At 39.0% G+C, this 56,185-nt stretch carries 42 protein-coding genes, 1 tRNA gene and 1 pseudogene; 18 read left to right on the top strand and 26 right to left on the bottom strand.

Annotated features, from left to right (window positions below):
• Positions 1–260 precede the first annotated feature (260 nt).
• A tRNA-Asn gene (locus N824_RS17560) sits at positions 261–334 on the bottom strand.
• A 141-nt stretch (positions 335–475) separates the two neighbouring features.
• Between N824_RS17560 and N824_RS17555 the strand changes: the two genes are divergently transcribed.
• Positions 476–1,396 (top strand): PfkB family carbohydrate kinase, encoded by a 921-nt coding sequence (locus N824_RS17555; RefSeq protein WP_048906467.1) that lies wholly within the window; start codon positions 476–478, stop codon positions 1,394–1,396.
• A gap of 44 nt (positions 1,397–1,440) precedes the next feature.
• Here N824_RS17555 and N824_RS17550 read toward each other — a convergent pair whose 3' ends face one another.
• Entirely contained in the window at positions 1,441–1,677 is a 237-nt protein-coding gene (locus N824_RS17550; protein WP_048906461.1) for a cytochrome b5 domain-containing protein, read from the bottom strand.
• Positions 1,677–2,348: a lycopene cyclase domain-containing protein gene (locus N824_RS17545; RefSeq protein WP_048906460.1), complete on the bottom strand. Its 672-nt coding sequence runs from the start codon at positions 2,346–2,348 to the stop codon at positions 1,677–1,679. Before N824_RS17545 ends, N824_RS17550 begins: the two co-directional genes overlap by 1 nt.
• A gap of 139 nt (positions 2,349–2,487) precedes the next feature.
• On the opposite strand from N824_RS17545, the gene N824_RS17540 reads away from it, so the two are divergent.
• Positions 2,488–3,018 (top strand): SRPBCC family protein, encoded by a 531-nt coding sequence (locus tag N824_RS17540; protein WP_048906459.1) that lies wholly within the window; start codon positions 2,488–2,490, stop codon positions 3,016–3,018.
• A 61-nt stretch (positions 3,019–3,079) separates the two neighbouring features.
• On the opposite strand, the gene N824_RS17535 is transcribed toward N824_RS17540, so the two are convergent.
• Together N824_RS17535 and murB are read right to left on the bottom strand one after the other, a co-directional pair.
• Positions 3,080–3,610 carry an RNA polymerase sigma factor gene (locus tag N824_RS17535; protein ID WP_048906458.1) on the bottom strand — a complete coding sequence of 177 codons (531 nt, stop codon included), beginning with the start codon at positions 3,608–3,610 and terminating at the stop codon, positions 3,080–3,082.
• Positions 3,611–3,778: 168 nt separating this feature from the next.
• Positions 3,779–4,795, bottom strand: coding sequence for a UDP-N-acetylmuramate dehydrogenase (gene murB, locus N824_RS17530; protein WP_048906457.1), 1,017 nt, complete (start codon positions 4,793–4,795; stop codon positions 3,779–3,781).
• A gap of 184 nt (positions 4,796–4,979) precedes the next feature.
• Between murB and N824_RS17525 the strand changes: the two genes are divergently transcribed.
• From N824_RS17525 to N824_RS17500, 6 genes are all read left to right on the top strand, one after another.
• Positions 4,980–5,585, top strand: coding sequence for a TetR/AcrR family transcriptional regulator (locus tag N824_RS17525; RefSeq protein ID WP_048906456.1), 606 nt, complete (start codon positions 4,980–4,982; stop codon positions 5,583–5,585).
• Between the two features lie 194 nt (positions 5,586–5,779).
• Complete coding sequence (locus N824_RS17520; protein WP_048906455.1) at positions 5,780–6,385, top strand: TetR/AcrR family transcriptional regulator; 606 nt, start codon at positions 5,780–5,782, stop codon at positions 6,383–6,385.
• Positions 6,386–6,406: 21 nt separating this feature from the next.
• The gene (locus tag N824_RS17515; RefSeq protein ID WP_048906454.1) at positions 6,407–7,750 is read left to right on the top strand and encodes a TolC family protein; all 1,344 of its coding nucleotides are present in this window, start codon (positions 6,407–6,409) and stop codon (positions 7,748–7,750) included.
• 2 nt (positions 7,751–7,752) lie between these two features.
• The gene (locus N824_RS17510; RefSeq protein ID WP_048906453.1) at positions 7,753–8,820 is read left to right on the top strand and encodes an efflux RND transporter periplasmic adaptor subunit; all 1,068 of its coding nucleotides are present in this window, start codon (positions 7,753–7,755) and stop codon (positions 8,818–8,820) included.
• Between the two features lie 60 nt (positions 8,821–8,880).
• Positions 8,881–12,069: an efflux RND transporter permease subunit gene (locus tag N824_RS17505; RefSeq protein ID WP_048906452.1), complete on the top strand. Its 3,189-nt coding sequence runs from the start codon at positions 8,881–8,883 to the stop codon at positions 12,067–12,069.
• Between the two features lie 103 nt (positions 12,070–12,172).
• Positions 12,173–12,994: a hypothetical protein gene (locus N824_RS17500; protein WP_048906451.1), complete on the top strand. Its 822-nt coding sequence runs from the start codon at positions 12,173–12,175 to the stop codon at positions 12,992–12,994.
• 34 nt (positions 12,995–13,028) lie between these two features.
• Here the strand turns inward: N824_RS17500 and lpdA are convergent, their stop codons facing one another.
• On the bottom strand, positions 13,029–14,435 hold the full coding sequence (lpdA, locus tag N824_RS17495; protein WP_048906450.1) for a dihydrolipoyl dehydrogenase: 1,407 nt from the start codon (positions 14,433–14,435) through the stop codon (positions 13,029–13,031).
• Positions 14,436–14,549: 114 nt separating this feature from the next.
• Between lpdA and N824_RS17490 the strand changes: the two genes are divergently transcribed.
• The 3 genes from N824_RS17490 (at position 14,550) to N824_RS17480 (ending at position 18,878) form a co-directional block, all read left to right on the top strand.
• Positions 14,550–16,427 (top strand): CocE/NonD family hydrolase, encoded by a 1,878-nt coding sequence (locus N824_RS17490; protein ID WP_048906449.1) that lies wholly within the window; start codon positions 14,550–14,552, stop codon positions 16,425–16,427.
• A gap of 4 nt (positions 16,428–16,431) precedes the next feature.
• On the top strand, positions 16,432–18,087 hold the full coding sequence (locus tag N824_RS17485) for a M1 family metallopeptidase (RefSeq protein ID WP_048906448.1): 1,656 nt from the start codon (positions 16,432–16,434) through the stop codon (positions 18,085–18,087).
• Positions 18,088–18,152: 65 nt separating this feature from the next.
• The gene (locus N824_RS17480) at positions 18,153–18,878 is read left to right on the top strand and encodes a head GIN domain-containing protein (protein ID WP_048906447.1); all 726 of its coding nucleotides are present in this window, start codon (positions 18,153–18,155) and stop codon (positions 18,876–18,878) included.
• A gap of 71 nt (positions 18,879–18,949) precedes the next feature.
• Here the strand turns inward: N824_RS17480 and odhB are convergent, their stop codons facing one another.
• The 4 genes from odhB to N824_RS17460 form a co-directional block, all read right to left on the bottom strand.
• Positions 18,950–20,179 carry a 2-oxoglutarate dehydrogenase complex dihydrolipoyllysine-residue succinyltransferase gene (gene odhB, locus N824_RS17475; RefSeq protein ID WP_048906446.1) on the bottom strand — a complete coding sequence of 410 codons (1,230 nt, stop codon included), beginning with the start codon at positions 20,177–20,179 and terminating at the stop codon, positions 18,950–18,952.
• A gap of 19 nt (positions 20,180–20,198) precedes the next feature.
• Positions 20,199–22,994, bottom strand: a complete 2,796-nt coding sequence (locus tag N824_RS17470) for a 2-oxoglutarate dehydrogenase E1 component (RefSeq protein WP_048906445.1) — start codon at positions 22,992–22,994, stop codon at positions 20,199–20,201.
• Between the two features lie 66 nt (positions 22,995–23,060).
• Complete coding sequence (locus N824_RS17465; RefSeq protein WP_084498374.1) at positions 23,061–23,939, bottom strand: MerR family transcriptional regulator; 879 nt, start codon at positions 23,937–23,939, stop codon at positions 23,061–23,063.
• Positions 23,940–24,043: 104 nt separating this feature from the next.
• On the bottom strand, positions 24,044–25,336 hold the full coding sequence (locus N824_RS17460) for a DASH family cryptochrome (protein ID WP_048906444.1): 1,293 nt from the start codon (positions 25,334–25,336) through the stop codon (positions 24,044–24,046).
• A 156-nt stretch (positions 25,337–25,492) separates the two neighbouring features.
• Between N824_RS17460 and N824_RS17455 the strand changes: the two genes are divergently transcribed.
• Positions 25,493–26,398 carry a TIGR01777 family oxidoreductase gene (locus N824_RS17455; protein ID WP_048906443.1) on the top strand — a complete coding sequence of 302 codons (906 nt, stop codon included), beginning with the start codon at positions 25,493–25,495 and terminating at the stop codon, positions 26,396–26,398.
• On the top strand, positions 26,398–27,702 hold the full coding sequence (locus N824_RS17450; RefSeq protein ID WP_048906442.1) for a deoxyribodipyrimidine photo-lyase: 1,305 nt from the start codon (positions 26,398–26,400) through the stop codon (positions 27,700–27,702). The genes N824_RS17455 and N824_RS17450 overlap by 1 nt, the downstream gene beginning before the upstream one ends.
• A 24-nt stretch (positions 27,703–27,726) precedes the next feature.
• Here N824_RS17450 and N824_RS17445 read toward each other — a convergent pair whose 3' ends face one another.
• The 9 genes from N824_RS17445 to N824_RS17405 all read right to left on the bottom strand — a co-directional run bounded on the left by N824_RS17445 (position 27,727) and on the right by N824_RS17405 (position 40,246).
• The gene (locus N824_RS17445; RefSeq protein WP_048906441.1) at positions 27,727–28,662 is read right to left on the bottom strand and encodes an FKBP-type peptidyl-prolyl cis-trans isomerase; all 936 of its coding nucleotides are present in this window, start codon (positions 28,660–28,662) and stop codon (positions 27,727–27,729) included.
• 1 nt (position 28,663) lies between these two features.
• On the bottom strand, positions 28,664–29,161 hold the full coding sequence (locus tag N824_RS17440) for an FKBP-type peptidyl-prolyl cis-trans isomerase (protein ID WP_048906440.1): 498 nt from the start codon (positions 29,159–29,161) through the stop codon (positions 28,664–28,666).
• A gap of 134 nt (positions 29,162–29,295) precedes the next feature.
• The gene (locus N824_RS17435; protein ID WP_048906439.1) at positions 29,296–31,086 is read right to left on the bottom strand and encodes an acyl-CoA dehydrogenase family protein; all 1,791 of its coding nucleotides are present in this window, start codon (positions 31,084–31,086) and stop codon (positions 29,296–29,298) included.
• A gap of 12 nt (positions 31,087–31,098) precedes the next feature.
• A complete protein-coding gene (locus tag N824_RS17430) occupies positions 31,099–32,277 on the bottom strand; it encodes an acetyl-CoA C-acyltransferase (protein ID WP_048906438.1) in 1,179 nt (392 codons plus the stop codon).
• Between the two features lie 24 nt (positions 32,278–32,301).
• Positions 32,302–34,665: a 3-hydroxyacyl-CoA dehydrogenase/enoyl-CoA hydratase family protein gene (locus N824_RS17425; RefSeq protein ID WP_048906465.1), complete on the bottom strand. Its 2,364-nt coding sequence runs from the start codon at positions 34,663–34,665 to the stop codon at positions 32,302–32,304.
• A gap of 48 nt (positions 34,666–34,713) precedes the next feature.
• Complete coding sequence (locus N824_RS17420; RefSeq protein WP_048906437.1) at positions 34,714–35,169, bottom strand: MarR family winged helix-turn-helix transcriptional regulator; 456 nt, start codon at positions 35,167–35,169, stop codon at positions 34,714–34,716.
• A gap of 134 nt (positions 35,170–35,303) precedes the next feature.
• Positions 35,304–36,638 (bottom strand): DUF6089 family protein, encoded by a 1,335-nt coding sequence (locus N824_RS17415; RefSeq protein WP_048906436.1) that lies wholly within the window; start codon positions 36,636–36,638, stop codon positions 35,304–35,306.
• Positions 36,639–36,771: 133 nt separating this feature from the next.
• Positions 36,772–38,424 (bottom strand): gamma-glutamyltransferase, encoded by a 1,653-nt coding sequence (gene ggt / locus N824_RS17410; protein WP_048906435.1) that lies wholly within the window; start codon positions 38,422–38,424, stop codon positions 36,772–36,774.
• 37 nt (positions 38,425–38,461) lie between these two features.
• Positions 38,462–40,246: a long-chain fatty acid--CoA ligase gene (locus N824_RS17405; RefSeq protein WP_048906464.1), complete on the bottom strand. Its 1,785-nt coding sequence runs from the start codon at positions 40,244–40,246 to the stop codon at positions 38,462–38,464.
• Between the two features lie 473 nt (positions 40,247–40,719).
• Between N824_RS17405 and N824_RS17400 the strand changes: the two genes are divergently transcribed.
• Entirely contained in the window at positions 40,720–41,187 is a 468-nt protein-coding gene (locus N824_RS17400) for a hypothetical protein (RefSeq protein WP_084498375.1), read from the top strand.
• Between the two features lie 222 nt (positions 41,188–41,409).
• On the opposite strand, the gene N824_RS17395 is transcribed toward N824_RS17400, so the two are convergent.
• Positions 41,410–43,200, bottom strand: a complete 1,791-nt coding sequence (locus N824_RS17395; RefSeq protein WP_048906433.1) for a M61 family metallopeptidase — start codon at positions 43,198–43,200, stop codon at positions 41,410–41,412.
• A 206-nt stretch (positions 43,201–43,406) separates the two neighbouring features.
• Here N824_RS17395 and N824_RS17390 point away from each other — a divergent pair, with 206 nt between their 5' ends.
• From N824_RS17390 to N824_RS17375, 4 genes are read left to right on the top strand one after another with little or no spacing between them, the layout of a single operon-like run.
• Entirely contained in the window at positions 43,407–44,489 is a 1,083-nt protein-coding gene (locus tag N824_RS17390) for an efflux RND transporter periplasmic adaptor subunit (protein WP_048906432.1), read from the top strand.
• Between the two features lie 10 nt (positions 44,490–44,499).
• Complete coding sequence (locus tag N824_RS17385) at positions 44,500–47,604, top strand: efflux RND transporter permease subunit (protein ID WP_048906431.1); 3,105 nt, start codon at positions 44,500–44,502, stop codon at positions 47,602–47,604.
• A gap of 22 nt (positions 47,605–47,626) precedes the next feature.
• Positions 47,627–48,937, top strand: a complete 1,311-nt coding sequence (locus tag N824_RS17380; RefSeq protein ID WP_048906463.1) for a TolC family protein — start codon at positions 47,627–47,629, stop codon at positions 48,935–48,937.
• Positions 48,938–48,955: 18 nt separating this feature from the next.
• Entirely contained in the window at positions 48,956–49,810 is an 855-nt protein-coding gene (locus N824_RS17375) for an N-acetylglucosamine kinase (RefSeq protein WP_048906430.1), read from the top strand.
• Here N824_RS17375 and N824_RS38505 read toward each other — a convergent pair.
• The 6 genes and pseudogenes from N824_RS38505 to N824_RS34395 form a co-directional block, all read right to left on the bottom strand.
• The gene (locus N824_RS38505) at positions 49,800–49,874 is read right to left on the bottom strand and encodes a PID-CTERM protein-sorting domain-containing protein (RefSeq protein WP_373419290.1); all 75 of its coding nucleotides are present in this window, start codon (positions 49,872–49,874) and stop codon (positions 49,800–49,802) included. The two genes, N824_RS17375 and N824_RS38505, sit on opposite strands and share 11 nt — an antisense overlap.
• 225 nt (positions 49,875–50,099) lie before the next feature.
• Positions 50,100–50,612, bottom strand: a complete 513-nt coding sequence (locus N824_RS17370) for a hypothetical protein (RefSeq protein ID WP_048906429.1) — start codon at positions 50,610–50,612, stop codon at positions 50,100–50,102.
• A 385-nt stretch (positions 50,613–50,997) separates the two neighbouring features.
• Positions 50,998–52,992: an OmpA family protein gene (locus N824_RS17365; RefSeq protein ID WP_048906428.1), complete on the bottom strand. Its 1,995-nt coding sequence runs from the start codon at positions 52,990–52,992 to the stop codon at positions 50,998–51,000.
• Positions 52,993–53,070: 78 nt separating this feature from the next.
• Entirely contained in the window at positions 53,071–54,066 is a 996-nt protein-coding gene (locus tag N824_RS17360) for a PorP/SprF family type IX secretion system membrane protein (RefSeq protein WP_048906462.1), read from the bottom strand.
• 57 nt (positions 54,067–54,123) lie between these two features.
• On the bottom strand, positions 54,124–55,896 hold the full coding sequence (locus N824_RS17355; protein WP_235207179.1) for a gliding motility-associated C-terminal domain-containing protein: 1,773 nt from the start codon (positions 55,894–55,896) through the stop codon (positions 54,124–54,126).
• An 8-nt stretch (positions 55,897–55,904) separates the two neighbouring features.
• Positions 55,905–56,185, bottom strand: a pseudogene (locus N824_RS34395) (hypothetical protein); the annotation flags it as partial.

Here is a 56,185-nt window from a genome sequence, read left to right as displayed (position 1 = left end):
GCGATCGAAACTCCCTTCGGAAAGACAGATAAAATAGTAGGTTGTTAGAGCATCTGACTGTTAAYCAGAGGGGTAAGAGATGTCAAATTCTTTCTGTTCAGACTTTCTAAAATCTATGCTTAAAATTTCTTCCCCCCCCCCAAGAATTCCGCTTGATCCGAAAATTGTCGTTTGATTAAGTGAGAAAGCGAATAGAAAATAATGTAGCTGGGGGATAAAAAAAAGCCTTTCAGTGAAAACTGAAAGGCTTTTTAATTCTGCTCCCTCTGCTGGGCTCGAACCAGCGACCCTCTGATTAACAGTCAGATGCTCTAACCAGCTGAGCTAAGAAGGAGTCTGGTCTTCCAAAAAACGCTTCTGATGTGTTCCTAGGAACATAATATCTTGTTCGTTTTGGGAATGCAATATTAGGGGTTTTAATTTATTTATGCAATATTTGCAGAGAAAAAATTTTAAAAAAAATCAATTATTTCATATGAGCCTGATAATCATAGGTACTGTAGCTTTTGACGCGATCGAAACTCCCTTCGGAAAGACAGATAAAATAGTAGGTGGTGCCGCAACTTATGCAAGTTTAGCCGCTTCTTACTTCTACAATAAAGTAAAAATTGTTGGTGTTGTGGGCGACGATTTCCATAAAGAGGACATAGATACGTTTACCGAACATGGTATTGATACCGAAGGACTGCAAATAAAAGAGGGAGAAAAGTCTTTCTTTTGGTCTGGAAAATATCACAACGACATGAATAGTCGCGACACTCTAGTTACTGAACTTAATGTACTAGAAAGTTTCGACCCCATCATCCCTGAGAGCTACCAGGACTGCGAATACTTAATGTTAGGTAATCTTACGCCAATTGTGCAGCAAACTGTCATCAAACGTCTTAAAAACAGACCTAAGCTTATTGTTCTAGATACAATGAACTTTTGGATGGACATTATGATGCCAGATCTTTTAGAAACGCTAAAAATGGTAGATGTTCTTACCATCAATGATGAAGAGGCCCGTCAACTATCTGGAGAATATTCATTAGTAAAAGCTTCACAGAAAATTTTAGCGATGGGCCCTAAATATCTGATCATTAAAAAAGGTGAACATGGTGCTTTATTATTCCATGAGGATAAAATTTTCTCAGCTCCGGCATTGCCGTTGGCGGAGGTATTTGATCCAACCGGTGCAGGAGATACATTTGCCGGCGGATTTATAGGTTACATGGCTAAAGTAGGAACAGTAAACTTCAACAACATGAAGAATGCGATAATCTTTGGTTCGGCTCTTGCTTCTTTCTGCGTAGAGAAATTTGGAACAGAGAAAATCATTAACCTAACCTCAGAAGAAGTTGCAGCACGTGTTCAGGAATTTGTAACCCTAAGTTCATTCACAATAGAATCATAAAACTTAATCTTAAGTACATAAAGAACGCTGTTATAAGTATTTCTTTATGTACCTAATTTACCTATTGCAGTAAATTTCTCAAATACGGTTTCCGTATGAGGTGCATCCGGCAGCTCATCTGTCAAATCCTGGCCAGCCCAATGTTCATAGTGCTTACCATTCCTCCACAGCCTGCTATCTGTTACATCATAAATAACACCTCTGTAAGCAACCCATATCTGTGGCTTATCCTGTCCATTACGCAATGCAAGTTGCTGTTTTGTATAAATTGGCAGTTCCATTATGTTTTACTTTTAATCACTTCAAATAAGTAAACACTTAACAGAAGATTACTCATGAGGGAAAATAAGTTTTCAAATGGGATTGTGCCTAACTTTAATTTAATGGTTTCCTCAAATACATAAGTAAGGATTGGCAAACCTCCAATAAGCAGATATAACAAGCAAAAAGGAATAAGCAGTACTACATAAGCCCTGTAAAACTTATACATGAACCTAAGCTTGTTTACATACTCTATATAAAAAAGCAACAGAAACAGCACAGAAAAAGTAACGACGCTATATAATTTAGTGTATGTAAAAAACAACATTGCAAAGAGCACTCCTAGCAGTAAGTTACTAAAGGACAAGCTAAATTTCTCCAGATTATTCTTCGAAAAATGCGCATTCAAAACCACGTAAACATTTAACCCGGCAAAGGCCAGTATAAAGTGAAACAGGATTTCTTCAATTGGTAATTGAAGAATATGAACTCCAACAGTATATTCAGCGCTAAATACTGACAACTTGAATTGATTAAAGACCAATGCAACAACTGAAAAAAATAATCCTGAAGCCAGTACTGCCGGAATCATTGGCTTCCAACTCCTGATTGGACTGGCCTTTTTATCCAAAGCCAACAAAAAAGATAAAAGAAGCAGCGCCAGATTGATCAATAAATAATAGTAACTCATGTATAGAAATAAATTCAACCTCAAAAATATGATTTTGACCCAGTTAAACAACCTTATCCCCTATCTATATATTCTAAGAATTAATTGTTTGCCCAATAAAACTTTTTAAGTTAGTTTTAAGTAACCAAAACAAATAAAAATGAAAATAATTAAAGTCTTAGCAGGCATTATTTTAGCAATCATTGCCCTCTTTTTTATCATTGGCTTCTTTCTTCCAAAAACTTACGGTGTAAGCAGATCCATTGAAATTAACAAACCTGACAGTATAGCTTATCAGAAAACACTAAATTTTAACGATTTTGGCTTATGGAATCCATGGATGCAAATGGATAAGGGAGCCAAACACACCGTAACAGGCGATGGTGTATCTGTTGGGTCTAAGTTTAGCTGGGAGGGAAAAGAGGTTGGAACCGGAAGTATAACAATTGAAAAGCTTAACCCAAACAAGCAGATCGACGAAAAACTGGAATTCATTAAACCTTTCCAAAGTACAGCAATTACCTCGTTCTATTTTGAGCCCACAGCTAATGGCGGCACAAAGGTGACATGGGACTTTAGAGGAGAAAATACATCTATTTTCTCCAGATGGATGTCGCTGGCATATGACTCTATGATCGGAAAAGACTATGAAAAGGGTTTAGCCAACTTAAAGGCCTTTGTAGAAAAATAAATTTACCACATAAAAAAAGGGCGCAAAATTGGATTGCGCCCTTTTTTTATGTGGTAAATTTTTAAACGATTTCCGCTCCAAGTACGTCCTTAGAATATGTTTTTAGATATTTCTTTAAAATCTGACGGGCAACGTGTATTCTTGTTTTTACAGTTCCAATAGGAATATTCAGCATTTCAGCAATTTCATGGTATTTATATCCCTCAAAATACTTAACAAATGGAATATGATATTCCGGCTGCAGAGTAGCCAAAGCTTTATTAATATCACCTATTACAAACTTACTATCACTGGTATTCCTGGAAGCGCTGTAATGAAGATTTGCCGAGGAAATATCATCCGATTTAGTAATTAATGCATTTGTTTTTACCAAACGACGATAATTATTAATAAACGTATTTTTCATTATGGTAAATAACCATCCTTTAAGATTTGTTCCTTCTTTAAACTTACTATAGTAAGTTACAGCCTTCAACATAGTATCCTGCACCAAGTCGTTTGCATCTTCAATATCTTTTGTAAAATTTAAAGCGAATGACTGTAAAGAGACCGAGTGGTCATTTAATTTGAGGTTGAATTCATTTTTTGTCATAATGTTTTAAGTTTTGGGTTAAAAAAGCAAACAAACAGAGTTTTATGAGTGGCGCTCACCAGTTTGTTTAATCTTGCACTCCAAAACATATACAACATATGTACCAAAAAATAGATCCTTATGTTATGAAATTAATTTTCGATGCTTACAGTATCGAATGGAACGTTGTCACAGAATATTTACTTCTCTTTCTAACTGAACGCCAAATTTGGCATTCACATCTTTTATAATTTGTTCTGAAAAACTATACACTTCCGTCCCAGTAGCATTGCCATGATTTACCAACACCAACGCCTGATTCTTCCATGTCCCTGTTTGTCCAACGACTACACCCTTAAACCCACATTGCTCTATTAGCCAACCCGCTGCAAGTTTTACTTTACCATCGGGAGCTGGATAATGAACCACATTCGAATGTTCAGATTTTACCACGTCGAATTCATTTCTAGTAATAACAGGGTTTTTAAAGAAGCTTCCCGCGTTCCCAATTGTAGAAGGATCAGGCAGTTTGGCAACCCTTATTTCAGAAACAACATTAGAAATATCCGCAATTGTAGGAACAGCAATGCCTTTATTATTTAACTCGTCTTGTATGGCTCCGTATCGGGTATTAATTTTTGCAGATTTACTTAATTTAAAGCTAACAGATGTAATTATATACTGACCTCTCAGTTCATTTTTAAAAACACTATCTCTATATCCAAAACGGCAGTCTTCAAAATTGAATACTCGTTTTTCTGATGTTGCTATTTCATAAGCCACACAAGATTTAAAAACATCTTTTAATTCTACGCCGTAAGCACCTATGTTTTGTATTGGAGATGCTCCCACAGTTCCCGGAATAAGGCTAAGATTTTCGATACCAGCAAACCCATTTCGTACACAGTACTTTACTAGATCATTCCAAACCACTCCTGCCCCAGCTGTTACAACAACATCATCTCCCTCTTCAACACTCGAAATCCCTGGTATGCTAATTTTAACTACCAGGCCGTTAAAATCTTTAGTGAACAACACATTGCTCCCCCCGCCTAAAACCAATAAATTCTGCTGTTTAATAAGCTCTGATTTCAATACATCCTTAAGATCCTGTTCAGAAAGGATTTCGGCAAAATAATTTGCATCTACGGCTATACTAAATGTATTGTAAGGTTTTAATGATTTATTCTTTTGCACGTCTAACATACAGGTTTCAACAGATTAAGTAAACACTACAAATGTAATTGATAAGCCCTGTAATAAACATGTTAAAATCAATATTTAAAAATTTTGACTATTTTTCATGAAATTTTACCGCAACAGACACATTATACTATTATAGGGCGTTAAGGTAAATTTAAGAACAGTAAGGGAGAACACTAATATTTCTATGGAAAATCAGGATAAGAAAAGAATTTTAATTATTGAAGCTGCGCTAAAAAGGTTTGCTCATTATGGATTATCAAAAACCACAATGACAGAAATTGCCAAAGACATTTCTTTTTCAAAGGCACTTCTTTATTACTATTTCCCTGATAAATTAAGTCTTTACGTAAGCTCCATCGAGCACCTTATGCAAATTATGAGCAGAGATCTGGTTAAGTCTATCGATAAAACCACAACTGCTACCGAGGGGGTACTTAAATTACTCCAAAAACGTCAGGGTTATATTCAGAAATATTATAATTTATTTGAGTCGAATCAAGTAATCAGCACTGAATTACCAGAAGGCCTTTATGAAAAATTCCAAAGAGCCAGAACCTTCGAGGCCATTATCATCGGTTCTCTTTTTAGCAGAGGAATAGCGAGCGGTGAATTAACAATGGAAGATCCTAAATTAGCTACAGATATATTTATCGATGCACTCTCGGGTATCCACTTTAATATCCTTAGCAGAGATAAAATTATGTTCCCTGGCAAAGAGCAATTCAAACAAATTTTTGCAAAAGAGAAGATGCTTGCAGAGATTTTCCTGGCAGGTCTAAAGGCCAAATAACCTGTCAACGCCCATCTTCATTCACATTTATTGCATCTGTAAAAGACTGTCAACCACAGCTTTCTTTACAGACCGCCTTCTTTTTGTCATTACTTTGTCAGTTTAATGAGATTTTAACACTAAAATTCTTCAAGTAAAATAATGGCAGTATTTTTGACTGTTGAATTAAAAAAGTCAAAAAGTAAAAAAGTAAAATGGTAGAAATTGATAAAAAAAGGGATGCTATAATTGAGGGGGCTATTAAACGTTTTATCCACTATGGTATTAACAAAACCACAATGAATGAAATCGCTGATGATCTGTCAGTATCAAAACCTTCATTATATTATTATTTCCCTGATAAAAACAGCTTGGTATTTGGTGTTATCGACAAGATATTTTCTGATTATTTTGAAATAATTGAAAAAGATAAATCAACAGAGATGTCAATTGAAGAACGTTTAACCGGCTTTATTGAAGTTAAACACCGCTTCTTTCAAAAATACTATATGCTTCATTTATCTGGAGGCAGCCCGGATTCATCCTTAAATTCTGATGAATTAAGAGAGCATTTCATGAAAATGAAATTGAAAAATGAACATTTCCATGCTGATATCTTCAGAGCAGCAATGGAGAGAGGAGAACTAGCCAAAGACGATGCCGACAAAATTGCAGAACTATATCTTGAGAGTTTAGCAGGAATAACTTCTCTATGTATTTTACATGGTAATAAGGAGTTGTTTCCAAGCAAGAAAGAAATGAAGGCGATGCTGGAAAAACAAATAAACCTCTCGAATATATTCCTTAAAGGATTAAAATAAACAGACGACTAATTATATTATATGAACACTATTATTAAACAGATAAAAACAATCCCACTATTATTATTGGGCTTGGTATTATCAAATACAGTTAGTGCACAACAAACGCTAAGCTTAAAAGATGCGTTAAATTACGCCATCCAGAATAGCGCAAATGTGCGAAAAGCAAAACTTGATATTGATGGGGGAAAATACAAAACCCAGGAAGTTAGGGCCCAGGCTTTACCACAGATTACAGGTAATACAGGCTTAACTTACAATCCTATAATCGGCCAGCAGGTTGTTGATTTTGGAGGTCAGTTGCAGACGCTTAAATTTGGTCAAAAATGGAATTCATCTGCCGGAGTCCAACTTTCGCAACAATTATTTAATCAACAGGTTTTTACAGGTTTGCAGGCTGCAAGATCCAGTGAGGAGTATTATAACCTTACTGCCCAACTTACAGAAGAACAATTAATAGAATTAGTTGCAGGCAATTATTACCAGGTGTTGGTAAACAGACAGCAAATGAATGTAATTGACACCAATATCAAAAATGTAAAAGTTATTGAAAATATCATTTCCAATCAGCACAAAAATGGTTTGGCTAAGAAAATCGACGTTGATCGTATCAAGGTTAACCTTACCAATTTGGAAACACAGCGTTCACAAACCTTAAATGCCATTACACAATTGGAAAACCAGTTGAAATTTTCGATGGGAATGCCTGTAAGCACCAGTATTACCTTACCAAAAACAGAACTTACTGAAGTAACCCAATTACCTGAACTTGCAGATTCTATTTCTTTAGATAATAGGACGGAAATTAAACTTTTGAATATCCAGGACAAACTTTTATCGCTGCAGCGTAAGGCTTACGTAGCGGAATATTATCCTAACTTATCTTTAAGTGGAAACTATACTTACTCCAGTCAGAATCAAGGTTTCGACTTCTTAAAGACTAGCAGTAAAGCTATTGGTTATGGTTCCTCAGCTGTGGGTCTAACCTTAAAAGTACCAATTTTCAACGGATTCCTGACTCGTTCAAAAGTGCGCCAGGCCGATGTTGATATTAAGAAAGCAAAAGAAGACAGAAGAGAATCAACTAACTCATTAAACTTAGCTTATGAGAATGCTAAAATCCAGTTGCGCAATAATATCAACACCATTAATGCACAAAAGAAAAATGCCGAACTGGCAAATGAGATTTATAAAAGTACGCAGAACAATTACAACAATGGTTTGGCGAACCTAACGGATCTACTGGACACAGAAAACTCACTTACTGAAGCTCAAAATAGCTATATCCAGGCTTTATTGAATTACAAAATAGCCGAAATACAATTAATCAAATCGAACGGAAATATTAAATCGCTAGCAAAATAGAAATGAAAAGAGTAATTATTATAATTGTTATAATCGTTGTCGCCCTTGGCGCAATAGCTTATGTTTTAAGCAACAATAAGAAGAAAAACGAAGCAAAAACGGCCTTTATTGCAGAAGGTGGTGGCGCTGTTGCGGTTCGAATTGCAACTGTAGATAAGAAAGTAGTTGATTTGGATTTTGCTGTCAATGGAAATTTCGTACCTAAACAAGAATTAAACTTCCTTTCAGAAAATGCTGGTAGGGTAAGTAAAATTTACGTAGATGAAGGTGATCGTGTAACTAAAGGACAAGTTTTAGCTCGGGTTGATGCTGAAATTATCAATACTGACAAAGAAACTGCAGAAGCAAACTATCAAAATGCATTGCGTGACGAAGCCAGATACAAAAGTTCTTATGAAACTGGTGGTGTAACCCAACAGCAATTAGATCAGGCTAAATTAACAACTCAGAATGCAAAATTACGCCTTCAGGCTTCACAGCGCAAAGTAAGTGATGCGAACATTAAAGCGCCTATTAATGGTGTCATTAATAAAAGATACATTGAAGTTGGTGCCTTTGTAAACACACAAGGAACCCAGTTATTTGAAATTGTAGACGTTTCTAAATTAAAACTAAGGGTAAACGTTAACGAATCGCAAGTTGCTAACCTTAAAATCGGTGATAAAATTGACATCAAATCTTCTGTTTTCCCAACAGAAAAATTCAATGGCAAAGTTACATTCATTGCAGCAAAAGCTGATGCGTCTTTAAACTTCCCTATTGAAATTGAAGTAGATAACAATACTAAAAATAGCTTAAAAGCAGGTATGTATGGAACAGCGGTATTTAACTTCCCTAAACAAGCGCCTAGTATTTTAATCCCGCGTACTTCTTTTGTAGGTAGTGTAAGCAGCAATCAGGTGTTTATGTTAGATAAATCAAATAACACTTCTAAAATCCGTAAAGTAGTTGCTGGCCGTATTTTAGGTGATTTTGTTGAAATCCTTGATGGATTAAATGAAGGAGAAACTGTAATTACAAGCGGACAGATTAACTTGGCTGAAGGCACTCCTGTCAGCATAGTAAAATAGGTCAATCCCGGCAGTTAATGATCGCGATATGCCAATCGCAATACGCAATAAAAAAAGAAAATGAAGATAACAGACATATCGATAAAAAGGCCCTCCCTGGTAATTGTAGTATTTACTGCACTTACTTTATTAGGGCTATTAAGTTACTTTTCGTTGGGCTATGAGTTATTACCAAAATTCTCAAACAACGTAGTATCTATTTCAACCATTTATCCTGGAGCTTCACCTGCTGAGGTAGAAAATACCGTAACTAAAAAAATTGAGGATGCGGTATCATCAATGGAAAATATCAAAAAAATAAACGCGGTTTCATTTGAAAGTTTATCGACAGTTACGATTACTTTAACCGATGCGGCCAACATTGATATTTCATTAAATGATGCTCAACGTAAGGTAAATGCCATCCTTTCAGATTTACCTGAGGATGTAAAAACACCATCATTAAGTAAATTCTCATTAGATGATTTACCAGTTATCACCATGTCGGCCTCCGCAGACATGGATGATATTAGCTTTTATGATTTAATTGACCAAAGAATTGCCCCGGTTATTTCCAGAGTTAGCGGGATTGCACAGGTTAACCTAATAGGTGGATCTGAAAGAGAAATCCAGGTTTCTTTAGATGCAGATAAATTACAAGGCTACAATCTTTCTGTGCCACAGGTACAACAAATGATTTTAAGCTCAAACTTAGATTTCCCTACCGGAAGTGTTAAAACAGAAAATCAGGATGTTTTAATTCGTTTATCTGGTAAATACAGAAATCTTGAGGAATTAAGAAACCTTGTTTTAACAACTTCAAAGGCTGGCGCTCAAATTCGTTTGGGTGATGTTGCCGATGTACAGGATTCTCAAAAAGAAACCGAAAAACTAGCTCGTATTGATAGAAAAGGTGCCATTGCTATCCAAATCATTAAACAGAGTGATGCAAATGCGGTAGAAGTGAGTAAAGGTGTACATAAAATTATAGAGAAACTAAAAGTAGAATATGCTGCTAATAAACTCAACATTAAAATTGTTAACGACAGCTCCATCTTCACTTTAGAGTCTGCTGATGCCGTTATTCACGATTTAATTCTAGCAGTTGTACTGGTAGCGTTTGTAATGCTATTCTTCCTGCATAGTTTACGTAATGCATTAATTGTAATGGTATCCATTCCGGCATCATTAATTGCAACATTTATTGGTATAAGTTTATTTGGCTTCACCTTGAACCTGATGTCATTATTAGGCTTGTCTCTGGTGGTAGGTATTCTAGTGGATGACGCGATTGTGGTTCTGGAAAATATCCAGCGACACATGGAGATGGGTAAAAATAAAGTAAGAGCAGCTTCTGATGCGACGAGGGAAATTGGCTTTACAGTTGTATCCATTACCCTGGTAATTGTAGTTGTGTTTTTCCCTATCGCTATTAGTACGGGTCTGGTATCGAACATTCTACGTCAATTTTGTGTGGTTGTAATTATCGCAACATTACTTTCGTTGGTTGCTTCATTCACTATTGTACCTCTCCTTTTCTCTAGATATGGTAAATTAGAACACATTGAAGGCAAAAACATATTCGGTCGTTTTATCCTTTGGTTTGAAAAACAATTAAAAAAATTCACATTGTGGGTTACAAACATTTTAACCTGGTCGTTAAACCATAAAAGACGTACAATAGCAGCCGTTGTAGTATTGTTTATTGGGGCGATGTGGTTAGCTGGAGCTGGTTTTATTGGTTCTGAGTTTTTCCCTAAATCTGATAAAGGTGAGTTTTTAATTCAAATTGAATTGCCAAAAGATGCACCTCTGGAGCAAACTAACTTTTACACGCAAAAAGCGGAAGCATTCTTGGACAAACAACCGGAAATTACTCAGTTAATTACTACTGTTGGTCAAGCCAGTGGAGATTTTGGTGGAACTCAGGCAACAGCTTATAAATCGGAGATTAACGTAAAGCTGGTTGAACGTAACGAACGTGAGGGTGTCTCTTCAGACATTTTCGCAACCAAAATGAGCCGTGCGCTTGCTAAAGAATTGGTAGGTGCTAAAGTTAAAACTGTACCAATTAGTATTTTAGGTATTGCAGAAAATGCTCCGATTCAATTAGTTGTTATGGGCTCTGACCTGGATAGTGCATTAAAATATGCAGAAGGTGCTCAAAAAGTACTGGCAACAATTCCAGGTGCAACGGAGATCAAATTATCTGTAGAAAAAGGAACTCCTGAAATTAATGTTCAGGTTGATCGTGATAAAATGTCGGCTCTGGGCTTAACACTGCAAACTGTAGGTTCTACCATGCAAACTGCTTTTGCGGGTAACACAGATGGTAAATACCGAAAAGGCGAATACGAGTATGACATTAATATCCAATACCAGGATTTCAACAGGAAAAATGTTGACGATGTGCGTAACCTTATCTTTGTAAATACTAACAATGAGCAAATTAAGCTCTCGCAGTTTGCAACAATTACTGAAGGTTCCGGACCAAGTCAGTTAGAACGTTTAAATAAATCAACCTCAGTATCTGTTAAAGCACAATCTATTGGTAGACCAACAGGAACAGTTGTTGCTGAGTTCCAAGCAAAATTGGAACAAATGCAAAAAGATGGAAAGTTAAAGGCTCCTGTAGGTGTAAGTTATGCATGGGCAGGAGATCAGGAAAACCAATCCGAAGGTTTTGGTACCTTGGGTATCGCCTTACTCGCCTCTGTTATTCTAGTTTATTTAATTATGGTGGCGCTATATGATAGTTTTGTTTATCCTCTAGTGGTAATGTTCTCTCTGCCACTAGCGTTAATCGGGGCCTTCTTGGCACTTGCTTTAACAAATAACTCCATCGGTATTTTCACCATTTTAGGTTTAATTATGCTAATGGGTTTGGTGGCGAAGAATGCGATTATATTAGTCGATTTTACCAACCACATGAAAGCAGAAGGAAAATCAACAATAGAAGCACTAGTTTTAGCTAACCATGCGCGTTTACGTCCAATTTTGATGACAACCATAGCCATGATCTTTGGTATGCTACCAATTGCCCTGGCAAGTGGTGCTGGTGCAGAATGGAAAAATGGACTAGCCTGGGTTATTGTAGGTGGTTTAACAAGTTCGTTATTTTTAACATTAATTGTTGTACCAGTTGTTTACCTGATTTTTGATATTATGTTAGATAAATTAGGCTTCAACAAAAAAGGCAAAACAATAGACGAATTACTGGAGGAGCCATACGAACATAAAGATGTTCTGGAATATGACCTTGCAGAATAGCATTTCAAATAGATAACAACAAAAAGAGGAACCCAAAAAAGTTCCTCTTTTTGTTTTAATAATTAAAAACAATTATAATTGTTTTGTTGTATTTACAGGGAATATGTTGAGACACATAATATTACTGCTGCTGTTATGCAGCTTTTCGTTAGGGATAAAAGCACAGCACCCTCCTGTTTTTGAGGGCATGCTGACTGATACAAGTGCTATTGCATTAAACGATTTGAACATCAATCTTGTAAAATATAGTTACGGAAAACCCAAGATCAGTTTCCTCGCCATACACGATGATGAAGACACAGGGGTAAAAGCAGCTTTCGAATACATACAATTTAACGGTGGCAACATCATTGATTGTCAGTATGGCGGTGTCAGGAATTTTAAATTCACAAACGACGGCTTTAACTTCCAAACAGACCCCAACAGCATTTATACGCAAGAAGGTATTATTATGGGGCTTGAAAAGTACGGAAATGTAGATAATGATGAAGTTCTAATGCAACTAGAACGAACCGGAAAACTGATTCTCGACTTTTACAATCCTAAAAAACTTGGGTATATTTTCACCTTACATAATAATGGGGATGGCGCGTTTGGTATTTCATCATACCTGGAGGGCTATGAACTAGAAAGCGCTGCCGATTCTGTGTACATCAATTTTGAAATGGACAATGATGATCTGATTCTAGTAACCGACTTAAAGTTATTTAATCGCTTAAAACAAGAAAAGGTAAATGTAATACTCCAATCTCCTGAAGCACCTGATGACGGTTCTTTATCCGTTTATGCTATGAGTAAGAATATCCCTTACATAAATGTTGAAGTACAGCACGGCCATCAGGAAGAGAATTTAAGACTTATTGAAATAGCCATAAAGGTTCTATATGAAACCTATCCTGCTTTAAAAGAAAAGGCCTTAGAATAATCTAAGGCCTTTTCTTTTATAATGTATTATTGTATTAAATATGTATTGCTCTATTTTCTGTAGCTGCCATAGCCGCTTCTTTAAGGGCTTCAGTGTATGTTGGGTGTGCATGACAAATTCTTGCAATATCCTCAGCAGAAGCACGGAATTCCATCGCAACAACCGCTTCAGCAATCATATCAGCAGCCCGAGGACCAATCATATGAACTCCAAGGATCTCGTCGGTTTTAGCATCCGCTAATACTTTCACAAAACCATCAGTATCCATACTTGCTTTAGCTCTTCCACTTGCTTTAAAAGGGAATGAACCTGCTTTATATTGAACGCCTTTTTCTTTTAATTGCTCTTCAGTATAACCTACGGATGCAACTTCAGGCCATGTATAAACAACACCAGGAATAAGGTTATAATTGATATGTGGTTTTTGTCCGGCTAATCTCTCTGCTACATATACACCTTCATCTTCTGCTTTATGCGCAAGCATAGCACCTTTAATTACATCGCCGATGGCATATACTCCAGGTACCGACGTTTCAAGATGCTCATTAACCGGAATTTTATTTCCTCTCTCTTCAGTAGTGATGCCAATATTTTCCAAGCCTAAGCCGGCAGTATAAGCGGTACGTCCTACAGCAACAATGCAGTAATCAGCCTCAAGTTTCACTTGCTCACCCTTAGCATTATCAGCCGTTACAGTAACTTTTTTACCTTTTGTAGTTGCACCGGTAACTTTATGGCCCATATAAAACTCCATGCCTAAAGATTTCTTTAAAACACGTTGCAATTCTTTGCCCAAACCAGCATCCATAGTACCAATAATAGATGGCATAAACTCAACAACAGATACTTTTGTACCTAAACGAGCATAAACAGAACCTAACTCCAAACCAATTACACCACCACCAATAACAATCATTTGTTTAGGCACTTCTGTAATGGTCAAAGCTTCAGTTGAAGTAATGATGCGTTTTTTATCAACAGGTAAAAACGGAAGAGCAGTTGGTTTAGAGCCCGAGGCGATAATTACATTCTTAGCAGTTACCGTTTCAGTTTTACCATCAGCATTGGTAATTTTTATGGTATTCTTATCCACAAATGAACCTACGCCTTCAAATGTGTCAATTTTATTTTTCTTAAAAAGATATTGAATACCAGCAGTGTTTTGAGCAACCACATCATTCTTGCGGGCAATCATCTGCGGCATGTCAACTTTTAAATCTTTAAGATCAATACCATGGGTTTTAAAAGTATGAGCAGCATTATGATAATGCTCTGAAGAATCTAACAATGCTTTAGACGGAATACAACCAACATTTAAGCAGGTTCCACCAAAAGTTTTATATTTTTCTATAACTGCCGTTTTTAGGCCTAATTGGGCACATCTTATTGCTCCAACATAACCGCCCGGGCCCGAGCCAATTACAACTACATCGTATTGCATATTAAAGGTTTTTTTTATTAAACAAAGTTAGTAAACCTGAGGCAAAATCTGTCACTTATTAGCCTAAAACATTTCCATTTACTATATTTACTATTTATAACTTATTAACTTAAAATGGCCCGTATTAAATCCCTTTGGCTTGTTGCTATCCACATTTTTACATTTTCAGCTGTTTTTGCCCAGCAATCCGATTCGGCATATGTAAAAGAAAATTACACTAAGATTGAACGTAGTATTACCATGCGAGATGGTGTCAAATTATTTACTTCAATCTACATCCCAAAAGATAAGACAAAAAAGTACCCATTTCTGATTAACAGAACCCCATACACTGTTGCCCCTTACGGAGGGGATAAATACAAAACCAGTTTAGGTAATTTCCCTGCAATGATGAGAGAAGGATTCATATTTGTTTATCAGGATGTGAGAGGTAAGTGGATGAGCGAGGGTACATTCGACGATATTAGACCGCAGGTAGCCAACAAAAAAACTAAAAAAGATATTGATGAGAGCACTGATACCTACGATACCATTGACTGGCTTGTAAAAAATATAGAAAACAATAATGGCAAAGCTGGCATTTACGGTATTTCTTATCCAGGATTTTACTCTACCACCTCTTTACCAGGAGCACACCCTGCTTTAAAGGCAGTTTCCCCGCAGGCACCAGTTACCGACTGGTTCCGTGGCGACGATTTTCACCACAATGGAAGTCTGTTTTTAATGGATGCGTTTAGTTTTATGAGCACATTTGGCGTTCCAAGACCGCAGCCAATCACTCCAGACAAAGGGCCTAAAGGTTTCGAATTCCCCATACAAGACAACTATCGTTTTTACCTGGAAGCCGGATCAGTTAAAAACCTAAAGGATAAATACTTTGCCGATAGCATCAAATTCTGGAATGATTTATTTGCACACCCTAATCTGGATACCTTTTGGCAGGCAAGAAACATCCAGCCACATTTAGTCAATGTAAAACCTGCTGTTATGGTTGTAGGTGGTTTCTTCGATGCCGAAGATGCCTATGGTACATTTGCAACCTATAAAAGCATCGAGAAACAAAATCCAAAAGCAAATAACATTCTGGTTATGGGACCATGGTTTCATGGTGGATGGGTACGCAGTACCGGAAGCAACTTTGGTGATATTGAATTCGGGCAACCAACCAGCACATATTATCAGGAAAAATTTGAACTCCCTTTCTTTAAGCATTACCTTAAAGGAGAGGGTGATTTTAACGCAGCAGAAGCTAACATCTTTGTAACTGGCAGCAACGAATGGAAAAAGTTTAGTACATGGCCACCCAAAGATACAGAGACCAAAACGCTGTATTTGCAACCGAATGGGAAGCTAAGTTTTGAAAAAGTTAAAAGAACAGATAGCTGGGACGAATACGTAAGTGACCCTAATAATCCAGTTCCTTATCAGGACGGCGTTCAAGCTAAAAGAACACGTGAATACATGATAGACGATCAACGTTTCGCCGGCCGCAGACCTGATGTTAAAGTATACCAAACTGATACATTAACTGAGGATATTACACTAACCGGACCACTATTGGCTAATCTCGTTGTGTCAACAACCGGCTCAGATGCAGATTATGTTGTGAAACTAATTGATGTTTATCCTGAAAACACTCCAAACCCAACTACAAATCCAAAAAACCTGATTATGGGTGGTTACCAAATGCTGGTACGCGGAGAAATTATGCGTGGAAAATATCGCAATAGCTTTGAAAAGCCACAGGCCATCAATCCAGGCGAAATCACTAAAGTTAACTATGCCCTGCCTGACGTTGCGCACACTTTCAAAAAAGGTCACAGGATTATGATACAGATACAAAATTCATGGTTCCCATTAGCAGATAGAAATCCTCAAAAATTCATGGACATCTATCAGGCCGAACCAAGTGATTTCCAAAAAGCAACGCACCGCATTTTTCATGATGTACACAACTCTTCTTCACTAACTGTAACCGTACTAAAACAATAATTTAATGAAGAAGCTATTATTCAGTGCGATTGCGTTACTGTGTACTATAAATTTCGCAAAGGCGCAGCTACTTACCGGGACCGAAAAATCTTCCAGGGCTGATAGCCTTAGAGGTGCACTTACCCCATTAAGAACCTGTTACGACATCAATTACTACCACCTTGACGTTAAAATAAACATTGATAACAAATTCATCAGCGGAAGCAATGAATTTAAATTTACGGCTACTCAAAATTTCAACAAACTGCAATTTGACCTGTTCGATAACCTTAAGGTTGATAAAATTGTATTTAAGGGTGCGGAACTTCCTTACAAAAGAGAGTTCAATGCAGTATTGGTAACTTTCCCTACTGAGATTAAAAAAGGTGCAAAGGAAAGCTTTACTGTATATTATTCAGGCAATCCTGTTATAGCAAAGAACCCACCCTGGGATGGAGGCTTTATCTTTACCAAAGATAAGTCCGGCAATCCATGGGTTTCTGTAGCCTGTCAGGGTTTTGGCGCCAGTTGCTGGTGGCCTAACAAGGACCATCAAAGCGATGAGGTGGATAGTATGCTTATTAGTATAACTGTTCCTAAAGATCTTCAGGATATTTCTAATGGCCGCCTGAGAAGCGCTGTTCAAAAACCAGATGGCTACACACAATACAATTGGTTTGTAGCCAACCCAATTAACAACTATAATGTAACCTTTTATGTTGGCAAATACGCCCATTGGTCTGATCAGTACCAAGGCGAAAAAGGCAAGTTATCTCTTGATTACTGGGCACTTAAAGAGGATAGCCTAAAAGCACATCCCCATTGGGATGCAGATGTGAAACCCATGTTAAAATCCTTTGAGCATTGGTTTGGCCCTTACCCTTTCTATGAGGATGGCTACAAGCTAGTTCAGGCACCTCATCTGGGCATGGAGCATCAGAGTGCCGTTGCATATGGTAATCAGTTTAAAATGGGCTATCTTGGGAAAGACTTATCCGCCTCAGGCTGGGGTTTAAAGTTCGATTTCATCATTATTCACGAAAGCGGACATGAATGGTTTGGGAACAACATCACCTCTAAAGACATAGCCGATATGTGGATTCATGAGGCCTTCACAAACTACTCTGAAACCTTGTTCACTGAATCAGAACATGGAAAACAAGCTGCAACAGATTATGTTGTGGGTATAAGACATAACATCCAGAACGATATTCCAATTATTGGACAATATGATGTCAATAAAGAAGGATCTGGCGATATGTATTACAAAGGCGCAAACATGATCCACATCATTCGTCAACTGATCAATAATGATGAGAAATTCAGAAACATATTAAGGGGGTTAAACAAAACATTCTACCATAAGACTGTTACCACGCAAGAAGTGGAGAATTATATAGTAAAGCAAAGTGGCTTAAAACTAGATAAGATATTTGACCAATACCTTCGTTACCCAAATGTTCCTACTTTAGAATATAAAATTGAAGGTTCAAAATTATCATACAGATGGCTAGCCGATGTAAAGAATTTTGACATGCCGGTTAAAGTAAGCTTAAAAGAAAACACCTTTTCCCTCCTCCACCCAACTACTCAATGGAAAACAGCTGAATTGGGCAAAGGCGTAACGGCAAATACTTTCAAAGCAGATCGAAACTTTTATATTAAACTTAAAAAATCATAGATTTTTTTTTAAAGATGGTGCAACTAATTGCAGTTCTGTGCGTCATATAGAAAAACCTAAACAAAATGAAAAAAATAAGTTCAATATTAATCCTTGCATTCCTGGCATTGGGAACAGCAAGCCAAGCTTCTAATCTTACTGGCAAATCAACATATTACTCAAATCAACAGAGACAGGTAAGCAATTTTACAGGCATCGAAATTGGTGGTTCTATTAATGCAAAAGTTAAGCTTGGCAACACAGAAAGTCTTAGATTAGAAGGCGATCAAGAGGCAATAGACAACCTTATTACTGAGGTAAAAAATGGTGTACTGACGATTAAACCAAAAACAAAATGGAACGATTGGTTTAAAAAATTCAAAAACGCAAAGATCACAGCCTATATTACCGCAAAAAAGATCACGTCATTAGGATTGGGCGGATCCGGAAGTATAGATGTTGAGGGAACGATCAATTCTTCTTCATTGAGTGTTGCCGTAAGCGGTTCTGGCAATATCAAAGCATCAGCAAGTGTAAATAATTTCGAAGGCGCAATCAGTGGTTCAGGTGGGTTGTCAATTAGTGGAAAAGCCAAGAGTTCAGAAGTTGCCGTTAGTGGATCAGGTACATTCTCTGGAAAGAATTTCTCAGTAGAAACCATTTCAGCCCATGTAAGCGGCTCTGGAAATATTTACATTGATGCACAAAAAAGCATTGAGGCAGCAATCAGTGGATCAGGAAATATAAGCTATTCAGGCAATCCTACAGTTCAAAAAACGGTATCAGGATCTGGTAGCGTAAGAAAAATATAAACAAACACACAATCAAATAAAAAACCCCAATGCTTAAAAACATTGGGGTTTTTCTAATATAGTTTAACCTATCAAACGCCTAACAATAATCTAGCTGGGTCTTCTAACAATTGTTTAACCCTTACCAGGAAGCCTACCGACTCTCTTCCATCAATAATTCTGTGGTCATAAGATAAAGCCACATACATCATCGGACGAATTACAACTTCTCCTTTTTCAGCAATCGGGCGCTCAATGATATTGTGCATGCCTAAAATTGCAGACTGAGGAGCATTAATAATTGGAGTAGACATCATAGATCCAAACACACCACCATTGGTAATTGTGAATGTACCACCAGTCATTTCCTCAATAGTTAATTTGCTGTCACGCGCTTTAGTAGCAAGTTCGATAACAGTTTTCTCGATCTGAGCAAGGCTCATACTTTCTGCATTTCTAATGATCGGAACAACCAATCCCTTAGGTGCAGAAACCGCGATAGAGATATCAGCAAAGTCATTATAAACGATTTCTTCACCGTCAATTTTAGCATTTACGGCAGGGAAATCTTTTAATGCCTCACAAACAGCTTTAGTAAAGAAACTCATAAAGCCTAAGCCTACGCCAAATTTCTCTTTGAACTGATCTTTATACTTACCTCTCAAATCCATTATCGGCTTCATATTAACTTCGTTAAACGTAGTTAACATTGCGGTTTCGTTTTTAACTGTAACCAATCTCTTAGCAACTGTTTTACGCAATGGCGACATTTTCTCTCTGCGCTCATTTCTTGAACCTGCAACAGCAGTTACTGCAGGGGCTGCTTTAGGAGCAGGAGCCGCAGCTTTTGGTTGAGACTTCTCTGCAGCCACAGCATCTTCCTTGGTAATTCTTCCATCAACACCAGTTCCTTTTACAGAAGCAGGATCAACGCCTTTTTCAGCAAGGATTTTTCCGGCAGCAGGAGAAGGAGTTCCTGTAGCATAATTCTCACCGCTTTTTTCGGCAACCGGAGCAGCAGCCTTATCTGCAGCTGCAGCAGGTTTTTCTTCCTTAGCTGGTTCTTCTTTTGCTTTAGGTGCAGCTCCACCATCTTCAATTTTGCAAACTACAGCACCAATGGCCAGTGTATCGCCTTCGGCAGCTACTGTTTTTAAAGTTCCGGCTTGTTCTGCAGTTAATTCAAACGTTGCCTTATCAGATTCCAATTCAGCAATTACTTCGTCCATTTCAACTACATCTCCATCGTTTTTTACCCAACGTGATAAAACAACTTCGGTTATCGACTCGCCTACTGGCGGAACTTTTATTTCTATACTCATAACTGATGTATTATTTTTTCTAATCTACATTATAAACTTTACTCACTGATTTTTTAGCAATCTTTTTCTCTGTTTCAGTAACAGGGACTTCAAAAGCTTTAGCTAAAATATAAGCCTGTTGATCGGCATGTTGTCTTGCAAATCCTGTGGCAGTACTGCTGCTTTCTTTTCTTGAAATCAGCTCAATATCACTAAAGATAGTTCTTCTTAATTTACGTAACAGATATGGCCATGCGCCCATATTCTCAGGTTCTTCCTGTACCCAAACTGCTTCTTTAGCATTTTTGTATTTAGCATATACAGTTTCCATTTGCTCCAATGGCGTTGGATAAAGCTGCTCAACACGAACAATAGCAACATCTTTGATTTGATCTTTTTGTTGTTTTTCTAATAACTCATAATAGATCTTACCAGAACAGAACAATACTCTTCTAACATCAGTGGCTTTCACATTTTCATCGTTAATAACCTCTTGGAATTTACCATCAGTAAACTCTGAAAGTTTCGAAACACACTGAGGGTGACGCAATAAACTCTTAGGCGTAAACACGACTAAAGGCTTTCTGAAATCACGTTTAAATTGTCTGCGTAAAGCATGGAAGAAGTTTGCCGGGGTAGTACAGTTCGTTATCTGCATGTTGTAATCAGCACAAAGCTCCATAAAACGCTCAATCCTTGCAGATGAGTGTTCCGGACCTTGTCCTTCATAACCATGAGGCAACAACATTACCAAACCGTTCTCACGTTGCCATTTAGTTTCTGCACTTGCAATATACTGATCTACTACAATTTGCGCTCCGTTAAAGAAGTCACCAAACTGAGCTTCCCAAATCGTAAGCGCATTAGGATTAGCCATTGCATAACCATATTCAAAACCCAGTACACCGTACTCAGATAAATGCGAATTATAAATATCAAACGGAGCTTGTTGATCAGAGATGTTTGCCAATGGGATATATTCTTCCTCAGAATCTTCAAGGGTTATAACCGCATGTCTGTGAGAGAATGTTCCACGCTCTACATCCTGTCCGCTTAAACGCACCCTTTTTCCTTCAGCAAGGATAGTACCATAGGCCAATTGTTCACCCATTGCCCAATCGAACACATGAGTAGTATTTGCCATTTTACTACGCTCTTCAAAAAGCTTTTCAATTTTCTTAAAGAACTTTTTATTTGATGGAAGTGTACTTATTCTTTTCGCAACTTCAAGTAGCGTTGATTTTTTAACAGAGGTATTTGGAGAGGTTTCAAAATCCTTAGGTGTAGCTAAACGCATGTCTGACCATGCACCACCAAATTTCACCTCATGATAAGTAGAAGTTATTTCTTTTGCTTCATTTAAACGTTCCTGCAATATACCACGGAACTCTTTCTCCATTTCCTTAGCTAAACTTGCTTCCAGTTTACCTTCACCAATCAACTGCTGAATATAAATATCACGTGGGTTAGCATGTTTCTCTATGCTTTTGTATAGAAGTGGTTGAGTGAACTTAGGCTCATCAGCCTCGTTATGGCCAAATCTGCGGTAACATAAAATATCAATGAACACATCATTTTTATATTTCTGACGATATTCCATCGCCAAATTAATCGCATAAACTAAAGCCTCAGGATCGTCACCATTCACATGGAATACCGGCGATAATGTTACTTTAGCAATATCAGTACAATAAGTACTGGTACGGCCATCTTTATAGTTGGTAGTAAAACCAATCTGGTTGTTTATAATCAAGTGAATCGTTCCACCGGTTTTATAACCATCCAAGCCAGCCATCTGAATTACCTCATAAACAATACCCTGTCCTGCAACAGAAGCATCACCATGGATCAAAATTGGAGCAATCCGTGCATTGTCGCCACCGTATTTGAAATCAATTTTAGATCTGGTCATACCCTCAACTACCCCATTCACTGTTTCCAGGTGAGAAGGATTAGGGCATAAACTCAAATGCACACTGTTACCATTGTTGGTAGTCACATCAGTTGAGTAACCAAGATGATATTTCACATCACCTCCAAAAGGAGATTCTGCACTGTAACCCTTGCCTTCAAATTCAGCAAAGATATCCTTATAGGTTTTCTGCATGATATTGGCAAGAACATTTAAACGCCCTCTGTGTGCCATACCAATTACAAACTCTTCAATTCCAAGTTCTGCACCTTTTTCAATTACCGAATCCAGGGCAGGGATTAAAGCCTCAGCTCCTTCAAGAGAAAAACGCTTCTGACCAAGAAACTTGGTTCCAAGGAAATTCTCAAAGCTAACCGCCTCATTCAATTTCTTTAATATCCTTCTTTTCTCATCAATAGAGAAGTTTGGCGTATTACGTGCGCTTTCCATTTTCTCTTCGATCCATGAAAGAATTTCAGGAGTACGTACGTACTTATATTCTGCACCAATAGAGCGACAATAGGTTTGCTTTAAAAAAGCAATTATATCACTAAGCTTAGCCGCTCCAATACCAATCTCAATTCCAGAATTAAATACAGTGTCCAGGTCTGCCTTTGTTAATCCAAAGTTTTCCATGTCCAAAGTAGGTAAATGGTGACGTCTTTCCCTTACCGGATTGGTTTGGGTAAATAAGTGGCCACGCTGACGATAGCCATTGATTAAATTAAGAACATTAATTTCCTTTAAAAAATGCTCAGGAGTCTCTGAACTAACCGATGTTCCGGAAGACCCTCTTCCAAAATCAAAGCCTTCAAAAAACTTTTGCCAACCAAACTCAACAGAATTAGGATCTTGTTTATAAGACTGATATACGGATTCTATGTATTCGGCATTTGCGCCGTTGAGATAAGATAAATTATCCATTATGTGTGAATTGCTATAAGTGTTGCAAAATTAGGTTTTTTTACCTTAATAAACAGGTAAATTTCCTTATAAATCTTCAAGAAATTCAACCATATCACAAACATTTTTCAATGGTGTCAGTTGATCCTTTACAAGAATATCAAATTCTGATATCAAACTCCCTGCCACTAACAATGGCACGTTCAAATTATCCATCACCTTTCCTACAACTTTATTAATGTCCTTACCTAAATTTAAGGAGGTTAACACAATAAACGAATAATCTGGTTTATAAGCGGCCACAATTTTTTTCAGGTCAGCATAAGGTATTCCCGAACCAAGATAAAGTGTATCCTGCCCACAGTTTTTCAATAGAAATCTGGCGAATAGCAAACCAGCTTCGTGCATCTCTGCCTCTGGCAAAAAGAGCAGAAACCGTTTAGGCTCATCTTTATTTGGTTTTTCAACTTTATCGATCTCCACAATGATACGATCTCTGATCAGGTTAGAAGCAAAATGCTCATGAGAAGGGTCGATAGCACCCGTTTGCCAAAGCATCCCAACCTTCTTCATAAAAGGGAAAAGCACAAGGTCCATGGTTTTAATCAATCCCATTTCCTCAATGCATCCTCCTAAAGTATTGGAAAACGCTTCTTCATCATAGTCGATAGTGGCGTTAGAGAGGCTAAGCATCTGAACAGAATCATTGTTCCAATCTGCTTTAAGCTGAGTAACCAGGTCAGAGATCTGCTTCTTACTCATTTTGGCTATCTTACTGATCTTGTAGCCATTTTCATTAAGCGTAACAATATTTAAAAGGGATTTTAAATCCTCCTCATCATAATACCTGATGTTGGTCACAGTTCGCTTAGGCGGCACAAGATTGTACCGGATTTCCCACGCCCTGATGGTGTGCGCCTTTATGCCTATAAGGCCTTCTATATCACTAATGGAGAATTTTTTCACACTATATTGAACAACAAATGTTAAACAAGTTTGTTTAAAAAACAATTTTTGTTTAACATTTTTTTAATCAACTGTCCAAAAGCAGCAGTTATTAAACAATAATATCAGACAAGAGACGCAGCATCAGGAGATACTACATCCAGAATTTTCATTTGTTTATCAAGATCAAATGCGTTCTTCGATTTAAGGTCAAGGCCGGCGCCCGCAACATTTGCCCAGTTACCCCAATTACTCGCAGGAGCATAATCAATCAGCTTTTCTTCAAAATATGCAGCCCCAATTGTCCAATGAACTTTTAAAACATGAATCAGAAAAGTAGCAACAACTAAGCGGCCTGCATGAGGAATAAATCCAGTGTCATTTAGCTCCTTCATATATTTATCAACAAGCGAATGCTCTGTCTCGCCATCTTTCCATTTTTTTACCAAAGCCTCATCAACTTCAACAGGCGATAAAATCAGTTCTTCAAAATCTGGTTCCTGGAAAAACTTAATCCCATGTTTTTTAAACATAAACCTAAAGTAATCGCGCCAAAGCAATCCCAATAATATCTGATTAAAATTGGGATTGGCACCAAAGCTTGCTTCGGCCTCTTTAACCATCCAATAAACCTTTCTTGGTGAAAGACAACCGAACGAAAGCCATCCGGAAATTTTAGAAGAAAAACCCTGCTTGTCCGCAGCAACTTTTGAACTACTTTTAATATAAATATCTGATCCGGGTTTAAGCAACTCTGTTAGGTGCTCCAGTCCATCTAATTCTCCTCCTTTAGTGTCAGTATCAAAACTCACAAAACCGGCCTCCGCAAATCCCAACTCCAATAATGAAGGAAGCGCACCCCAATTCTCATTTTCAACAAAAGCAATCTCTAAAGGAGATTCATGGCAGGATTTCACAATCGCATCGCGCTCTGTTTTCTTTTTAAACTGGGTAAATACGTCTGGAATGTCTTTAATAGGAAAAGGTAAATCTTCTTTATTATAAAGCGTATGCCCAATAAAATGTTTTAGATTAATCCTTTGCTTCCACAAAGCATCCTCTACGTAAGTAGATATTATAGTTTCTTCTGGACCAACTTCTCTGTGATGATAAACCTCAGAAATTTCTAACTGCTCAACAATAGCTGGTATATGCTCTTCAGGTTTACCCTGTATCAGCAATATGTTCCCACCTAATTTTTGAAATGCTGTTCTTAATGATGAAACACTTTCTAATAAAAACCGCGCTCTGCGCGCTCCCGTTTTTTCTGTTTCGAACGAAGTACTCTCAAAATGTCGAGGATCAAAAAAATAAATAGGTAAAATACAGTCCGATTTAGCAATTGCTTCAACTAACATTTCATTATCATGTAAGCGAAGGTCATTCCTGAACCACACCAATATTTTCTTAGACTTCATTAACTTGCAACTGAGTTTTGTGTACTATTTACAAAAATATACGATTTTTTATCCGAATAAGAATCACAACCTCAATATTTACACTAGCGAAACAAATCAAAGGCATAAAAAGCGCTTTTCGCAAAACTTAAAGTTAAAACCATAGGTTATTAAAGTATGAAGAACCAAATCTTGATTACAGGAGCTACCGGTATGCTAGGCAAAAAACTAATAAATGCACTACATGAATCCGGGCATAAAGTTTCCGTACTAACAAGGAAAGCCACCAGCATAAAAAATGCAACTGTTTATCTATGGGATGTTTACAAACAGACCATAGATCCAAACTGTCTGCAAGGGATAGACACCATCATTCATTTGGCAGGCGAAAACATTGCAGAAAAGAAGTGGACAAAAGAACGTAAACAACAAATTATAGATAGCAGGGTAATGTCTGCCCAATTGCTTCATAAAACCATTAAGGAAACAAAGGCGCCTGTAAAAGCCTTTATTTCTGCCTCTGCCATCGGTTACTATGGAAATCGTGGTGATGAAATATTAACTGAAGAATCAGGAACCAGTACCGGCTTTCTTTCCAGGTGCTGTAAATTATGGGAAGAGGCCGTTGATGAAGGCGCCTCACCTGACCTGCGAATAGTTAAATTCAGAATCGGCTTTGTTCTTGGCAAATCAGAAGGTGGATTAGCAGCTTTAGAAAGACCTATCCGCTATTTTGCGGGCGCTCCTCTTGGTAGCGGGAAGCAATGGACCCCATGGGTACACGTTGATGATATTGTAAATATGTTTCTTACGGCAGTGGAGAATCCATCATATCAGGGTGCGTACAACGCATGTGCCCCTTTTCCGGTAACCAATGAAACCTTAACAAAGGCAATAGCAAAAACAATAAAACGCCCGGTATGGCCAATACATGTACCAGAAAAAGTGCTGGAAATGATTCTCGGAAAAATGAGTATCCTGCCCCTCATAAGTACAAACACATCTGCCCAAAAGCTCCTGGATGCAGGTTTTATATTTAAATACACGCACCTGGAAGATGCATTAACCGATATTTACAAGTAGTGAAAGAAGAAATAAACGTTTGCTGGTTTAGAAGAGATTTAAGGTTAGATGACAATGCAGCACTTTATGAGGCACTAAGAGGACCATACCCTGTACTGATCCTTTTTATTTTTGACACAAAGATCCTCAAAAAACTCTCAAACCAGGAAGATCCAAGAGTAACCTTTATACATCACACCTTACAGGAAATTCATTCCGAACTTGCAACACAGGGATCTACCATAGCCGTTAAACATGGTACGCCCGAGGAGGTATGGATTGAAATTTTAAAAAGCTACAATGTAAAAGCTGTTTATACCAACCATGATTACGAACCCAATGCAATTGAAAGAGATGATGCATTGGCAGAATACCTTGCATCGGAACAAATTGAGTTTAAAACATTCAAGGATCAGGTCCTCTTTGAAAAGAACGAGATTCTAAAGGCTGACGGAAAACCTTACACGGTTTTCACCCCCTATTTCAACCAATGGCGGGCAAAGCTTAATGAATTTTACATTAAGTCATATCCGGCAAGTAATTACTTCAGCAATCTTTTTAAAACACCCCCTCTTCCCATACCTACTTTAGCAGAAATCGGGTTCAAAGAGTCAGGCCAAAAGTTCCCCTCAAAACGCTTCAGTAGCAAGCTTACCGATTATGAAGACAAAAGAGATTTCCCTGCTGTTGATGCAACCACACATATCGGCATACATCTTCGCTTCGGCACAGTAAGCATCCGCGAGGCTGCACAACAAGCTTTAAAACAAAAGGCAGATAAGTGGCTATCCGAACTTGCCTGGAGAGATTTTTACATGATGATCCTCTGGCACTTCCCCAGAATCGTGCATCAGTCCTTTAAACTTGCTTACGACAATATCAAATGGCAAAACAACGAGTCAGACTTCGAAGCCTGGTGCGGAGGTAAAACCGGCTATCCATTGGTAGACGCCGGAATGAGACAGCTCAATCAAACCGGCTATATGCACAACCGGGTGCGCATGGTGGTAGCCTCTTTTTTAACTAAGCATCTATTAATTGACTGGCGCTGGGGTGAAGCCTATTTTGCAGAGAAGTTATTGGATTACGAAATGGCCAGCAATATTGGAGGCTGGCAATGGTCGTGCGGATGCGGGAACGACGCTGCACCATACTTTCGGGTATTTAATCCGGAACTTCAAGCCAAAAAATTTGATCCGGATCAGGCGTATATCGATCGATGGCTGCCTGAGTATAAACAACAAAAGCATGTAAAACCTATTGTTGAACATGCTTTTGCAAGAGAAAGAGTATTAAAAGTTTTTAAGGATGCTCTAAACGAATAGGTATATCCAGATTAACTCCCCAAATTAGTTGGTAACATCAACAATTTCGATATCAAAATCTAAACAGGCACTGGGTTGAATCTTCACTTCCCCCGTTGTTTGATCTGTACTCCCTGTAGTTCCATATCCCTCTGAAGATGGGATGAAAATTCTAACTTTTGCACCCTTTTTAAACTTCGTCAACACTTCCCAGCCAGAAATAACTTCCAGTAGTGTGGTTGAAAATGTTCCATCAGTATTAGAATCAAATGAAGTGCCATCAAGTGTGCGACCGGTATACTTGGCTTTTAAAGTAGAAGTAAGATCTATAACCTCAGTACCGGTACCTGCCTGTATAACAGAATAGTAAACTCCGGTTGAAGGATCTTTTGTAGCCGTTAAACCTTTTGATTGTATGAACTCTCTGATCCTTCTGTCATCCAATAATCTTTGCGATTTTTCAGGATAAGTAGTAACTGTAAATTCTATATTTTCATTTGAAGGGATGTTTAAAAGAGTTGTTCCATTTTTACCAAAGGCAAGGTACGAAGGCAATAAAATTCTTGCGACACCGCCTGGCTTAAGTGCCTGTAATACTTTCCTTAAACTTGGCAGCTGGATACCCACAGAGGCATTAGCTTTAACATAAGAAAAAGTACTAGCATACCCCACATAAGTTCCTAAGTTAGAAATAGCAGGAGTAGTATGATAATTAGTTCCGTTCAGCAACGATTTTACAGATACAGAATACAACACAGAATCAGTAGTCTTAAAAAGCTCTCCGGTTCCTTGTGTTTTAATCTGATAATAAAATCCTGTTTTATCAGGATCTTCTATTGCATCGGTGATATTATTGCTCGAGATGTAATCTTTTATTTTAGTATCATCTATACTTTGAATGGACTCATATTCCTTTTTACAAGAATTTAGAAGAATCAAACCCACTAGAAGAAAGGTATATGAGGTAATTTTTTTTAACATACTATTTTTGTTTATCTACTTTTTTAGCAACTTTTTTATAATCAATAATAAAATATAATACAGAATTTGCCGGTACTCCGGGAGTAGGGTAATTCTTATATGCCAGCTTTGAGGGCACCAGTAACTCTATCCGTCCACCTGGTTTAATTAAAGACAAACCTATTCTCCAGCCCGGCATTACACTTTCCCGAATAAACTTAAACGGATTATCAGCGGTAGCCTCACTAAAAACTGAATCGGTCATTAAGCGGCCTTCATACTCTACAGTTAAAGTATCAGTCGGGGCACGATCGTCGGCTCCTGTACCAGCGGCATCAATTCTGTAATAAAGCCCGCTCGTGTCTTTTGTTAAAGTAACGTCATTTGCCACTGCCCAGTCCTTAATTATCGTTTCATCAATCTCAAACTGAGCCTTTTCATCATAGACTTCAGGTTTTGTACACGCGGCTAAAACACCAACGATGATAGCTATCCCTAATAAAAGCCTATTTTTTAACATAATGCACAAAAATAGTCTTTTATTGGCGATAGAACAATTTTTAACCAATTTTAACAATTAACACAAAAAACGCCCCTAAATATTTTAGGGGCGCCCAGTTTATTTATGAAATGTTACTTCTAGTATAAAATAAGTTAGTAACAGTATCTATTTGCAGCTATCAGCTGCTGTGCCACACTTTGGCGAACATTTTTAACATTAAACGGCTCTGCTTTGGTAAATCTGCGCAAGCCAACCATCATCATTCTCAGTTCATCGCCTTCGGCAAACGCCCATAGTGCTTCTTTACCAGCCTTTTGAATCGCGTCAACAGCTTCCACAAAGTAGATGCGCATTAAATTCAATTGCCCCTCACATTCCTTTTCACCCCTGATACTTACGAGTTTCTCCGTTCTCAACATTGCCGATTCAGCTATATAAACATAGCTGGCCATATCTGCAATATTCATCAGAATCTCTTGCTCTTTAGACAAGCTCATCATCAGTTTCTGAACCGCAGCACCAGCAACCATTAATGTGGCCTTTTTAAGATTTTTAATGATCTTTTTTTCCGCAGCAAACAAAGTATCATCCTCTTCGCCAAAATCAGGGATGGACATTAATTCACCCGCAACAGCAGTTGCCGGAGTCATCAAATCCAACTCACCCTTCATTGCACGTTTCAACATCATGTCAACAGTAAGCAACCTGTTTATCTCGTTGGTACCCTCAAATATCCGGTTAATCCGCGCATCACGATAGGCCCTATCCATAGGCGCTTCTGCCGAGAATCCCATACCACCATAAATCTGCACACCTTCATCAACAACATAATCCAATGCTTCAGAACCCCATACCTTCAAAATAGCACACTCAACAGCAAACTGTTCTGTAGATTTTAATTTCGCCTTACCGGCATCCATTCCACCTGCAACCAGGGTATCATAAGCATCGTCGATATTCTGACCGGCACGGTAGTTAGCCGACTCCACAGCATAAACTTTAGAAGCCATCTCGGCCAGTTTATGACGAATAGCACCATATTTAGAGATAGGCCTTTCAAACTGAATACGCTCATTCGAATAATTAATAGCTGTATCTATTACAGATTTAGAAGCCCCGATAGCCGCAGCGGCCAGTTTAATCCTTCCTATGTTTAGGATATTTACAGCAATTTTAAATCCGTTTTCGCGCTCAGATAACATGTTCTCAACAGGTACAGGGCAGTCGTTAAAAAACACCTGTCTGGTCGAAGAACCTTTAATGCCCATCTTATGCTCCTCAGGGTTCATGGTAATACCCCCAAAGTCGCGTTCAACAATAAATGCGGTTAGATTTTTATCGTCATCAATCTTGGCAAACACGATAAACACATTGGCGAAACCACCATTGGTAATCCACATTTTCTGACCATTGATCACATAATGTTTACCATCAGCACTTAGTTTGGCTTTTGTTTTACCAGAGTTGGCATCAGAACCAGAATTTGGTTCAGTTAAGCAGTATGCAGCTTTCCATTCGCCAGTAGCCAGCTTAGGAATATATTTATCTTTTTGGGCAGGGTTTCCATAGTAAAGAATAGGTAGCGTACCGATTCCCGTATGAGCAGAAAGCGCAACAGCAAAAGAGTGACCGGCACCAATAACATCAGCAACCAGCATCGAGGTATTAAAGTTCTTCCCAAAACCGCCATATTCTTCAGGTATAGATACACCCAGAATACCCAACTCTCCGGCTTTGTCCATTAGCGTAGGCATTAATCCTTCCTCCTGCGTATCAATACGATCCAGATTTGGATATACCTCTGCTGCAAGGAAATCACGACAGGTTTGCGCAATCATTTTTTGCTCTTCATCAAATTCTTCAGGAATAAATACATCCTGATAAGTGGTTTCTGTTATCAAAAACTCTCCACCCTTAATAGTCTTTTTGTCTGTAGTTTCCATATACCTATAAGATTAAAGCATTTCAAAAATACCAGCCGCACCTTGTCCGCTACCCACACACATGGTTACCATACCGTATTTTTGTTTTCTTCTTTTTAATTCATTAAACAACTGTACAGATAGCTTGGCACCAGTACACCCAAGTGGGTGACCAAGTGCAATAGCACCTCCGTTAACATTTAAAATATCTTTATTGATGCCCAATTCCCTGACAACCGCCAGCGACTGTGAAGCAAAGGCCTCATTCAATTCAATCAATTCAATCTGATCTAGCGTCATACCCGCCTGCTTCAAAGCTTTAGGGATGGCATAGATAGGCCCAATTCCCATAATGCGTGGAGGCACGCCGGCAATCCCATAGCTAACCAAACGCGCAATAGGCTCAACACCCAGCTCTTTCATTTTCTTTTCAGAAACCACCAGTACAAACGCAGCACCATCAGATGTTTGCGAAGAATTACCCGCTGTAATACAACCATCAGCAGCAAACACAGGCTTTAATTTTGCCAGTTTCTCTATCGAAGTATCAGCCCTTGGCCCTTCATCAGTATCAACTACATAGCTCCTGGTTTTCTTTTTCATGTCAGCATCCAGATAGTTTTCATTTACGGTAATTGGCAAAAGCCCATCTTTCAAATGACCATTTTTAATGGCTTCAACAGCCTTCTGATGCGACTGATAAGAAAACTCATCCTGATCTTCCCTACTCACATTATACTCACGGGCAACTGCCTCAGCTGTTAAGCCCATCCCCCAATACCAATCCGGATTAACCCTAGCAACCTCGGCATTCGGAACAACTTTCCAACCGCCAAAAGGCATACCCGACATCACTTCAACGCCACCGGCAATAATACAATCGGCCATACCGCTTTTTATTTTAGCTACGGCAGTTGCAATAGTTTCTAACCCAGATGCGCAATACCTGTTTACAGTTACGCCAGGTACTTTATCTGTATCTAAACCCATCAGCGAAATCATACGACCAATATTTAGGCCCTGTTCTGCTTCAGGCGTGGCATTACCTACAATCACATCATCAATTTGCTCATTATCCAGATTGGGTATAGATGCTACTAAATGTCTGATTACTTCAGCTGCCAGATCATCTGCCCTCGTAAAACGAAATACACCACGAGGGGCTTTGCCTACTGCGGTACGATATCCTGCTATAATATATGCTTCTTGCATGTCTTATCTTTTTTAATCAAAAAATTAATTTCTTAATGGCTTGCCTTTAGTTACAATACTCTGGATACGCTCAAGCGTTTTCCTTTCGCCGCAAAGTGATAAAAACACTTCCCTTTCCAAATCCAGTAAATACTGTTCAGTTACTTCCGTTGGCGATGAAAGATCACCTCCACACATCACCCAACCTAATTTCTCTGAGATCTTTTTATCATGCTCGGAGATGTAATGACCTGAATACATGGTATTGGCACCTGCATAAACAATACCTAAGCCCTGTTTACCCAATACCTTGATATCCTTACGCTGAACCGGCTTGGTATAACCCGCATCAGCAAGCTCAATTGCCTTAGCCTTAGCATCAGCAATTAACCTGCTCCTGTTCATAGAAATAGAATACTTACCTTTTTGCAGATAACCCAGCTCAAAAGCCTCAACGGCCGAAGTAGAGACCTTAGCCATACCGATAGTTAAAAACCTGTCCTTAAGTACATTCTGAACAATCTGGTCATCATTATATTCATCCGATGCCCTTAACGCAAATTCTTTGGTACCACCGCCGCCAGGTATAACACCTACGCCAAACTCCACCAAACCCATATAGGTTTCGGCATTAAGCTGCACATGATCGGCATGTAAGCTGAACTCGCAACCACCACCAAGTGTGAGGTTATGCGGTGCAACAACTACCGGAATAGAAGAATACCTGATGCGCATAGAAGTATTCTGGAACGTCCTTATCGCCATATTTAACTCGTCCCACTCCTGCTCAACCGCCATCATAAAAATCATCCCTACGTTGGCACCGGCCGAGAAGTTTGCACCATCATTTCCAATAACCACCCCCCTGTAATCCTTCTCTGCCATATCAATGGCTTTATTAATGGCCTGCAAAGTATCGCCACCAATGGTATTCATTTTAGAATGAAACTCTACGTTAATAATTCCGTCGCCCAAATCAATAATCGATGCACCGGAGTTCTTCCAGATCACTTTGTTGGCCCTTAAATTATCAAGAATAATAAACGCTCCTGTACCCGGAACCGCTTTATAGCTCTTAGTAGGAATATCATAATATTTACGAACCCCATCCTCTACTTTGTAAAACGATGTATTACCTGCAGCAAGCATTTCATGAACCCAGGCCGCAGCCTCGTGGCCATATTTTTTCATGCCCTCAATAGATTCTGCTATACCTACGGCATCCCAAACTTCAAACGGCCCTAAGTCCCATCCAAAACCGGCACGCATGGCATCATCAATTCTATATAGTTCATCAGATATCTCCGGAATCCGGTCAGACACATATTCGAACAAACCAAAAAATGAAGCCCTGAAAAGCTCGCCTGCTTTGTCTTTACCCGCAGCAAACACCTTCATCCTATCTCTTACGTTCTCAATCGGTTTGGTCAAATCTAGCGTAGCCGATTTAACTTTTACCTGCGGTCTGTATTCCAGTGTTTTTAAATCAAGGGCAAGAATCTCTGTTTTGCCCTCTGCAGTTTTTGTTTTTTTATAGAAACCCTGGTTGGTTTTATCACCAAGCCATTTATTGGTTTCCATCTTTTCTACATATGCAGGAAGCTTAAAAAGATCGTGTGCTTTATCATCCGGACAATTATCATAAAGTCCTTTGGCAACCTTAATCATGGTATCTAGCCCTACCACATCAGTGGTACGGAAAGTTGCAGATTTTGGTCGGCCCAAAGCCGGACCAGTATATTTATCTACCTCTTCTACCGTCAGCTCCATCTTTTCAACCAGATGTAAAAGCGCCATAATAGAGTACACACCAACCCTGTTAGCTATAAATGCAGGCGTATCTTTACATAAAACCGTGGTTTTACCTAAAAACTTATCTCCATAATGCATCAGAAAATCTACCAATTCAGGTTTGGTATACGGAGTAGGTATAATTTCAAGTAACCTTAAATAACGAGGAGGATTAAAGAAATGCGTTCCGCAGAAATTAGCTTTAAAGTCATCACTTCTGCCCTCGGCCATCATATGAATAGGGATTCCAGAAGTATTGGAGGTAACCAAAGTACCTGGTTTACGGTGCTGTTCTACTTGCTCAAATACTTTTTTCTTAATATCCAGATTCTCTACCACAACCTCTATTATCCAATCGCAACCTGCAATTTTAGACATATCATCATCAAAATTACCAGTAGTAATTTTGTTAAGTACTTTTTTGGAATAAACTGGCGAGGGATTGGTCTTTACAGCAGTTTGCAATGCCGTATCAACTATACCATTTCTTGGCCCCTCCTTTGGCACAATATCTAACAACAAGACCTCAACACCTATATTTGCAAAGTGACAGGCAATACGCGATCCCATAATTCCGGATCCCAATACCGCTACCTTATTTATCTTTTTGTTTATCATTTCCATCAGTATATTTTTGCTTTTAATGATTATCAAGCTGTTATCTGGTTAGCCCTTATTTTCCCCGTTTTCTTCAGGTATTTTGTAAGCTAAAGTCAATTTATTTAATTTCTGTAAGGATAGTATTAAGTTGCTCTTTTCGTGGGAGTTTAGGTTTTCATTTAAATACTCATTAAATGAAATCACAACCCCTTTTGCAAGCTGTCTTTTCTCGCGACCAAAATCAGTAAGGTAAACTTTAACCGATCGCTTGTCCCCGGCAGAAGTTTCTCTGTATATCAACCCCAGTTCTTCCATATTGTTTAGCATTCTGGACAAGCTCGTTGCCTTGACCCCAAGTAAACCTGCAAGCTGAGAGACGGCCGTCCCCTCTTTATCAATATTAATTAATACATAACCAATTGCCTGTGTTATTCCGAATCCGGATGCGATCTGGTTATAGGTGTTGGCCATGTTTTGCCACACTACCTTTAAAAAATAGTCTATTGTCTCCTGTTGTTTCATTAAATACTATGCTTGCATAACAAAGCTATTGAAATAATAATTAGTTTGCAAGTATAATTTACAAAATATTATATCATAAAAAACCCCACTCTAAAACAATAGAGTGGGGTTTTTAAACTTAATACTGTTTCAGACTAGTAAAGCGTAAACTCTACCCTTCTGTTTTTCTGACGACCTGCTGCAGTTTTGTTACTTGCAATAGGCTGACTCTCGCCGTATCCAGTTGCCTCAACACGAGAAGCATTAGCCCCTTGAGACACTAAATAAGCTTTTACAGATTCTGCTCTGGCTTTTGATAATCTCATATTTAACGCATCAGATCCTGTATTATCAGTATGACCTGCTAATTTTAAACTAAAGTTTTTCTCAACCAATAGCGCAGCAACACGATTTAAAGTAGCATATGATTTTGATCTGATTGTAGCTTTATTCAAATCAAATTCTAAGTTTTTGATTGCATCAGCAACAACCTTACGGTCAGCTTCTGTAATAACAACTTTTTCAACCGGAGCTGGTACTTTTAATGGACATCCAGATCCATCAACTACAGTTCCTGTAGGAGTATCCGGACATTTATCCAATTTATCGGCAACACCATCACCATCTGTATCTTTCAGCAGATCGTTCATTTCGCCTCTTAATTTCTGGTTCTCAGCTTTCTGAGCTTCAAGATCGCCTTTCAAAGCATTGGCAGTTTGCTTAGCCTGTAAAGCCTCATCATAAGTTAAAGCTACAGGATTATGCCATGCAAGTTGTTTCTGACCGCTACCCAAAGCAAACTCTAAACCACCATAAGCGTATGAGTATTTGTCATTGCTTCCACGGAAGTAACCATCAAGATCATCATTATCAAGATAGTTCATAGTCCATCCCAAATCAAGGTTTATCCTGTCAGAAAGTTTGAATTTAGCACCGACACCAACCGGAATAACCAATTCGTTAAGCGTTTCACCATTTTTGTAGTCGGTTAAACCAGCACTACCTGTAGACGTTTTAACCTTGTAGCCAGCAACACCAGCACCCGCTGATGCATATAACTGCAATGCATTGTTTTTATTGAACATATCAATGTTAAACAAATTCACTACAGCATTTAAACTTGCTGAATAATCCAGAGTAGTTTCGAAAGCACTGATCGGGCTATCGTTTACCGCGCCACTTTTGTATGGTTCCGAATTATCACCAGTCAATTTACCTCTTACCCCATCTAAACGCAAAGAGAAATATGGCGTAAATTGTTTTTTAATGTATAATCCGTAACCGAAATTGCTTTTCCAGTTAGAGAAATCATTTTTGCCTCCCAATGGAGAAATTGGAGCTAATGCACCGCCATTTATACCAATAGACCACGTATTTAATTTATTTGCATCGCTAGTTGTTACCCGTGTTGAATCCTGAGCTTGGGCTACACCACCAACAAGCAGTGCTGCAACAGCTACGGGTAAACATTTAAATAGTCTTAGTTTCATAGATCGAGTTTTTAAATAATTATCGGAATCTTTTTAATTCCAGTTCAATTATTCAATACTCAGGCCAAACAGCCAAAACCACCTTTAACAATGTTTAAGAGGTAAAGGCACTGTGCTATATACTATACAAAATCTACCATGCCGCAATGCTATCATCGCCCCGAGGGTCGGCACCACCCTGATAATATCCCCACTTGGTTTTCAATATCGCATCTACCCTGCCAATTGGTCCACGAGGGACAATATTATACCCTTTAGCTTTAAGTTTTAGCGCAGTTAAACTATCAAGTGCGTTTTCTTCAGTATAAACCTCATCGGGCAACCATTGGTGATGAAACTTTTTAGCCGACACCGCCTGTTGCATATTTTTATCAAATTCTATTACATTTAATATCGTTTGAAAAACCGCAGTAATAATGGTTGAACCACCAGGCGTACCTACAACCATAAATAGCTTACCATCTTTTTCGATAATGGTTGGCGTCATAGAGCTTAGCATACGCTTGCCTGGGGCAATGGCATTGGCTTCGCCACCAACCAACCCATACATATTAGGCGTTCCGGGTTTCACGGAGAAATCGTCCATTTCGTTGTTCAACAAGAAACCCGCTCCTTTTACTACCACAGCTGCGCCGTACGATCCGTTTAATGTTGTGGTTATTGATACTGCATTTCCATCCCTGTCTACAATAGAGAAGTGTGTGGTTTCTTCATGTTCAGCGGTATTTAATTTACCTTCTTTAACTTCTGCACTTAGAGTGGCCTTGTTCCAGCTAAAGTTGTTCATCCTACTTTTTATATAAGCATTATCCAACAGCTGCTGCTCCGGTACTTTAAAAAAATCAGGATCTCCAAGATAGGCGGCCCTGTCGGCATATACCCTGCGCTCGGCCTCAACCACCAATTGAACTGTAGAATCAGCATTTAAACCCCATCTTTTTAAAGGATAAGTCTCCACCGATTTAAGCAACTGCAACAAAGCAATACCACCACTTGATGGCGGAGGCATTGTAATAATTTTATATTCTTTATAGTTACCCACGGTAGCTTTACGCCAAACTGCCTTGTAGTTCTTCAGGTCTTCTTTAGAGATAATGCCTTGTCCGCGCTGCATTTCGGCTATTAAACTATCGGCAACAGCACCTTCATAAAACCCGGCGCGACCATGATCTCTAATCTGCTCCAAGGTACCGGCCAGCTCTTGCTGCTGTAAAACATCACCCGCTTTCCAATCGCCCGCTTTCAAAAAAGCAGTACCAGCGGGATTGAATTTGGTAAACGTTTCTTGTAATCCGTTAAGCTCTCTGGCTTGTCTGGCACTTACTTTAAAACCGTTTCTTGCCAATTTTATAGACGGCTCAATTAAATCGGCCCATTTCAGCTTACCATATTTTTGATGTGCTTCAACCATTCCTGCTACAGAGCCGGGAACACCGGCAGCCAGATGGCCATATAAACTTTTGTCGGTAATGGCATTACCGGCAGAATCTAAGTACATGTCTCTTGATGACAATGCCGCTGCTTTTTCTCTAAAATCTAAACTATTGGTTTCTCCAGAAGCAGATCGATAAACCATAAAGCCGCCGCCACCCAGGTTACCGGCATTAGGATAAACTACTGCCAGAGCAAACTGTACGGCAACTGCAGCATCAACTGCGTTACCACCTTTTTTTAAAATAACGAGCCCAACCTTAGAGGCAAGCGGACTGGCAGAAACCACCATTCCGTTTCTATACTCGCTGCTGTTATGCTTTCCAAGCTGTCCTCCAACACACCCAGATAGCATTAACCCTGTAAATATAAATAAAGCTAATACAATGTTCCTATGCGTGTTTCTCTTCTTTATAATTCTCTGCGTCGGCATAAATTTTCTCTATAATATCTTTATTCTTTTCCAGAATAACTTTCCGTTTCAAACTAAGCTTAGGGGTAAGTTCACCACCATCAATGCTCCATTGCTTAGGCAGCAGGGAGAAGCGCTTAACCTGCTCCCATTTACCAAATTCTTTACCAGATAGCTCAACAATTTGCTGGAACTTTTCTAACACATTCGGATCCTTTGCCATTTCAGCATCGGTGGTATACTCAATTCCCTTTTTCGCTGCCCAGGCCTTTAACGCTACAAAATTAGGAACAATTAAGGCAGATGGAAACTTACGATTTTCGCCCAATACCATCACCTGCTCTACCAAAGGAGTTTCCTTAAATTTATTTTCTATCATTTGAGGCGCCACGTACTTGCCGCCCGCAGTTTTAAATATCTCTTTTTTACGGTCTGTGATTTTCAAAAACTTGCCACCCACCAGCTCACCAATATCTCCGGTATGGAACCAACCATCTTTATCTATGGTTTCGGCAGTCAGGTCATCCCGCATGTAATAGCCCTTCATAATGTCGTGACCACGCGCTAAAACTTCTCCGTCTTCGGCAATCTTTACTTCTACGCCCTTAATTGCAGGCCCAACTGTACCAAACATGGTGTTACCGAAGTGGTTTACTGTAATTACGGGTGATGTTTCCGTTAGTCCGTAACCTTCAAATACCGGCATATCTGCCGCCCAGAAGATTCTTGCCAATCGCGGATTTAATGCCGCACCACCAGAAACAATAACAATGACATTACCACCCAGTGCTTCCTGCCATTTTTTAAATACCAGTTTTCTGGCAATGCCTAATTTAAAATTATAGAACCAACCGCTTTCAATTTCATATTTCTCGGCCAGGGCTACCGACCAAAAGAAGATTCCCCTTTTAATACCGGTAAGCGCTTTACCCTTTTCCATGATCTTTTCGTATACCTTTTCCAACAATCTTGGAACGGTAGAAAAAACCGTAGGTTTTACAAACTGAATATCGGCCACAATGGTATCCATGCTCTCGGCATAATAAACCGATGTATTGGTATACATGTACAGGTAAACAACCATCCGTTCAAAAATATGAGACAGGGGCAGGAAACTCAAGCCCGTTGTAATTCCTTCTGGCAAAAGCACTGCTGAATTCTCGAAGTTTTTAACCAGGTTATCATGCGTAAGCATTACTCCTTTGGGTGTTCCGGTTGTTCCCGAAGTATAAATAAGAGTTAAAATATCTTCGGCCTTTATTTGATTTCTGTACTCATCCAAATTTAGCTGAGCTTGTTTTGCACCATCATCTAACAAGACAGACCAATTATCGGCACCTGGCACATCATTAAACGTATATACTTTTATATCTGTACCCAGTTCTGCACAGACGTTTTTTAGTTTTTTATAAAGCGTTTCATCGGCTGCAAAAACCACAGTAACTTCTGCATTTTCAAGAATAAATTTGATGTCGTGCTCTGCAAGCGTTGGGTAAAGTGGTATCTGATAGGCACCTATTTGCATAATGGCAAAATCGGTAATATTCCATTCAGGTCTGTTTGGTGAAATCACCGCAACTCTGGATTCTTTACCTATCCCAATGCCGATCAGTCCGCGGCTCAGGGCATCCACAGTGTCGCAAAACTTTTGGGTACTGTATTTTACCCATTTTCCGTTTATTTTACCACTAACAAATTCTTCCTTTGGAAATTTCTCTAAATTGTATTGAAGCAAGTCGAATACTCTTGTTATCGTTGCAGCCATGGTACTTCGCTTAATATTTATATTATAGGAATTTGGTTCACAAAGGATATCTCCATATAATCTTCCTCTACGCCCCTTGTTTTCCAAACTTAACTAAAAATAATTAATATTATTTTACAATTGTAGCGTGATTTTGGTCATTTTTAGGACGGGGGTGATGAACAATTCATCGTGCCGCAATACATTCTTAACCCCGTCATTTCGACGATAGGAGCGATCTCTTCGGCACAATTTTCCCCATTTATTTATTAGTTATTTTTCAACTATTTCTTATGAGGTTCTATAATTTCCCTAAAAGGTTGAACAATAAGTCAAATCTTGGATAACCTACACTCATAGGAAGCCACCGCCAGTAATTCCCATTTTGTATAAGACTACCTCGCTGAAAACCAGTATTTATAATCTGAATGTCATGCCGTGGCACAATAGTTGTTATCATGCTTTCATCTAATAAAAAGTTAAAAACAGACATTATGAAAAAATTAATCTTTACTCTATTTTGTTGCACAGCGTTGCTAGCATTAACATCAAATGTGGCTAATGCTCAAAGTTATAAAACTGCCCTAGGTATGCGTATTGACGCTGGCGACGGATCAACCGGCGTTGGTTTTAACGTAAAACACTTCTTCTCTAGAAACGGTGCAGTTGATGCCAACCTTATCTTTTTTGACGGAAACGTTGTTGGTTTAGGTGCAGAATTTCAGTATCAGGCTCCAATTGCAGGTGCAAGAGGATTAGATTGGTATTTAGGTGTTGGTCCGAATTTCTTGTTTGGAAAACATGCAACTGCAGTTCAACTTAGACCTACTGCTGGTTTAGATTTTAAAATCCCAAATGCACCAATTGATTTTGCATTTGACTGGCGCCCAATGTTTACCCTTAATCAAGGAACAGAATTTACTGCAGCACGTTTCGGTATTTCATTACGTTACGCGTTCTAGATAAAACTACACATCTACCCTATTGAAAAACAGCAAGGGCTGCGAATATGAATTCGCAGCCCTTGTTATATAATATATCATTCTATTTAAGTAACAGTGCCCTAATTCCCGCTACCGTTTTAGCACTAGAGGGCTACTTAAAAAATGCTTGCTAAGAAAAGGCCTGGGAAGCATTGCGCTTTTTCAGCGCATTTATTCCCGCCTCTGAATAGTAAGTATTTCTTAGCCTTTTAACCAGCGATTCCTGACGGCCTTCTCTCCATCACTTGCGTTCTCATTAACCGTAGTTACCAATTTAACATTCGGATTAGCCTTTAAAGTAAGTTTAATATCTCTTACCAAACCATCTCTTCTAATAGTAACAGTAATCACATCACCAACATTTTTACTTGTAACAACCGGCATTTTCTCGATGGCAACCTCAACAGGTACACCATCCACAGTTACAATCTGGTCATTCACATTTAAGCCACCATCCCAGGCAGAAGAATTACGCGAAACAGCCGATACAATAATGTCACCCTCTACTTTTTTAGACGCCACACCTAAATACGGAATACTTTTACCTTCATTTTCGTCTACAACATTAATACCCGCATAGCCGAAGTATTTTTTATACTCAATAGCACCCGTTCCATTTACATATTTAGCCCAGAAATCAGTAAAGCTGATGCCACTAACTGTCTCTACCATAGCTTTAAATTCAGCATCAGTATAACCTCTGCCCAGTTTTTTATAGTACTCATGATACATGGCTTTCATTACGTCATCCAAACTCTTAGCTCCTTTTGTAGCATGGGCAATTTCGATGTCCATAAGCATACCTACAACCTCGCCTTTGCTGTAATAAGAAATGGTGGCATTGTTAGAGTTTTCATTTGGACGATATGCTTTAATCCATGCGTCATAACTCGCTTCGGCAGCCGACTGCACTTTAGCACCTGGTGTGTTTACCACATTGGCAATAGCAGTTGCAAGCGCCTGTGCGGTTTCATCAACAGTAAAAAAGCCAGCGCGGTGCGTTAGTTTATTCTCGTAATAGGAAGTAAAACCTTCGGCAACCCAAAGGTTTGAAGTGTAATTTTCATTGTCGTAATCAAACGGACCTAAGGCAACAGGGCGTAAGCGTTTTACGTTCCAGAGGTGATAATACTCGTGTGCAACAAGATTTAGAAAATCTTTATACCCTTTTGCATCCGCATATTTATCTCTGGATGCACCAAGTACAGTAGAATTTAAATGTTCCAGACCACCACCTCCAACAGAGCGGTTGTGCACAATAAAAGTATAGTGCTTGTTTGGGTTTTCGCCATAAATAGCAGTTCCTTGTTCAACCACTTTAGCCATATCAACCTGTAACTTTTCCTTGTCGTAATTACCGCCGCCATACATAGCTACCTCGTGTTTAACACCAGACGCGGTAAACTCAAAAACATCCTGATTACCTACTTCAATAGGGCTATCGAACAAAATATCGAAGTTCGATGCCGCATAAGTAAACGGCTTTCCACTTACCGACTCTAAGCCGGTAGATACCTTTCCCCAACCTTTAAAAGGATTAACTTTAACAGTACTTGGCAGGTTTAGCATGCCATCAGGATACATAAATATTCCCGTGCTTGATAAAAAAGCATGGCTTTCATCCACAAAAGAGGTACGCACAGACATTTCAAAAGCATACACACGGTATTTGATTTTGATGTTTTTTGCTTTTGCGGAATACACTCTCCAGGCGTTTTTTCTTACTTTCTCGAACTTAACAGGCTTGTTGTTAGCAGTGGCCGAAAAGCCCTCTACATTTTTTGCAAACTCGCGAACCAGATAAGATCCTGGCGCCCATACAGGCATTTTTACGTCTACATAATCCTTTGTTAATCCTGAAATGTTCATTTCCATTTCAACGTAATGTGCCTGTGGTTCTGTGAAATTTACTTCGAACCCAATCTTTACCTGCGACTTAGTTGTCATACTTATTGATAGTAATACGATTAATCCTGCTAATGATGTTTTCATCAAAAATTCTTTATTAATATAAGTTAGTTGTTTTTTACTGTGCCAAACTTAGATAAAAGTGCTTAAAATAGTGTATATTTTATGTGCCGTTTAATAGGCTCGTAAGTAAAATATTACGTTAATGGAGCTGTAACATCCTTAATACAAGGGTTGTGGGGCACCATATTTGAATATTTTTGTACGCTAACAAAGTCAACAAAGCCAATATGAAGCTCAAGTATATCGTTTACGCCCTAATTGTTTTAGGGTTTCTTTATTTTATCTATTACAGGATTTCGGCCAATAAGGCGATCGAAAATTCAGGTGGCGGAAAAGGCGGAGGTAAAGGTGCCAAAGGTGGCGCACCAAGCATGAATGTAAATGGCGTGGTGGTAAACACCGCTGCTTTTAACAATGACCTTGAAATAACAGGGGCTATTGAGGCCAATGAGGCTGTTACGTTAAAAAGTGAGGTATCTGGCTTGGTTACCGGAATTAATTTTAAGGAAGGCACAAACGTAAGTAAAGGTACGCTGCTGGTAAAAATTAACGACAGGGATATACAAGCCCAGTTACAGGACGCACTTACTAAAGAAAAGTTATCGGCTACTAATGAAGCCCGTGCAAAACAGCTTTTGCAAAAGGGAGCAATTAGTCAGGAAGAGTATGATACCTCGCTTGCAGACTTGCAATCGCTTAAGTCGCAAACGCAATTGATCCGTGCGCAATTGGCTAAAACATCTATATATGCCCCTTTTAGTGGTAAAATTGGGTTGCGTTCTATCTCAGTTGGCGAATATATTACCCCTGCCAGTATTATAGCAAACCTGCTTAGCATAGACCCTATTAAAATAAACTTCGCGGTTCCTGAAAAGTATGTGGGCCAGATCAAATTACACTCTGAGATCTCTTTTAGAACTGATGGGTCTGCAAAATCTTACATCGGAAAGGTATTTGCCATTGAACCGGGAATTAATTCACAAACAAGAACGCTGCAAATTAAAGCATTGGCTGCTAACCCGAATAACGAGTTACTGCCGGGCGCTTTTGCAAGGATTAAACTAGCGCTTACTACTTTAAACGATGCTATTTTAATTCCTAATGAGGCTATAATTCCTGTGCTTGACGGGAAGACAGTATTTGTAAGTAAGGGCGGACAGGCGCAGCAGGTTTCGGTTGAGGCGGGTACCCGTACGGCAAAAGCTATCGTGATTACTTCGGGACTAAAAGTTGGAGATACAGTTTTAACCACAGGTGCCATGGCTCTTAAAACAGGGACGCCGGTACATGTAACAGTTACTAAAAACTAAGAGCGGCAGGATGAGTATTTCAACCACGAGTATAAAAAGGCCGGTTTTGGCCATTGTAATGAACCTGATGATCCTTTTGTTTGGGGTTATCGGCTATAACTTTTTAGGAGTTAGGGAGTTCCCCAATATTGACCCTACGGTGGTTTCTGTACGGACTTCTTATCCGGGTGCAAACTCTGATATTATTGAATCGCAGATCACTGAACCGCTTGAAAAATCTATTAATGGAATTGACGGGATCAGGAATATTTCTTCATCAAGTAATCAGGGCAGTAGTAATATTACCATAGAGTTTAATCTGGATAAAAACATAGATGATGCAGCTAACGATGTTCGCGATAAGGTATCGCAGGCTGCAAGGAGTTTGCCTAAAGATATTGATGGCAATCCGGTTGTAAGTAAGGCCGATGCCAACTCTGATGCGGTAATTACGATGACCGTGCAAAGCGATAAGCGCAATGTAATGCAGCTAAGTGATTACGCCGAAAACGTAATTTCTGATAGGCTGCAGACCATAACCGGGGTTAGTAGTATACAGATACAGGGGCAAAGAAAATATGCCATGCGTATTCGTATAGACCCGAATAAGCTGGCCGCTTACGGCTTAACCTCGCAAGATATTGTTACTGCTTTAGACAGGGAAAATGTAGAGTTGCCATCTGGTAAAATTACAGGCGCAAGTACAGAGCTGGTTATAAAAACCTTAGGTAAGTTAACCGACGAAGATGAATTCAACAACCTGATCCTGAAAAATGATTCGGACAATGTGGTGCAGTTAAAAGACGTTGGTTATGCGGTTCTGGGTTCTGAGAACGAGGAAACTGTTTTAAGAGAATCTGGAAAGCCGATGGTTGCTGTTGGCCTGGTTCCGCAGCCGGGAGCTAATTACCTCGATATTTCCAAAGAGTTTTACAAGCGGTTTGAACAGCTTCAAAAAGATATTCCACAGGATATAAAGCTTAATGTTTCACTGGATACTACAAGGTTTATCCAAAGCTCAGTTACTGAGGTTGCGGAAACAATTATCCTGTCGCTGATTCTGGTTATTCTGATCATCTACCTCTTCTTTAGAGACTGGGCAATTGCAATGAGGCCGCTGATTGATATTCCGGTATCGCTGGTGTTTACGTTTTTTATCATGTACATTTTTGGATTTTCTATTAATGTATTGTCGCTGCTGGCAATTGTATTGGCAACGGGTTTGGTGGTTGATGATGGTATTGTCGTAACAGAAAACATCTTTAAAAAGGTGGAAGAAGGTTACTCTCCTTTCGAGGCGGCAATAAAAGGCTCTAACGAGATCTTTTTTGCCGTTATTTCAATTTCAGTAACTCTGGCAGCGGTATTTTTACCGGTTATATTTTTGCAGGGCTTTGTAGGCCGGCTGTTCAGGGAGTTTGGGGTGGTAATAGGGGCCGCCGTGCTCATATCGGCATTTGTATCGCTTACGTTAACACCGATGCTAAATGCCTACCTGATGAAAAAAAGCGGGCACAAAAAATCCAGATTCTACGACATGACCGAGCCATACTTTGTGGCCATGAATGATTGGTACGAAGAAAAACTAAACAAGTTTTTGGACAGAAGGTGGTTGGCAATTCCAATTATTTTGGTTTGTTTGGGTCTTATTGTTTTGTTCTGGAAGATGTTGCCTAAAGAAACTGCTCCGTATGACGACAGAAGTGCGATTAACATGAACCTGACTTTACCTGAAGGTTCTTCTTTTACCTATACAGATGACTTTGTTGGTAAGGTTGCCCAAATGGTTCAGGATTCTGTACCTGAAAAGAAAGTGGCCATTACGGTTACCTCGCCGGGTTTTGGTGGTTCGGCATCGACAAATAGTGGGTTCGTAAGAATGGGCTTAAGTGACCCGGGAGAAAGGCAACGTTCGCAAGCTGATATTACCAATGCTTTGACCAAGATTACCAGGAAATATACTGAAGGAAAAGTGGTTGTAACACAACAGCCTACTATTTCGGTTGGTCGTAGGGGTGGTTTGCCTATTAATTATATTATACAGGCGCAGAATTTCGAAAAGCTAAGAGAAAAAGTGCCTTTGTTTATGGATGAGGTGGCTAAGGATCCTACTTTTACTACTTCTGATGTGAATTTGAAGTTTAATAAGCCCGAAATTGACTTAACTATTGACAGGGCTAAGGCTAAAAACCTGGGGGTTTCTGTTGCCGATATTGGCTCTGCTTTGCAACTGGGCTTAAGCGGTCAGCGCTTTTCTTACTTCTTTATGAACGGAAAGCAGTATCAGGTTATTGGTCAGTTTGAGGTTGGCGATAGAAAAGACCCGCTTGATCTTAGTTCTGTATATGTTAGAAACGATAAAGGTGAGTTGATTCAGATTGACAACCTGGTTTCGAGTAAAGAAGAGAGTAGTCCGCCGCAGTTATTCCGTAACAACCGCTTTACCGCAGCAACTGTTTCAGCAGGTCTGGCTCCGGGCAAAAGCATCGGAGAAGGTCTGGATGCAATGGACAGGATATCGGCTAAAATACTTGACGAAACTTTTTCTACTGATTTGGGTGGTGAGTCGAGAGATTTTAGAGAGAGTTCATCTAATACTTCTTTTGCCTTTGGCCTTGCATTGTTACTGGTGTACCTGATTCTTGCGGCTCAGTTCGAAAGCTTTAAAGACCCCATTATCATTATATTAACGGTACCGATGGCTGTGGCCGGGGCATTTTTGTCCCTCTGGTTGTTTGGCCAAAGCTGGAATATATTTAGCCAGATTGGCACCATTATGCTTATCGGATTGGTAACTAAGAATGGCATTTTGATTGTTGAATTTGCCAATCAGCTTAAAGAAAAGGGCAAAAGCGTTCATGATGCAATCAGAGAGGCTTCGGTATCAAGGTTAAGACCTATTTTGATGACCAGTTTGGCTATTGCCATTGGTGCGCTTCCTATTGCAATGGCATTAGGTGCCGCTGCAAAAAGCAGGATGGGTATGGGTATTGTGATTGTTGGTGGTACTATATTCGCGCTGATTCTTACGTTGTTTGTTATCCCTGCTATTTATTCGTTCTGGTCTAAAGAGCATAAGGAAAATTCCGAACTAAAAGAGTCTTTAATAGCTGCGTTGAAAACGGAAAATGTATAAGGGCCCATTTACAAAGAGAAACATGAAAAAGTTTAATTTTATTTTGATCATACTTCTTGCAGCCTTTGTACAAAATGCATCGGCTCAGGAGACACTAACGCTGCAACAGGCAATTACCATCGCTCTACAAAATAACTACGATATAAAACTGGTTAACAATGATTTGCAGATTGCAAAGAACAACACCAATATTGGCAATGCCGGGTTTTTACCTGGGGTTACAGGGAGTTTTGCAACTGACGGGAGTAGACAAAACACGGTACAGACAACTTCTACCGGTGCCGAAAGAGTTGCCGATGGGGTAAGGAACACCAGCATGAACTATGGTGTTGCGCTTGATTGGACAATTTTTGATGGTTTTAAGATGTTTGCTACTTATGATAAGTTAAAGGAGTTGCAAAAACAGGGCGAGGTAAACGCAAAAGCCACCATATTAACTACAATTGCGGATGTAATTAATTCCTATTACGCGGTAGTAAAGCAGCAACAACTTGTTGTTGCTAATGATAGTGCATTGGATATTTCGAGATTCAGGCTAACCATTGCTGACAATAAACTGCAGCTGGGTAAGGGTTCTAAACTTGATGTTTTAGCTGCTCAGGTCGACTACAACACGGATACATCGGCTTATTTACAGCAAAAAAATCTGTTGCAAACATCAATGATTACCCTTAATCAGGTTATGGCCAGGGCTATTGATACTAAGTTTACTGCGCAAGAGGATATGGACATTGATTATAAACTGAATTATACGCTGTTACAGGAACAAACGTTACAATTGAATCCTGATCTACAGAATGCTTTTATTAATAAAAAGGTGGCTGAGCTTAGTTTAAAGGAAGTGAAGGGTCAGCGATATCCGGTAGTGGGTGTAAATGGTGGTTATGCATTTTCAAGAAGTGCCAACCCTACTGGATTTAACCAGAAATTTAGAGGTCAGGGTATCTCCTATGGCTTAACTGCTAGCATGAATATCTTTAATGGTTTTTTACAGCGCCAGAATGAAAGGAATGCTAAGGTGCAGATTAATTCCTCGGAAGTGGAGCTTGAAAAAACCAAGCAAACCATTAGCGCTCAGCTACTGACAGCTTTTGAGAATTATAAAACAAGCTTAGATTTGTTAAAGGTTGAGACTAAAAATGTTGACATTGCCAAGCAAAATCTAGACATCACTTTAGCAAAGTACAGGCTTGGAAGCATTGCGCCGTTGGAGCTTAGAGAGGCTCAAAGAAACTCTATAAATGCAATAACCAGATTTTTAGATGCTCAATATCAGGCAAAACTTACAGAAATCAGTTTAAAAGAGATAAGTGGCACTTTAAATATCCAATAAGATTAGTATTTTTATCGCATGATTCTAGTAGCAGACAGTGGTTCTTCTAAGACCGATTGGATGGGTTACAGCCCCAATGAAAAAATCAACTTTAGTACGCAAGGAATAAATCCTTATTTCTTAAATGCACATGATATTTTCAAATTGTTTTCGAAGAAGAAAGAAATTGCCCCTTACGCTGATAAGGTTAAAGAAATCTATTTCTTTGGCGCAGGATGCTCGTCGCCTGATAAAATTGAGGTGATCTCAAATGGGATCTCTTCTTTCTTTACCAAGGCTTACGTTTCTGTTGAACATGATTTGATTGGTTCGGCATATGCAACTTGTGGTGATAAAAAAGGATTAACCTGTATTTTGGGCACTGGATCTAATATTTCTTATTACGATGGCAAAGAGGTTCATAACGGAGCACATGGTTTGGGTTATGCACTCGGTGATGAAGGTTCGGGCACCTATTTTGGTCGTAAGCTGATTACAAGCTATCTGTATCACCAGATGCCTGCTGACCTTGCTGTTGAATTTGCTGATACTTATCAAATTGACAAGGAATCTGTTATTACCAATCTTTATCAAAAACCGGCCCCGAATATCTACCTGGCCTCGATAAGTCGTTTCATGGCTTCTCATCCTGATCATCCTTTTATCATCAATATTTTACGTGAGGGTTTCCAGGAATTTGTAGATTCTAACATTAAGGATTATCCTAATTATAAAAGCCTTGACACCCACTTTGTAGGCTCTATTGCATTTTACTATCAGGATATTTTGAGAGAAGTTTGTATTGAAAACCAGGTAAAGGTTGGTAAGATATATCAAAAACCTATTGAGGGTATTTACAATTACATCTTAAAAAAAGAAGGCATCATGGTTTAAGCTGTCGCCTTATCCTTTTTATAACATAGATGGCTCCTGCCGCAAGCAATAAACTAACCCGCATCAATTGGTGCGTCGGGATCATCTCCTTAAGCCATAGCATTACCGTTTAAAATAATTCATGATTATAAATGCGTATTTTCTCATATGGGTTTAAGTCTATCTGGATTATTTACCATTGACAAACTTTTTTTGATGACTAAGACTGGCATTGACATTCATTCTATCTCCCTTTCCATTGGGAGGAGCCCCGGCACAGAGTTATCATTTTGGGCTGTTATCGGAAGAATTAAGCCACTGCATGAACTGCTAATCGCTTGTCCATTTCGGCGGTTACCATGGAGGCAATCCAATCCAATTTTTTCTGTTCGGTTGAATTAAACTCTCTATATAGACTATCTACAATACAAACTGTTCCTACATTAAGTCCACCCTTGGTAGTAATAACAGCCGAAGCAAAAAATTGCAATCCAAGTTCACCAAGCGCCATTGGATTTAAAATTAAACCAGGATTTTTTGTAATGGTTTCAAATTTCACAACGCTATCCTTTTGTATTGCAATTGAACATATATGGTTAGTTTGATCAATGTCCATATCAGCAGATTCTGATTGTTCTGACATCCCCCAGGCTTTATGGTTGTCTACAAAATTGATCATTGCTAAAGGAACATTCGACATCTTTGCCGATATCGCTACTAGTTTATCAAACACTGGCTCTGGCCTAGTATGCAAAATTTTATATTGCTCTAAATTTTCCAGGCAAGGGTATTCGTTTGGTGAAATTACATTGATTCCAATCATACTTACAATTCGCAAAACAATTAAACTTTATTTTTATCCCATAGCGCTTGCAATCAAGGCATTGCACAACAGCTAACATGCCTGTTATATGGCAATTACCATACCTGATTTGGTGTTGTGCAATAAAAAATTGCTTTTCTATGGCTGACAACGAATAAATCTATCTCCTATGATTAATCGAAGGGGGTGTTTAATATTTAGGATTCGCAATGAAAACCGACGAACCAGGATTATGTGTAACAAAAGATACAATCCAAGAGAAGTAAAGGGGGTAAACTTTCCTCAAACCGGAGTCATTTCCCCGTTATTTAAAAACAAGGTTAAAAAAAACAGGTCTTCAAAATTAAGCATTCTGAAGACCTGTTAAGAGACGGGTATTAGTATTTTATTTCTTTGTAACCTTAAATTCAGTTCTCCTGTTAAGGGCGCGTCCCTCAGGATTATCTTTACCATTAGGTAGTTCATTAGGAGCTACTGGTTTTGTTTCACCATAGCCTCTGCTTGTCATTCTTGAAATAGGTATTCCTTTTGAAACCAAATAATCCACACAAGATTTCGCTCTTCTCACCGATAGATCCATGTTATAAGCATCTGAGCCCTTGCTGTCTGTATGTGCACTTAGCTCGATTTCAATTTTAGGATTATCCTCCATTATTGAGAACAAGTGATCTAGCTTACCTTTTGAATCTTCGGTTAGCGTTGCTTTATCAAACTCATACAGAACATCCTTAAGCACGATAGGCTTGTCAATTTCATAAGGAGTTAAACAAATATCAGGACTAAACAAGGTATCTTTTTTTGCTAAATCATCATACCCGAAATTTAAAATTTTAGAGAAGTATTTATCTTTTTCTGCGGTTAGTTTCAGCTTACGATTAGAGTTTACCTTGAAGGTGTACTCTCCTGCTTGATTTGTAGTTGTTTTAAGTGTTTGCAGTGAATCAACAAGTATAATGGTGGCATCTTGCAAAGGTTGTTTTGTATCGCAATCGTAAACAATACCTTTGACGGTAAGGTATTCACGTTTTACGTTAAAAACCTCCAGGCAGCAAAGAGATTCACGATCTGAACTAATATAACCTTCGGTATCAGAGTTATCGGAAGGAGTATAATATATATCGTCTTTTGAGGAGTTAAATGGATAACCAACATTGCGAGGCTCCGACCAATTCGTGAAATCACCTTCACTTTCATAAAAATCAAATCCTCCCATCCCTATTCTGCCATTACTGCTAAAAAGTAATTTATTGGTTTGAACATTATAGTATGGAGCCTGATCATCCTCAGGAGAGTTTACCTTAGCACCTAAATTTATCGCTTGTCCTAATGATCCATCAGTCCTCAAAGGGCAATACCATAAATCATATTTACCTTGTCCACCAGGTCTGTTAGACGAGAAGATTAAGTACTTGCCATCTTTCGTTACAAAAGGTTGGATGGCATTAAATCCTTTAACGTTTACTTGGCTTGCCAGTTCAACAGGATCGCTCCATCCTTTATCCGATGAGGTTAGCTGATAGATTTTTTTGTCTCCCTGACCTGTCCAGCTGGTAATATAAATTACTTTTCCGTTTGGATGAAAAGCCGGAGCAGCTGCTTCTTTGTTTAAACTGTTTAATGCTACTTTTTTAATTGTGATACCTCCGGTTAAAGGATTACCTGGAGTTTCATACACCGCATTCAAATAGGGAGTTTCTTTTTTTGACACCTTAGCATTGGTTTGATCAGTTAAGATTTCCTTTTTACCTGCATCAGCTACTGGTCTGGAAGAGGTAAAGTAAAATTTACTGTCTTTTATAACCGGTGTATAGTTCGATCCTTTTTGGTTAATGTCGTTTTGAAGTTTGGTTAACTTAAACAACCTTGGATAGCGCAGTTCAAATAACGCAAACTGACAAGAAGCTATTTCAGATTTTGTTTTTGCAGCATACGCATCATTAAGCTTATACTTGCTCGCAAATTCGTTGAAAGCTGTAACTGCTTCTTCAAATTTTTGATTTGCTCTTAGTGATTCCGCATACCAAAATGTAGCAAGTACATATTTCGGGTCCTTAAATTCCTTGGCCAAAGCGTACCACTTCTCTGCATCAGTAAAGTTTTTATAAAGCCTTAAAGACTCAGCCAATTGAAATACGCTGTATTCGTAATCTTCCTTTTTAGGATTATCTTGTTTAATCTTATTTGCAAAACCATAAGGCACTATAAATCCAGCACTATCTGCTGAGGATAGTTGCAGTGATCTTTTATAATATTCTGCAGCTGCGTAATACTCTTTATTTTGAAAATAGACATCCGCTACTCTCTTACTATTGGTTACAAATTGCGCATTTGCAGCAGTTGTGAATAAGCACAGGATCAGTAATGTTTTAAGCAGTTTCATTTGTAAATGATTTATTTATGTTTAGGTGGTCAGATGGAGCTCGCATGATGAATCATGCTCGGTTCATATCGCGTTGGTTTATAATCTTGGACAAAAGAAGTTAGGGCCTGTAATTCCCTTTCTACTGGTAAATGAAATGGATAGCTCTAACCCTCCCTGATTACGCGTAGCTCTACTTAAACTTGAGGTGTTAAAGTCATAACTTACCCCAAAGACCATGTTTTTCAGGTGTAATCCGAAGAAAGCTATTGCAGAATCATCAACCCTATAGTTAGACCCGAAAAGCAAATCCGATTCCTGATTAAGCATAAACTGTGCATAAGCACCGACTGCTATTTCACGTGCATTCCCTTGTTTCATGTATAGTCCGTTTGGAGTAATATCAAGAACTTCTGACATTTTAATTCTAGCACCACCATGAGCTGCATATCTAATTGGCATACGAACGCTATTTCCTAAAAACTTATCGACCGGCCTGGTGATATGCCCTGCCATTGCACCCCCAAATACGTTAACTCTTTGTCCTGGATTTCCATCGAAATACATAAATCCTGCATTCACATCCGGCACTAATGTATTAGAGGATGCAAAAGACTCGTTTATTCCAAAATTAGGATCGTAACCCGTTATTGGGTTGAATTGTGCACCCAAGGTAATCTTTGATGGATCAAAGCTTTTATTAAGAATACCGGCTTGCAAACCAAAGTTTATCATGTTTAAACCGATCTTTCCGAAGTGGATACGATAAGCCCCTGAAACCATTGCGCTGAGGTGATTATAACTAATATCTCCAGCATTCTGATTCAAAACCATTGCACCGAATGCTAAGTTTTTAACCGGGGCCATGTCAAATGACGCCCCCCCGGTTAAAAATGAATTTGAAATAGTTCCCCACTGTTGTTTGGCATTCAAGGAAACCCTGTATTCACCGTCTGTTACCCCGGTTAATGCTGGGTTTAGCCATAGCGGGTGGGCGTAGTATTGAGAGAAGTGCGGATCAATCTGTGCAACCACCCTTACAGCTCCCAAACTTAAAAACGCTCCTAGTGCTATTATTTTTATTAGTTTCTTCATAACAAATTTGTTTTTCGAGTTTTTAGGTAAATGATTAATATTAACTGGAAACATCTTTTATCTTAATAGGGTTATTGTGCCTTTTTTAGTGGTTTTAGTCCCGTCATTAAATTCCGCTTCCAGGAAATACACATACACACCGTTCGGCTGTATATCACCTTTATACGTTCCATCCCATCCATTCTGAATGTTTAATGATTCGTAAATAAATTGTCCCCATTGGTTGTATACACGCAACTTCATTTTTGCAATTGTATTTCCGTACACGTACAGAATATCATTTTTACCGTCATTATTTGGTGTAAATGTATTAGGGACAAAAATGGTGTTTCCTAAAGGATTATCGCTCTTAGCGGTTAAGCTGGTTGCATCACTCAGTTGACAGTCAAGCTGACCTTTAGCCCTAACTCTTATCGTTACACTTTGATCAGGTTTCAAACCAGCTACCAGATAAGTAGTTCCGGTAGCTCCACCTGTTGGTGCCACCCATGTTAGTCCGTTATCTAATGACACTTCGTAAGCAGTTGCTCCTGGTATTGGATTCCACTGGAATGTTATTTCTGTTGCTTTGTTCTCTTTAACAGTCACCACTGGTGCCTCAAGTTTACCTAGTACAGTTACCACAACTGATGTGCGTGTTGTACTTGAGCATCCTGTGGCATTGCTACTTTCTACATAATAAGTTGTAGTTGCTGTTAATGCAGGCGTAATGAATGTAACACCCTGAGCAATTGAAGTTCCTCCGGTTGCTACAGTATACCAGCTATAGGTAAGTGCGGCATCAGGATTGGTTACTGCCAATGTAGCAGTCGTACCTGAACACAGTGGTCCTTCCGCTCCTGATATTGCAGTTGGCGCTGTAGGAATTGGTGAGGCATTTACTTTAACTGCTGTACGACCAGTACTTACACAAGATGCTGTTGAAGCTTCAACATAATAGGTGGTAGTTGTTGTGATTGCAGGCGTAGTAAAGCTGGTGCCTGTACCCACAGCTGTTCCTGCAGTTGGAGTAGTAAACCATTTGTAGGTTACTCCATTGGCTTGAGGACTTGAAACACTCAATACAGCCGGAGTTCCTATACAAGCATCAACCACTGCCGAAACGACTATTGGTGTTAATGGTTTTGGTGAAACAGTTACAGTTACTTTAGTTCTGCCAGTTGCATTTCCACAACCTGAAGCGCTTACTGCCAGTACATAGTAATCTGTATTAGTGGTTAAGGCAGGGGTGGTGAATTGTTCACCAGTAAATAATAATGTTCCTCCTACTGATGCACTGTACCATTGGTACAAGATTCCTGCCTCGGCATTATCTACTTTTAACACAGTTGACTCACCACTGCATATGCTTGTTCCCGCGCTGGCTACTACTGGTGTTTCTGGTAAAGGATTAACTGTAATTGTAACCACTTTTGCAGTTGCAGCAGTGTTTTCGCATTTATTGGAAGCCCTAACAGTTACGTAGTAAGTTGTAGTTGCTGTTAACACCGGAGTGGTAAACTCTGCTCCGGTAAATACTGCATTGGTTAACGCAGCATCACTGTACCAGGTAAACACCGGATTAGTAGCAGTTGTACTGCTTGCTGTTAGCGTGGCAGTTGTGCCTGCACAGAATGGCGCGCCTGCTCCTGCTACAGCAATATCAGCTGCTGTGGCTGGTGGATTAACCGTTACGGTAACAACCTTAGCTGTAGCTGCTGTGTTGTCGCATCTGTTATCGCCTCTTACTGTTACATAATAAGTAGTGGTTGCTGTTAATACTGGAGTGGTAAACTCTGCTCCGGTAAATGCTACATCGGTTAGCGCAGCATCTTTATACCATGTGAATATTGGGTTTGTTACCGTTGTACTNGCTMNGMTSKKARKTTAGCAGTTGCACCTGCACAGAATGGTGAGCCCGCTCCTGCTACAGCAATATCAGCTGCTGTGGCCGGTGGATTAACCGTTACAGTAACAACCTTAGCTGTAGCTGCTGTGTTTTCACATCTGTTATCGCCTCTTACAGTTACATAGTACGTTTTGGTAGCTGTTAATACTGGTGTATTAAATTCTGCTCCGGTAAATACGGCATTGGTTAAGGCAGCATCACTGTACCAGGTAAATACAGGATTAGTTACCG

Source organism: Pedobacter sp. V48, from assembly GCF_000523515.1.
GTDB lineage: Bacteria > Bacteroidota > Bacteroidia > Sphingobacteriales > Sphingobacteriaceae > Pedobacter.
This window is presented reverse-complemented; position numbering and strand designations above follow the sequence as displayed.

Bases quoted from the DNA above. Each gene is read 5' to 3' on its own strand.
- N824_RS17555 (WP_048906467.1), top strand. From the start codon at position 476: ATGAGCCTGATAATCATAGGTACTGTAGCTTTTGACGCGATCGAAACT.
- N824_RS17550 (WP_048906461.1), bottom strand. From the start codon at position 1,677: ATGGAACTGCCAATTTATACAAAACAGCAACTTGCATTGCGTAATGGA.
- N824_RS17545 (WP_048906460.1), bottom strand. From the start codon at position 2,348: ATGAGTTACTATTATTTATTGATCAATCTGGCGCTGCTTCTTTTATCT.
- N824_RS17540 (WP_048906459.1), top strand. From the start codon at position 2,488: ATGAAAATAATTAAAGTCTTAGCAGGCATTATTTTAGCAATCATTGCC.
- N824_RS17535 (WP_048906458.1), bottom strand. From the start codon at position 3,610: ATGACAAAAAATGAATTCAACCTCAAATTAAATGACCACTCGGTCTCT.
- murB (WP_048906457.1), bottom strand. From the start codon at position 4,795: ATGTTAGACGTGCAAAAGAATAAATCATTAAAACCTTACAATACATTT.
- N824_RS17525 (WP_048906456.1), top strand. From the start codon at position 4,980: ATGGAAAATCAGGATAAGAAAAGAATTTTAATTATTGAAGCTGCGCTA.
- N824_RS17520 (WP_048906455.1), top strand. From the start codon at position 5,780: ATGGTAGAAATTGATAAAAAAAGGGATGCTATAATTGAGGGGGCTATT.
- N824_RS17515 (WP_048906454.1), top strand. From the start codon at position 6,407: ATGAACACTATTATTAAACAGATAAAAACAATCCCACTATTATTATTG.
- N824_RS17510 (WP_048906453.1), top strand. From the start codon at position 7,753: ATGAAAAGAGTAATTATTATAATTGTTATAATCGTTGTCGCCCTTGGC.
- N824_RS17505 (WP_048906452.1), top strand. From the start codon at position 8,881: ATGAAGATAACAGACATATCGATAAAAAGGCCCTCCCTGGTAATTGTA.
- N824_RS17500 (WP_048906451.1), top strand. From the start codon at position 12,173: ATGTTGAGACACATAATATTACTGCTGCTGTTATGCAGCTTTTCGTTA.
- lpdA (WP_048906450.1), bottom strand. From the start codon at position 14,435: ATGCAATACGATGTAGTTGTAATTGGCTCGGGCCCGGGCGGTTATGTT.
- N824_RS17490 (WP_048906449.1), top strand. From the start codon at position 14,550: ATGGCCCGTATTAAATCCCTTTGGCTTGTTGCTATCCACATTTTTACA.
- N824_RS17485 (WP_048906448.1), top strand. From the start codon at position 16,432: ATGAAGAAGCTATTATTCAGTGCGATTGCGTTACTGTGTACTATAAAT.
- N824_RS17480 (WP_048906447.1), top strand. From the start codon at position 18,153: ATGAAAAAAATAAGTTCAATATTAATCCTTGCATTCCTGGCATTGGGA.
- odhB (WP_048906446.1), bottom strand. From the start codon at position 20,179: ATGAGTATAGAAATAAAAGTTCCGCCAGTAGGCGAGTCGATAACCGAA.
- N824_RS17470 (WP_048906445.1), bottom strand. From the start codon at position 22,994: ATGGATAATTTATCTTATCTCAACGGCGCAAATGCCGAATACATAGAA.
- N824_RS17460 (WP_048906444.1), bottom strand. From the start codon at position 25,336: ATGAAGTCTAAGAAAATATTGGTGTGGTTCAGGAATGACCTTCGCTTA.
- N824_RS17455 (WP_048906443.1), top strand. From the start codon at position 25,493: ATGAAGAACCAAATCTTGATTACAGGAGCTACCGGTATGCTAGGCAAA.
- N824_RS17445 (WP_048906441.1), bottom strand. From the start codon at position 28,662: ATGTTAAAAAAAATTACCTCATATACCTTTCTTCTAGTGGGTTTGATT.
- N824_RS17440 (WP_048906440.1), bottom strand. From the start codon at position 29,161: ATGTTAAAAAATAGGCTTTTATTAGGGATAGCTATCATCGTTGGTGTT.
- N824_RS17435 (WP_048906439.1), bottom strand. From the start codon at position 31,086: ATGGAAACTACAGACAAAAAGACTATTAAGGGTGGAGAGTTTTTGATA.
- N824_RS17430 (WP_048906438.1), bottom strand. From the start codon at position 32,277: ATGCAAGAAGCATATATTATAGCAGGATATCGTACCGCAGTAGGCAAA.
- N824_RS17425 (WP_048906465.1), bottom strand. From the start codon at position 34,665: ATGATAAACAAAAAGATAAATAAGGTAGCGGTATTGGGATCCGGAATT.
- N824_RS17420 (WP_048906437.1), bottom strand. From the start codon at position 35,169: ATGAAACAACAGGAGACAATAGACTATTTTTTAAAGGTAGTGTGGCAA.
- N824_RS17415 (WP_048906436.1), bottom strand. From the start codon at position 36,638: ATGAAACTAAGACTATTTAAATGTTTACCCGTAGCTGTTGCAGCACTG.
- ggt (WP_048906435.1), bottom strand. From the start codon at position 38,424: ATGCTATCTGGGTGTGTTGGAGGACAGCTTGGAAAGCATAACAGCAGC.
- N824_RS17405 (WP_048906464.1), bottom strand. From the start codon at position 40,246: ATGGCTGCAACGATAACAAGAGTATTCGACTTGCTTCAATACAATTTA.
- N824_RS17400 (WP_084498375.1), top strand. From the start codon at position 40,720: ATGAAAAAATTAATCTTTACTCTATTTTGTTGCACAGCGTTGCTAGCA.
- N824_RS17395 (WP_048906433.1), bottom strand. From the start codon at position 43,200: ATGAAAACATCATTAGCAGGATTAATCGTATTACTATCAATAAGTATG.
- N824_RS17390 (WP_048906432.1), top strand. From the start codon at position 43,407: ATGAAGCTCAAGTATATCGTTTACGCCCTAATTGTTTTAGGGTTTCTT.
- N824_RS17385 (WP_048906431.1), top strand. From the start codon at position 44,500: ATGAGTATTTCAACCACGAGTATAAAAAGGCCGGTTTTGGCCATTGTA.
- N824_RS17380 (WP_048906463.1), top strand. From the start codon at position 47,627: ATGAAAAAGTTTAATTTTATTTTGATCATACTTCTTGCAGCCTTTGTA.
- N824_RS17375 (WP_048906430.1), top strand. From the start codon at position 48,956: ATGATTCTAGTAGCAGACAGTGGTTCTTCTAAGACCGATTGGATGGGT.
- N824_RS17370 (WP_048906429.1), bottom strand. From the start codon at position 50,612: ATGATTGGAATCAATGTAATTTCACCAAACGAATACCCTTGCCTGGAA.
- N824_RS17365 (WP_048906428.1), bottom strand. From the start codon at position 52,992: ATGAAACTGCTTAAAACATTACTGATCCTGTGCTTATTCACAACTGCT.
- N824_RS17360 (WP_048906462.1), bottom strand. From the start codon at position 54,066: ATGAAGAAACTAATAAAAATAATAGCACTAGGAGCGTTTTTAAGTTTG.